Genomic DNA, 53,425 nt, shown 5'->3' on the forward strand with positions numbered 1-53,425 from the left:
ATGATGGCAGACATCTTTGATGGATAAATCACGCAACAACCCCATCATCAGGATGAGCCATACAGCCTGCTCAGCAGGCAGACGACGCCTGCGAATACTGGCCTTCTGGCAGGCAGTCAGGGCCTGGTGGATCCAGAGAGGGTCAAGTGAACGTGAAAAGGCATCGATCTCAGAGGAGAAAGCATCAACAACAAAATCCATGTCATCTTCAGACATAAAAAATCCGGGAACAGAAGGCTGTTCCCGGATTGTCTCTTACTGGCAGGATCGTTCAAGTACTCTTAAACGATCGGCATTATTCCATCGGAAGGCTTTTTTGCATCTATTCGCCGCAGAGACCTATGCCGTGGGTTTCCAGTTGATACGGCATTCATCACGACGGAAACTCAGCACCCGGCTGCGGTTGGAGATCAACTTCACGCTATAGCCCTGGAAATAGAGGCAGAACGATTTTTGCCACGGACCGTCAGGCATTTCTACCAGCAAACGTCCCTGACCGAGCGACGTCAGCGTGCCATGGCTGCGCTGAGGACCGACGCCCATCACGAACTGATCCCCTTCGATATCGAACGCGGCTTTTGATTCAGGGTGCAACCAGCGGCCCTGCACCATTTCCAGACAGTTATTGGTTTCGACCGGCACAAAGTGGCGTGGTGCGTGCCCTATTTCCCCTTGTATGGTGTGCCCGTCCCAGCGCAGACGCATGGGCATATGGGCGGACAGCGAAATGGCCTCGTGTTTATCCGTGCCCTGATACAAATTGTCACCGGACCCCAAATAGCTGGCGACGCCCTGACTGACTTTCAGCCAGTAAGGCTCGGCGACGCTGGCATAGAGTCCATCAGGAATGGCCGTGCTGCGCGCGGGGAGTGGGCTTCCGAGCAGGGTCGCCATTACTTCAAGTGCCGCGCTGGAGGCAGTGGTATCTTCGCGGTTGGAGACCAGCGCCACACCGGCATCCAGCTCAGGATGCAGCAGGAAGTAGGTTTTATAACCGGCGTGCGAACCGCCGTGGCCGTAGACCTGATAGCCGCCGATCGTCGTGGAGGTAATGCCCAGCCCATAAGCAGAAGGAATTCCCCCGTGCAGGTGACGCGGTGCGGAGAGTCTTTCCAGCACACCGGCACCTGGACCGCTGTTCGCTAACAGGCTTTGCAGCCATAGCGTGAGCGAGCGCAGGCTGCCGGTCAGGCTGCCTGAGGCCGACAGATGCAACCCGGCGCTGGCCGTTTTCCAGCCGGAAGTGTCTTTCCAGTAGCCGGGGATCAGGCCAGGAACCACATCAAACCAGGTTTCCGGGGCGTGCAGTGCGATGTCCAGCGGTCGGGCAATGTGCTGTTGCAGCAGGTCTTCAAACAAAATTCCTTTGCTGTTTAGAATCGCTTCAACCAGACGGTAGCCGGTATTGGAGTAGGATATTTCAGTGCCCGCCGGGAAGTTCAGCGAGCCTTCCTGGGAGAGAAATTCAAGAATAGCGGCCGGTTCACTGGCGGTATAGACCGACACGCCAAGCAGCGAGAGGGTTTCGCGCACGTCGGGCAAGCCACCGGTCATATCCAGCGCCTGACCGAGGGTGACTTCTGACATCGGGGCTTTCAGCTGGGGCAGATACTGGCCGAGAGTATCATTGAGGGATAATCCCGCATCACTGCAATATAGCGCCAGCGCCGCGAAAATATGCTTGGTCACCGAGGCGTAGCGCACTACGTTATCAATAGTGAAACGTTCACCGGTAGTGAGATTTGCCAGGCCGCCTTCGGCATGGCCGCGAAGGGCGAGGCTGTCAAACACGGCGATAGCGCCACCGGGTTCCCCGGGCTGGTTCCATTGGTCGGTAATGTGTTTGGCAGCAGTCAGTGCCGCCTGCCACTGCAACGACTTCTGTGATGCTGATAGGGTGGATGTCATTCCTTTTCCCCTTGGTAACGTTAATCTGTGATTGAAAGGCAGCTGCAGCTGCCCGTTGAAACCGTGCTCACGGTGGCTTAACCCGGTTCCTCAAGACTGAGACTTAACGATCGCAACTCTGCCGTGTGCGGGTGGGTGACGCGTCCTGCCCGTAAATCGTCTGCGCTCAGAAGCTCGACCATTTCACCACCGATCATCACTCCGATTCTGGTGCAAAGGTGCGTAACGACCGCTAAATTGTGGCTAACCAGAATATAAGTCAGCTTGCGGCGTTCTCGCAGGTCAGTCAGCAGGTTGAGGATCTCCGCTTGTACTGAAACATCCAGTGCTGAGGTCGGCTCATCCAGCAGCAGGATTTCCGGTTCGGAAATCAGCGCCCGGGCAATGGCTACACGCTGTCGTTGCCCACCAGAAAGCTGATGCGGAAAGCGAAAACGCACCGATTGCGGTAATCCAACCTCACTCAACGCATCGGTAATGCGTTTCTCGATGTTAAGAAAACCGTGCACGATCAGCGGTTCGCTCAGGATACGGTCAATGGTTTGTCGCGGATGCAACGAACCATACGGGTCCTGAAACACCATCTGTACGCGGCGGTAAAAGCGTTTTTGCCGCACCGGCTGTTGTGCCTCTCCGCCAATCGTCATGCCGCCGGACCACGCCTGATTCAGCCCCACCAAAGCGCGCAGAATAGTCGATTTCCCCGAACCGCTTTCGCCGACGATGCCAAAACACTCGCCGGGCGCGACCGCGAAACTGACCCCTTTTACCACCTCGGTATCGCCAAAGGAAATGCGTAAATTATCTAAGATTATCTTGGCGTTAGATTTCTCGATGCTGTCACTCATGATGTTTTCCACGCCTCGTCACGTACCAGCACCGGCAGCCGCGCACGCGGGTGTTTCAGCGACGGCAGGCACTCCAGCAGGCCACGGGTATAAGGATGCTGCGCATTGAGCAGGTCACCGGCCTGTAGGGTTTCGACAATGCGACCGGCGTACATGACCGCCACACGGTCACAGAATTTTGACACCAGCGGCAAGTCGTGACTGATCAAAATCAGCCCCATGCCCCGGCTGGAAACCAGATCGTCAAGCAGGCGCAGAATTTCCGCCTGCACCGTGGCGTCCAGCGCGCTGGTGGGTTCATCGGCGATCATCAGCTCCGGGTCCGGTGCCAGCATCATGGCGATCATCACCCGCTGGCCCATGCCGCCGGACACTTCATGGGCATAGCGCTGGGCCACTTTATGCGGCTCGCGGATGCGTACCTGATCCAGCAAATCGATGGCAGCTGCCATCGCCTGTTTTTTACTGCCGCCTTTGTGGGTATGCCAGGCTTCGGCTATCTGTTTACCTATCGGCATCACCGGATTGAGCGAATATTTCGGGTCCTGCAAAATGAAACCCACCCGTTTGCCACGGATCTGCCGCATCTGCTTTTCGCTGGTATTACGCAGATCGATACCGTCGAATGAGAGGGTGTCGGCGCGGCATTTGGCGCTGGCGGGCAGCAGATTCATCAGACAACGTGCGGTCAGGGATTTCCCCGAGCCACTTTCGCCTACGATGCCGAACTTCTCTTTACCGAGGGAAAGTGACACACCGCGCACGGCGTCGAAATTGCCGCTGCGGCTCTCAAAGGTAATGTGCAAATTTTTGATATCGACCAGCATCAGCGCTCCTTAGGATCGAGGACGTCACGCAGGCCGTCGCCGATAAAGTTAAACGCCAGAGACGTCATGAATATCGCCAGGGCCGGGATCAGCGGCACCCACCACTCTTCGAACAGGAAACGGCGGGCGGTGGCGATCATCGCCCCCCATTCCGGCGAAGGCGGCTGCGCGCCCATGCCCAGAAAGCCCAGACTGGCAGCGGTAATAATGATCGAACTCATGTCGAGCGTGATACGTACCACCAGACTCGGTACGCACAGCGGCATGATGTGCCGCCAGATGATACGGGCTGAGGTGGCACCCGTCAGACGGCAGGCCGCGATGTAATCCGTGCCGCGCACCTGCATGGTTTCGGCGCGGGCCAGACGCGCATAAGGCGGCCAGGCGGTGAGGGCGATGGCCAGGATGGCGCTCTCAATGCCCGGTTTCAGCGCGGCGACAAACGCCAGAGCCAGAATCAGACGTGGGAACGCGAGGAAAATATCGGTGATGCGCATCAGGATGCGGTCCAGCAGGCCACCGGTATACCCGGCCACGCAACCAATCAGCAAGCCGAGCGGTGCGACAATCGCCACCACGGTGATCACCATGCCGAGCGTGATCCGCCCGCCGTAAAGTATTCGGCTGAAGGTATCCCGGCCCAGCTCATCGGTTCCCAGCCAGTGCAGCGAGGAAGGTTTTGCCAGACGGTTAGCCAGATCCTGAGTGCCAGGCTCGTAAGGGGTCAGCAGCGGCGCACAGAGGGAAATGATTAACACCAGCAGCACGGTAAACAGGCCAATCACTGCCAGCGGATTGGCGCGCAGGCCCAGCCACAGGCGGTAACGGCGTCCCCAGACGGCCTGCGTTCGTGTCAGCGGCGTATCGGCCAGCAACCAGGCGCGAGTACCTGCGCGGGGGTGCGGTAAAGCAGGGATAGTGGTCATTTTACGCGTGGGTCCAGAAGTCGGTAGAGGAGGTCGGCGAACAGATTGAGCATGACGTAAATCGCGCCAATCAGCAGCGTGGAGCCAATCACCGGGTTCATATCGGCGTTCATCAGTGACACGGTGAGGTACTGCCCGAGGCCCGGCCAGGAGAAGACATTTTCCGTCACCACCGCACCTTCCAGCAGACCCGCATAGGTCAGCGCCAGCACGGTGATCAGTTGCACACCGACGGTCGGGAAGGCGTGCTTCCAGATCACCGTCTGCGCCGACAGGCCTTTGGCGCGGGCGGTGATCACAAATTCACCGCCGAGCGCGTTGAGCATAAAGGTGCGGGTCATACGGGTGATATACGCCATGCTGAAATAAGCGAGGATCAGCACCGGCTGCACCATGTGGGCCAGTGCGTCACGAAATGCCCCCATATCACCGGCCAGCAGGGTGTCCACCGTCAGCAGCCCGGTGACCTGCGGGATCATGTCCTGATAGATGATGTCCTGACGGCCCGGTCCCGGTGCGATACCGAGCACCGAGTAGAAAATCAGCAGACTGAGTAAGGCCAGCACAAACACCGGCAGCGAATGACCGGCCAGACACACCACGCGGATGGTCTGATCGATCCAGCTGCCCTGACGCGTTGCCGCCCAGACGCCAAGAGGAATGCCGATCAACGCCGCGATAATGATCGCGGCGGTAGCCAGTTCCAGCGTGGCGGGAAAGAAGCGCGCAATGTCCGTAATGACGGGGTTAGTGGTCACGGCTGAACGGCCTAAATCACCGTGAAACACCTGATTGAGATAGTGGAGGAACTGCATCCAGAGGGGCTGATCCAGCCCCATTTCATGGCGAACGCGTTCGACTACCGCCTGCGGTGCGTTGTCGCCCACCGCAGCCAGGACCGGATCGGTCGGCATGACCCTGCCAATAAAAAAGGTCACCACCGACAGCCCGAACAAGGTAAGACAAACGCTGATGCAGGTACTCAGAAAACCCTTGAGTCTCTTGCTCACGCTTTCACAACCTTCTCATAAGGGCTGGTGCTCATCACGGTTAATACCATACCGGAAATCTCATGACGGCAGGCTGCGGTCAGCGTCGGTTGCATCATGATGGCAAACGGGCTGTTCTCCATATGTTTGGTCTGCAACTCTTCGTACAGCTTGATGCGGGTGGCCGGGTCCGGTTCGTGCAGCGCTTTCTGGCTGAGATCGGCAATCGACTGATCCTGCCAGCTGCAACGCCATGCCAGGGTACGGCTTTTGGTTTTGTCGGTGTTATCCGGGTTGCTACAGAACGCTTCGGCGTTGGAGTTCGGGTCAAAATAGTCCGCGCCCCATTGGGTGAAGGCCAGTTGCTGCTGACGGGCGCGCATTTTGGTCAAAACCTGGCGGCTTTCGGCGGCCAGTAGGGTCACCCTGATACCGATTTCCGCCAGGTTGGCCTGCAATGCCTGCACGATGTCAGCCTGCGGCGAAGAGGAGTAGTGATCGAGGGTGATTTCAAAACCGTTCGGGAAACCGGCTTCGGCCATCAGCGCTTTGGCCTTTGCCACATCCCGCTTGTACATGATGGTGTTGACCGCCGCCGGGAAGCCTTCGGGCAGGAAACTCTGATGCACTTTGTGGGTCAGCGGCACAATATGCTGCTGGATATTGTCGTAATCGATGGCCCATTTGATGGCTTGCCACACCTGCGGTTTAGACAGGTTTGGGTGCGCGGTGTTGGCGGAAAGCATCATGGTAGCGGCGATACCTTTGCGCACCAGCGTGAAGTTTTTATCGTCAACCAGCGGACGCAACTGCTCGGTGTTCAGGTCACGGGCAATATCGATATCGCCTTTTTTCAGCATCAGCAGTTGCGCAGAAGGATCGACGATGTGGCGCAGGATAATGCGCTGAATCTTACCGGCGTGTGGGTTGTTTTTATTGGTTTCCAGAATGACCGACTCACTGACTTTCCAGTCACGCAGTTTGAACGCACCGGAACCGGCGCTGTTTTTCTTCAGCCAGGCGTTACCCAAATCATCACCGACCTGATTCGCCATACAGGCCGATTTCTGCACGATGCTGCCGACGTTGGCACTCAGGCAGTACAGCAGGAAGGATTCAGAGGCCGGTTCGGCGGTTTTGATCACCAGCGTTTCGGCGTCCGGCGCGCTGATAAAGCTCGCCACGTTGTCTTTGGTGTAGCCGAACTGGTTGATGATATAGGCCGGGCTTTTGTCCAGTTTCACCGAGCGCTGCAAAGAGAACGCGGCATCTTCGGCGGTGACAGGCTGGCCGTCAGCCCATTTGGCTTTCGGGTCCAGTTTAAAGGTGAAGGTTTTCATGTCAGGAGAGGCGATCCAGGACAGGGCCAGGTCACCTTCAATTTCATCGGGGGAAGCCAGTTTTGGTTTCACCAGTTGCTGGTACATATTGCCGGTGATTTCACTGCCGACCGATTCAAAGCCTTCGTGCGGGTCAAGGCTGGTAATAATGTCGAGTTTGATCGCCATCACCAGAATAGAGGTTGGGGTGGCCGCAAAGACGGGTTCAAAGCTCAAATAGGACAAAACAGGAACAGCAGCAAAACCGGTAACAAATTGACGCCTGGTAACCATAATAACTCCCATGATGTTGATAGTTAAATCAAAAATAGAAAATGACTCTGGTGAACCCTTGACTTGAAAGCATGCTGGTGGTTTTAATTGAAAATCAGCCACGCGTTTAACACGCTGTTCTTACATCTCAGAAAAACTAATCTGAAAATGCGAACACCTGGTCATCGGTAGTGCAGTAACGGGCGTTAAATGCACCGTGGACGAGCAAAATGTCAGCGGTTTTTGTCATGCTTAACCAAGGGTAGACCTTTTTTATGAATAACGTAGCGCACGGAACTGAAGCCTTAATGCCGGTATTTGACGGACATAACGATGTTTTATTGCAACTTTGGAATGCACATCGCGAAGATCCGGCACGGACTTTCCTTAATGGTCCTGCCAGCGGGCAGATGGATTTGCCGCGCTGTCGTGAAGCAGGCTTTGCCGGCGGGCTTTTTGCTGCCTGGGTGCCGTCTCCACGCTTTGACTCTGCAAGTAGCGTGCCGGATCTGACTATCGACCCACGTTTTTTACTGGAAGGTACTCAAAAACATGCGGATTTTTCGCCGACCCCTTCTTTCGAATTTGCGCGTGACGTCACAATTGGCATGATGGCTTTTTTGCTGCGTATTGAAGCGCAGTCGCAGGGCGCGGTGAAAATTTGCCGCAGCGCAAAAGAGATTCGCGGGGCGATGCAAAATCAGGCATTAGCTGTAGTTATGCATATTGAAGGGGCGGAGGGCATTGACCCGGAGCTCTACACCCTCGACGTGTTGTACCAGATGGGGCTGCGCACGCTTGGGCCGGTGTGGAGCCGCCCGAACATCTTCGGTCACGGCGTGCCGTTTAAATTCAACACCACGCCAGATACCGGACCAGGTCTGACCGACCTTGGCGTGAAGCTGGTTGAGACCTGTAACCGCAAACGCATCATGGTGGACTTGTCGCACCTCAACGAAAAAGGCTTCTGGCAGGTGGCGGAGATTTCAGACGCGCCGCTGGTGGCCAGCCACTCCAACGCATTTTCGCTCTGCGCGCAGTCGCGCAACCTGACTGACCGGCAGCTGGAAGCCATCAAAGAGACACAGGGTTTTGTGGGCCTGAACTTTGCCACGCCATTCCTGCGTGCAGACGGTACGCGTGATGCGGATACCGGCACCGATGACTATCTGCGTCATCTGGACTATCTGCTGGAAAAACTGGGTGAAGATCACGTGGGCTTTGGTTCAGATTTTGACGGCACCTCAATGGCACCTTTTATGCAGGATGTGAGCGGTTTACCGGTGCTGATTAACGCCATGCGTGAGGCCGGTTATGGGGAAGCGCTGATCAGCAAGATTGCGCATAAGAACTGGATCAACGTGCTGGAAAGAACCTGGGGGGAATGAGTTTTCCTCCCCTTTGCAGGGGAGGATGTCGCTATTACTCAGCAAACAGCGTCTGCTTCAACGCACGTTCAACGCCGCGCAGTTCAGCCAGGCCTCTGAGACGACCAATCGCCGAATAGCCGGGGTTGGTTTTTTTGTGCAGATCATCGAGCATCTGATGGCCGTGGTCCGGGCGCATCGGAATAGGGCGCAGATTGCCCGCCCGCTGACGTTTCTGCTCTTCAGTCAGAATGGCTTTGATCACCGCCACCATATCCACATCACCGTCCAGATGGTCGGCTTCATGGAAGCTGCCCGGCGTGGCTTCGCGCTGAGTGGCGCGCAGATGGATAAAGTGCACACGGTCAGCAAAGGTGGTCATCATCTTCACCAGGTCGTTATCTTCGCGCACGCCATACGAACCGGTGCAGAAACAGAATCCATTATGAATGCTGTCGACGGTCTCTTTCAGCCACTGCATGTCTTCGATGGTTGACACAATGCGCGGCAGGCCGAGAATCGGACGCGGCGGGTCATCTGGATGTACCGCCAACTTCAGCCCGTGCTGCTCGGCCACTGGCACGATGCTGCGCAGGAAGTGCGCCATGTTTTCGCGCAGTTTGGCTTTGTCGATACCGTCGTAGGTGGCCAGACGGGCGCGGAACTGCTCCAGCGTGTAGCCCTCTTCAGCACCCGGCAAACCGGCGATGATATTAGCGACCAGCGTCTCTTTTTCCGCGTCGCTCATCGCTTTGAAGTAGGCCGCGGCCTGCGCCTGCTCGTCGGCAGAGTAATACTCTTTTGCCCCTTCGCGTTGCAGCAGGTGCAATTCGAAAGCGGCAAAGGCGATGTGGTCAAAACGCAGGGCGCGCGAACCGTCCGGCAGCAGATAGCCAAGGTCGGTGCGGGTCCAGTCCAGTACTGGCATGAAGTTGTAGCAGACCGTATCAATGCCACAGGCCGCCAGATTACGGATGGACTGTTGATAATTAGCGATATGTTTTTCGACGTCACCGCTGCGGGTTTTGATCTCTTCATGCACCGGGATGCTCTCAACCACCGACCACACCAGATTTTTTGCAGCCAGTTCGGCCTGGCGTTTTTTAATCTCTTCTACCGGCCACACTTCACCATTGGCAATATTATGCAATGCGGTGACAACGCCGGTAGCACCCGCCTGTCTGACATCATCCAGTGAAACGGGGTCTTTCGGGCCATACCAGCGCCATGTTTGTTCCATGTGAAACTCCTTATGTTCAAATGTGTGTGCTTATTTTCAACAAATAGAAAAATTATTCAGCCGACTCGATCGGATCTTTGACGATGAAAAAATAAGAAAGTGCGCCTGCGAAGGTCACGCAAGAACAGACCACCAGCGCCCAGTTAAATGACCCCGTAGTGTCAAGTACCCAGCCAGTAATAACCGGTGCGAACGAGGCAAAAATGAAACTGCCGAAGTTCTGAATGCTGCTGACCGATGCCACCATGCGTGACGGGGTGATCACCTGCACCAAACCCCATGCGGAGGTACCGGCAAAGTGAATAAAGAACAGCGCCATGCTGATGAATGCTACGGCCATTGCCGTGCTGCTCGACTGAATCACCAACAGAGTACAAACCGCAGAACAGACCAGCCCGAAGCAGATCAGCGCCTTGCGGCTTTTCAGCAGTGAGTACCCTTTGTTAGCCAGTTTGTCGGCAACGACGCCATTGACCAGCATACCGAGCGAGCCAAACAGGAAAGGAATCGCCGCTACCCAACCGGTGTTCGCCAGACTCAGACCCCGTTCAGCCTGCAAATAACCCGGTAACCACGCCAGATAGAGCCAACCGGTGTAGTTCACGCCGCTGAAACCTAAAATCATGCCCCAGACGGTGCGGCGTTTGAACAGCGAACCCCATTCGGCGAAACTCAGACGCGTTTTCGCTGCGGATCCTCTGCCTTCATCAAGATAGGCCTGATCTTCTGTGCTCAGGTTCATCTGGTCGCGGTTGCGATACCAGGCGTACCAGCAGAGAGCAACCGCGATACCGGCCACGCCGATGATCACAAACATCATGCGCCAGCCGAAGGCCAACATCAGTGCGACCAGAATCGGCGGGGCAAAGGCCTGTCCTATGGTGGTAGATGAATTAAATATCCCCATCGGCAGGCCGCGTTTTTTGACGTTAAACCAGTCGTTGACCACTTTGACGCCGCTTGGCATAAACGGCGCTTCGCCGATGCCAAGACCAATTCGCAGCATAATAAAATGGCTGAAGCTGTTTACGCTACCTGCCAGCGCCTGCATGGCCGACCAGAACAACAGACCACCGCCGAGAACCACACGCGGGCCGAAGCGGTCGAGTAATATGCCGCTCGGCAACTGTGAAATCCCGTAAGAGAGCGAGAAGGCCGAGAGCAGGAAGCCAAACTCGGTGGCCGACAGGCCGAGATCCGCGCGGATGGCCTGATTGGCAATCGACAACGAGCCGCGGTCGAGGAAGTTAATGATCCCGGCCAGAAACAGCAGAGTGAGGGAAATGGTCTGAATACGTTTAATTTTTTGCGATCTGGCGATGTTCTGCGGCAGAGCCTGTTCAACAGAGGAAGAAGACATAGCAGGTCCTTTCATAGGGCGGATATCATCATAAGTTCTGCGCGTTCCTGGTGATAAATGCGCAATCTGTGACATCACTTGTTTTAGTTTTCTTGACGCCGTGCAGGTTGGAAGTTCAATCTACAAACGTTGCATGGTCAGGTGGTAGGGTGGTCAGGCCACCTGACCGCTACATCATTCAGCATGAAAAGGATCATTAATGTGATCTGCTTTGCAATTTTCGGATCGGCAGAAATTTTTGTATGCTACCTGCCGACCAGAGAACAGGCTTCAGCCGGAGAATAAGAATGGCATTACCCACCCTAAAAGTAGAAAGGCTGTACCGCCAGATTTCAAACGTTCTGATTAACTGCATTAAGAGTGCTCAGTTTGCGCCGGGCGAGATGATCCCCTCCGAGCGCGATTTATCCAAACAGCTGGGCGTCAGCCGCTCGTCAATTCGCGAAGCGCTGATTGCGCTGGAGATCACCGGCTGGATTGAGATCCGCACCGGCAACGGCGTGTATGTCAGCAACCCGCTGCCGCTGCAACCGGTGACCCAGAGCGAGGAAGAGTTCAGCCTGCAGTCGCTCATCAAGGCGCGGCAGATTTACGAGTGCACCACAGCAGAATTGGCGGCGTTAAACGGCACCGACGATCAGCGCGAAAAGTTGGCAGAAATTAACCACGAACTGACCCAACTGAACATTAATAATGATGCATTTTTGGAAGAGGACCGCCGTTTTCACCTGATGATCAGCGAAATGACCGGCAACGAAGTGCTGCGCGACATGATGGAGTACCTGTGGGACAAGCGTAACTCCCGCCGCTTCGTGCGTCTGGAAACCCACTACACCGACACCGACTTCGCCCGCGAAATGAACACCGATCACCAGGCCATTACCGACGCCATCCTCGCGAGGGATGCGCAGGGGGCGAAGGCGGCGATGCAGGGGCACCTTCAGCATGTGTATGATCGGTTATTTAGTGAGTAATCGGCTTTTAAAAAAGCTTTAGTAAAATTTTTTCAAATTCAAATTCAAATTCAAATTCAAATTCAAATTCAAATTCAAATTCAAATTCAAATTCAAATTCAAAGTCGTGGGCGTCGGCCCACACCGACCAGAGACCCGCAGACGCGCGGGCCTCTGGACTCCGCGCTTTTTCATGAGGCACCGACAGCTTCGCTGGTCACAATGGCCGTGTTTCAGGTGCCGCAGTTATAGCCGCAAACTCCGCCGCTGCGCGGTTCTCTCATTTCGGGTTCGGACCAGCTCGAAAAAACACTCTCGCCGTTTCTCACCGCTCACTCGACGTCGTTTTGAACGCGGCCTCGACATTTTTAAAGGCAAACACTGCGTTGGTTTTGAATTTAAAGAAACTCCGGCCGCCTTCAAAAATGGCGCTGAGCAAGTGGTTCGAGACCTGAGGCTCGAACCCGCAGCGAAGGTACCGCCTAAGCGGCGACATTTTGCGGCTATCACGGTGGTACCTGAAACACGGCCATCCCGATTCAGCGATAGCGCGCAGTTAAAAAACGCAGGATTCCAAAGGAGGTTCGTTTAAACCTCCTTTGGGCCCGTGTGGGCGGCGAGCCCACGGTCTTGACGTTGAATTTAAAGATTTAAAGATTTAAAACTTCAAAAGCGGGTTTGGGCGGCAGCCCAAAATTACCAGCGTAATTCTCGCCCCGAGTACTCCACAAAGTGATGCCCACCTTTGCCGCGCCAGGCTTCGAACTGATCAACAATACCCTGGGTGCTTTCGGCGATGGTCAGCGTGGCATTCTCGCCGCCCATATCGGTTTGCACCCAGCCTGGATGAACGGATAAAAGCGTCTGTCCGTGCTTGTCAGTTGTCTCTTTAAGCCCGCGTGTCAGCATGTTTAACGCCGCTTTACTGGCGGAGTAGAGCGGATACGTCGCCACGTCGTTTTCATTCAGACTGGCCAGTTCGGAGGTCATCAGCGCCATGATGCCGCTCTTTGGTTTGAGCAAGGGCAGTAACTCTGCCGCGCAGCGGACTGGCGAAAAGGTATTGCTCATAAACAGCTGAATGATTTCGTCGTCGCTGGCTTGCATTACGTCCTGATGATCCGGGCCGAATACGCCTGCATTGATGAAAATCAGATCAAACCGGACTTCTGCAAGTGCTTCTTTTACCGCGTGCCTTTCAGCCGGTTTGTTGATGTCGAGTTTCAGCCACTCCACTGAAGCGGGGGCGCTCTCAGGTGTCGCACCGCGTGTGGTGGCCGTCACCTGCCAACTGCGTTCTGCGAGTTGGTTAACCACACCTAAACCAATGCCGCGTGAAGCGCCGATAATCAGAGCCTTGAAGGAGTCAGTCATGTTTATCCTTTTTCTCGTTAAGGGAGTCATCAAAAAATGCAGAAAAGTTGGACTTGTGCAAAGTGTAGCTTCACATTGTCTGCCCTGTCAGTGTTGAGTAATCTGGTTCTTTCTCAGAAAGAGGCAAAGGTAAATAAAGCATGATCGCCATGAAATGGTTAAGTCTCGGGTTTGTCTGCGTTCTGTTGCTGTCATTTGGTTACAGCTACGCGAAAGCGACACAAAGCAGGGAAGAGCCCGCCGGGCAGAACTGGGCGACCGCTCGCAGGGATTCAGCAGGTATCGCGCCGGATCCGCATAAGCTGAAAAGTATCGCGATCATTCAGATATATACAGCGCCGACTTACGGCTGGCGCGGGCTGGTGGCGGTGCATCCGTGGATTATCTTCAAGCGTGAAGGCGAAACACAGTTCACCCGCTATGACGTTATCAGTTGGGGCAGTACCAATGTGGTTCGCCGCGATTACGCTATCCCCGACGGTTACTGGTTTGGTTCACAGCCCAAACTGCTGGTGGAACACCGTGGTGCCAAGGCTGAAGCGATGATCCCGAAGATTGAAGCGGCTATCAACAGTTACCCTTTCCCGCACACCTATCACGCCTGGCCTGGGCCGAACAGTAATACATTTATGGCGCATATAGGCCGGGAAGTGCCTGATTTGCAGTTGGATCTTCCCTCAAATGCCATCGGCAAAGATTACCGCGCCATCACCGATCCGATCGGTTTACCACCATCGGGCCGTGGTGTGCAGGTTTCACTTCTTGGCGTGCTGGGCATCACGCTGGGTGTGGAGGAAGGTATCGAGGTGAACGTTCTGGGGCTTAATCTGGGTGTGGATATCAAGAACCCGGCACTGCGGTTACCGTTCGTGGGGCGCGTAGGGTGAGTTTTTCGAATGGCGCTCCGAATTCGCTTTTAAATCTTTAAATTCAAATTCAAATTCAAGGTCGTGGGCGTCGGCCCACACCGACCAGAAGGCGGCCAGTCGCCGCCGCCCTCTGGACTCCCGGGCTCTTTCATGGGGCACCTGCAGCTGCGCTGGTCACAATGGCCATGTTTCAGGCACCGCTGTTATAGCCGCAAAATGCCGCCGCTTAGGCGGTGCCTTCGCTACGGGATTCGAGCCTCAGGTCTCGAACCGCTTGCTCAGCGCCATTTTTGAATGCGGCCTGGGCTTTTTTACAGTCAAAACCAGACCGCTTTTGTCTTTTTTTGTCTTTTTTTGTCTTTTCTCTTTTGACTTACATAGCCGCTAAGGCGCAGTCAAAAATGGCATCGGATGAGAGGTTCGAGACCTATGGCTCGAACCCGAAATACGGGGACGGCGCAGCCGTGACATTTTGCGCCGTGAACGGAAGTGGCTGAAACACGTGCCCTGCCAGCGGCGAAGCTGTCGGTGTCTCAGAGAAAAACGCAGGAGTTCCAAGAGGAGGCGCGTTTACGCCTCCTTTTGGGCGGGTTTGGGCAGCAGGCCCAAGGTTTGGAATTTGAAGTGGAATTTAAAAAGGGGTTTAGGGGACTCCCCTGATCACTCAACTTTTTCTTTAAACTCACAGAGGTCTTCAATAATACATGACCCACACCGTGGCTTCCTCGCGATACAGGTGTAACGTCCATGCAGGATAAACCAATGGTGGCAGTCAAGTTTGAACTCGGCGGGAACCACTTTCAGCAGTTTATCTTCCACGTCCTCTACGGTCTTTCCGGGAGCAAAGCGGGTGCGGTTACAGACGCGGTAGATGTGGGTGTCGACGGCAATAGTGGGCCAGCCGAAGGCGGTGTTGAGCACCACGTTGGCGGTTTTGCGGCCTACGCCGGGCAGGGCTTCGAGGGCGGCACGGTCTTCCGGCACTTCACTATTGTGTTTTTCCAGCAAAATGCGGCAGGTTTTGATCACGTTCTCGGCTTTGGCGTTGAACAGACCGATGGTCTTGATGTACTCCTTCACCCCGTCCACGCCCAGCTCAAGCATCGCTGCCGGCGTGTTGGCGACCGGGTAGAGCTTAGCCGTGGCCTTGTTGACGCTAACGTCGGTGGCTTGCGCTGAAAGCAGTACGGCGATCAGCAGCTCGAACGGGGTGGTGTACACCAGTTCAGTGGTCGGTTGCGGGTTGTTTTCCCGCAGGCGGCTGAGAATCGCAATGCGTTTTTCTTTATTCATGAGGCATTGCCCGCGCTGCCTTTCGGCAGGGTTTCCTGCTGAGCGGCCTGAATTTTGGCGGCTTGTTTGGCTTTCTGGCGCTGGTCAATCAGGTATTTCCCCGCCAGCAGCAGGCCCAGACCGATAAACGCACCCGGTGGCAGCATCGCCAGCAGGAACGGGTTATCCAGATGAATCACTTCTACGCGCAGCACTTTGGCCCAACTGCCGAGCAGTAAATCCGCGCCGTTAAACAGCACACCGCTGCCAAGGATTTCACGCATGGAGCCTAAAACAAACATGGCCGCCGTCGCGCCGAGGCCGGTCATCATGCCGTCGAGTGCGGCCAGATGTACCGGGCTGCTGGCGGCGCAGGCTTCGGCACGGCCCACCACAATACAGTTAGTGACAATAAGCGGAATGAAGATCCCCAGCGCCTGATACAGACCAAAGGCGTAGGCGTTGATCAGCATCTGTACGGTGCTCACTACCGAGGCAATGATCAGCACATAAATCGGAATACGGATCTCATTGGGCACCCAGCGACGGAATGCGGAGATCATGGCGTTGGTACAGGTCAGCACCAATGTGGTGGCAAGCCCGAGGCCCAGCGCATTGGTGGCGGTCGAGGTTACGGCCAGCAGCGGGCAGAGGCCCAGCAACTGCACCAGCGAAGAGTTATTGGTCCACAGACCCTGAACAATTATCTTTCTGGCTTCACTCATCACGGGCTCCACAAGGGGTGAGGTGGGAAAGCTGAGACGGTACTGTCTCAATAAACAGTGCGGTGCGTTTAACCGAACGAACTACAGCACGCGGGGTGATAGTGGCACCGGTAAACTGGTCATACATGCCACCGTCTTTTTTAACCGCCCAGCGTACATCGCCAGAGCCGTTAACCACCTGGCCTGCGAAACTTTTGATCCAGTCTGAAACACGAACTTCAATTTTGTCCCCCAGGCCAGGTGTTTCATGTTGCTCCAGCACGCGGGAACCGTAGACTTTGCCATGAAAATCAGCGGCAACCAGCAGCTGTATCGCGCCGGAATAGCCATCAGGTGCCGTGGTTTCAATCGCTGCCGCCACCGGTTTGCCGTCCTTGCGTGCCAGATAGAGGCGATGAGGCGTTGAGCTACCGAGGGACTCATCGGTGACGTTGTAACACTCATTTTGCATGTCATTATTATAGACATCCGCCGGGATCACTTCATCGAACAGATTCTTCTGCTGCAACAACGCCTGATGCTCAATAGTCGGTTTGGTGAGCATATTCACCACCGCCGTCATGCCGGTCATCAGCGCACCAAACACCGCCAGTGTGACACCGTGGCGGCGCATGGTCTGTAACATTTTGCCTTTTTCCATGCTGTCCTCAGCGGTGCCCGTAAACGCGCGGTTGGGTGTAGTGGTCAATCAGCGGCACGGTAATGTTCGCCAGTAAGACGGCGAAAGCGATGCCGTCAGGATAACCGCCATAAGTACGGATAAGCCACACCAGCAGGCCAATCAGTGCGCCGAACAGTAAACGGCCTTTCGGCGTGGTTGACGCTGTTACCGGATCGGTGGCGATAAAGAACGCGCCGAGCATGGTCGCACCGGAGAACAGGCCAATCATCGGTGGCGGGTAGGCTTCTGGTGAGAGGCCCCAGGCCAGCGTGGCGCAGAAGGTCAGCATCACTAACATACTGACCGGAATGTGCCAGCTGATGATTTTTTTCGCCATCAGGAACAGGCCACCGATGAGGAAACCGAGATTGATCCACTGCCAGCCCAGGCCTGCCAGGATCCCACTAAACAGCGGTTCGGCCAGCACCTGGTCGGCGCTGTGGCCGGAGCGCAACCCGGTTTTGAAGGCATCCAACGGCGTGGCCTGCGTGACACCATCGACATTCATCTGTAGCTGATAGGCGGTTAAATCCTGACTGTTATGGCCGGTAAAAATGGTCATCAGCGTATCAACAAAACTGACGTGGTGATGTTGCAGTGCATCCGGCGGCAGCCAGGTGGTCATCTGTACCGGGAAGGAGATAAGCAATACCACATAACCGACCATTGCCGGGTTGAACGGGTTTTGGCCCAGACCGCCGTATAATTGTTTGGCGATCACAATGGCAAAGACTGTACCGATCACCACCATCCACCACGGCGCAAGTGGCGGCAGGCTGATGCCCAATAACACTGCCGTCAGCAGTGCGGTGTTATCCCCCAGACGCTTTTGGACCGGCATTTTACGTAGCTGCAATACTGCGCCTTCGGTCAACAGCGCGATGACAATGGCCAGCGCCAGCTGCACCAGCGTGCCGTAACCAAAAAACCACACCTGGGCCAGCAGGCCGGGAATACAGGCCAGAATCACCATCAGCATAATGGTGCTGGTGCTTTGGCGGTTATGGGTAAAAGGAGAACTCGCGATTCGAAAGGCCATTTATTCCTCGTTCGACATGGTCTGAGCAGCGGCTTTACGCGCCTTAACCCGGGCGATCGCAGCAGCCACTGCGGCTTTGCGTGGATCGCTTTCTTGTTGTGTTGGTTCTGATGTCATTTCCTCAGACGTCTCTTCCTGCGCGGCAGCCTTTTTGGCTTTCGCGCGGGCAATGGCCGCTGCCACAGCGGCTTTACGTTTATCGTCGGCAGACGGTTGAGCCGGTGACGGTGTCACAGATAGGGTGCTGTCGGTGGCTTCCACCACCAGGCCGGTATTCCCGGCTTTTTTGGCTTTCACGCGGGCAATGGCTGCTGCCACGGCGGCCTTGCGGGCGCTGTCATCGTCAGTTTCAACCGGTGCCGATGGTGTGGTGACCGGCTCAGCAGCCACCGGGATTTCCTGAGTCGCGGCAGCTTTTTTGGCTTTGGCACGCGCAATAGCCGCGGCCAGCGCCGCCTGACGCGGATCGACTTCGGCGGTAGCAGCCTCAACGATTTCTACTTTCTCAAGCGGTGGTGTATCAAGCTTCACCGCTGATTTTTGGTGTTTCTCTTCGCGGGCCAGCTTCTCGCGTTCCATTCGCGCCTGTTTGGCTTCGAAACGGGCTTTAGCCTCGGTGGCTTTGGCGGTTTCTAAATCCACGGCGCGGATCTCGGCTTTCTCCTGGCGGTAATATTGCACCAGCGGGATATTGCTTGGGCAGACGTAGGCGCAGGCACCGCATTCGATACAGTCAAACAGATTATGATTGCGCGCCTTCTCATGTTCCTGACCCCGGCTGAACCAGTAGAGCTGTTGCGGCAGTAAACCGGCCGGACAGGCATCCGCACACAGGCTGCAACGGATACAAGCTTCTTCGGGTTCCTGCTGGCCCATTTCGCTTTCTGAAGGCGCCAGCAGGCAGTTGGAGATTTTCACTACCGGCACATTGAGTGAAGGCAGGGTGAAGCCCATCAGCGGGCCGCCCATGATCACCATCTTCTGCGTACCCTGCGGGCGCAGCGCGCCTTCGGTCATCAGGTCAGCAATTGGCGTGCCGAGACGCGCCCAGACGTTGCCCGGTTTGCCCATCGCTTCGCCAGTCAGCGTCACCACGCGTTCAATCAGCGGCTCGCCGTCGATAATTGCGCGTTTAATGGCAAACACCGTACCGACGTTTTGCATTAAGACGCCAATGTGCGACGAGTGATGGCCTTTCGGCACTTCGAGACCGGTCAGGATTTTGGTCAACTGCTTGGCCCCACCGGACGGGTATTTGGTCGGCACCACCCGCAGTTCAATGGTGACGCCGTCAGCTTGTTCGGCGTTGATAGCCTGTTTCAGCGCACGGATAGCGTCAGGTTTGTTGTCTTCAATGCCGATAATCACCCGCTCAGGCCGGAGCATATGGCAAAGAATGCGCGTGCCTTCGAGGATTTCCCCGGCGTGTTCCTGCATCAGCCGGTCATCGGCGGTGATGTAAGGCTCGCATTCGGCGGCGTTGAGGATCAGCGTGCGGGTGGAAGTCAGACCGCCCTGAAGTTTGCTGGCCGTCGGGAACCCGGCGCCGCCAAGACCTGCAATACCGGCCTGATGAATCCGCGCGTTGAGCTCTGCCGCGTCAAGTTGACGATAATCTGTGACAACGTCACGATCAACCCAGCGATCTTCACCGTCGGCATGAATCAGGACACACAGCTCTTTCAGACCGGACGGATGCGCGGTGATATGCGGCTCAATGGCGGTGATTATGCCGGAGGTCGGGGCATGAACCGGCACGGTGCGGCCACGACCCGTAGTCAGCGGCTGGCCTTTTAATACCCGATCACCGGATTTCAAACACAGCTCGCCTTCGGGGCCGAGATGCTGCTGAAGAGGAATAATAAAGCGCTCAGATAATGGCACACGGCGCAGCGGCACGTGGCTCGACTGGGTCTTCATTTCGGGCGGATGAATGCCGCCGTCGAAGTCCCACAGTTTGTCTTTCTTGAGTGCGGAAAACAGATTAAACATGGCGTTGCGCTTACTCCGCATGAATGACTTGCACCGGAATGGATTGCATATCCCACTTCCAGTTTGCGGTGGTGGTTTTAATCGGCAGCATTTCAATGCAGTCGGTTGGACAGGGGGCGACACACAGGTCGCAGCCGGTGCATAAATCGGTGATCACGGTATGTACCGCGCGGGTGGCACCCACGATGGCATCCACCGGGCAGGCCTGAATACATTTGGTGCAGCCGATGCAGTTACTTTCATCGATATAGGCCACGGTGCGAACGGGCACAGCTGCCGCGACGTCATCGCCGAGCGGTTGCGGTTCAACGTTGAGCAGCGCGGCGAGTTTGAGCATCACCGCTTCGCCACCGGGCACACATTTATTGATGCTATCGCCATTGGCGACCGCTTCGGCGTAGGGTTTACAGCCAGGGTAACCGCACTGCGCGCACTGGCTTTGCGGCAGGATATCGTCAATCTGATCGACAACAGGATTGCCTTCAACGGCAAAGCGGCGCGACGCATAGCCCAGCAGCAGCCCGAAGACCAGTGCCAGTGCCGTCAGCGCACCAATCGCAACCCACAGTTCAAACATTAGAATTTCACCAAACCGGTAAAGCCCATAAAGGCCAGAGACATCAGGCCCGCAGTGACCAGCGCAATTGACGACCCTTTAAACGGTGCAGGCACATCCGCCACCACCAGGCGTTCGCGGATAGCCGCAAACAGCACCATCACCAGCGAGAAACCGAGCGACGCGGCAAAGCCATACAGCGCGGACTGCATGAAATTGTGGGCCTGATTGATGTTGAGCAGCGCCACGCCAAGCACCGCGCAGTTGGTGGTGATTAGCGGCAGAAAGATACCCAGCAGGCGATAAAGTGACGGGCTGGTTTTGCGCACCACCATCTCGGTGAACTGCACGACAACGGCGATGACCAGAATAAAGGCCATGGTGCGCAGGTAAACCAGACCCAGCGGCATCAGGACGAAAGTGTTTACAATCCACGAGCAGATATTCGACAACGTAATGACGAATGTAGTGGCTAATCCCATGCCAATGGCGGATTCGAGTTTTTTGGATACGCCCATAAACGGACATAAACCGAGAAACTTAACCAAAACAAAATTGTTCACCAGCACGGTGCCGACGAACAGTAACAGGTAAGAAGTCATGACATTGCCTGAAGATAACGGGAAATAAATCAGCGCCTGACCGTGCAGATCAGAAGCTACAACCGCTTATTATCTTAAATAAGCGCCCCGGGGACAACGGGGTAACCACAGGGTTATTCGGTAAAGGTCTCTTTCACCCGGCGCGAACGTTTGAAATAAGGTACCAGCAGGGCCGCGGCCAGTAGCGCTAATAACAAATTACGCACGGCCATATCGTCATTAATCGGTGAAAAGGCGAAGGCTTTTACAGCCAGCAGCACGGTACACAATAACCAGATGATGAACATCTTCGGCACGTATCGGCTGCGTTTGCAGAACTGCCACAGCAGCGCAACAGTAAAAGCCCCCATCGCCAGCGTCGTCACGACCGAGAAATACCACTGCAGGGTAAATGCCTGCGAGTTGGTCAGCAGATAATCCCGCGATTCCGGCATAAACAGCGCCAGTGAAAACAGGACCAGCATTAGCGCGACACTCATCAGCGTAACAATCAGGTACGCCATCGGTGCCAGTAACCAGCCACCAATACGTTTGTAGCTTTTATCCGGGGAGATCGGTTGTTGAGACATAATCAGCCTTCGCTTTAATACAGAATAGTTGCAGGTCTTATCCCGAACATCAGGGAAAGCCCGTCTTATAAGGCGCAGAAGTTTACCCTGAGATGCCGGGAGGCTCTATCGTATTCATGTGATTGATGAGATGAGCGGGATTGGATTTTTTTTGGTTAACGGGCGCAGTTGGCTGCGCCCGCTGAACGGGTTAATGCAGGGGGATAAAGATTTGTGTGGCGACCACCACCACAATCAGGCCCACCAGTACCGGAACGGAGGTGCGTTTAACGACTTCAAACGGAGAGATTTTTGCCATACCTGCCACGGCGACAATCACGCCGGAGACCGGGGAAATAGTGCGGCCAAGGTTGGAGGCCTGCAACATAGGGATCACCAGATATTCCGGGTTAATGCCCATTTTACTCGCCAGTTTTGGAATGAGTTCCACGAAAGCGTAGAACGACGCATTGCCGGAGCCGGTCGTCATGGCGGCCAATACGGTGATGGTCACCAGTACCAGCATCATCACGATGCTGCCGGACCCGACGTTTTGCGCCAAACCAATCAGGCTGCTGATAAACCCTACGGTACTGAGGCCCTGAGCAAAGACGCCCGCCGCCACCAGCAGCATGACCACGTTGGCGAAGGCGTCCGCCATGCCACGGTAAGCCACATCCAGACCCGCGAATACTGCTTTACCGTTGCGGTTGCGGAACGTTTCGATCACTGCAGTCAGGACCATACAGATCACCAAAATGGTGATGATGTGCAGGTTAGGACCCCATTTCCCGTCAAAAATCAGTACGCCGACAATCGGTGTAAACGGAAGAATGGCGTAATACCACGGCGCATTGGTTTCAACCGGGGTGGTTTCGGTTTCTTCAATCACCACCGGGTTGCCTGCTTCGCGTTTGTCGAGATATCGCTGCCAGAAGAAGTGCGCGATGGCCATAGAGACGATGGCGGCGATGGAGATTGGCAGGGTAGCTTTAAAGGCAAAATCCACCAGTGACATATTGGAAGCCTGCGCGGCCAGCACGACGTCACCGGAGGTTGGGGACAAAATAATGGCCGCCGGAGAGGCACAAATGGCCGCCGCTGCACCCCGGCTGATGCCGACATTGACCATAATTGGGAACAGCGTCGCCATCAGCAGCACGCCCAGACCTGTTGCTGAAGAGACCGCCAGCGACATCAGGCAGGCCAAAATATAAGCGGCAACCATCAGTACATAAGGAGAGTTGATCATCTGTAGCGGACGCGAAGCCAGTCTCACGACCACATCATTAGCGCCAATATGCGTCATGTAGGCCGCAAAACCACACAGCATCATGATCATCATGCCGAGATCGCCGCCACGGCTCATCAGCAGGATTTTCACGTACTCGACGATATCGGTGGCATTCCAGCCGGTCGATTTCGCGCTCTCTGGTAATACGTTGTTACCCATCAATGCGCTGATGATCAGCAACAGTAAGCCGCCCACCATCAACACACCGGTCGGCGAATAGCCTTTGATGATGTAGCGGCCCACCGCGACGGTCACCACCAGTCCTATCAGTAAATCCCACATAGTTTGAGTTCCCAGAAATTGTATAAAAATACAAAGGCGGGCACTGTGCACAATGAGAGGGTCAAGCGTCTATGACGTTTATCAATGAATTGTTGGTGAGTTATTGAGTGGAGTACTAAATGTGAACTCGGAGTCGCTTTTGAAAAAATGTCAGCCACGACCCAGGAAGAGAAGGTAAACCGCGTTGAGTTTAACGCCCATAAACCCTAACACCCCATTGCAACATCCCCTCCAGCATCGGGCGCAGCAGAGTTTGCAACTGCGCTGCTTTATCCGCGATAAACCCGAAAGGTTCACACTCTTCCATGTAATTACACTGCGCCAACTCCAGCTGAACGGCGTGTTGATGCTGATCCGGCTGGCCATAGGCCCGGGTAATATAGCCGCCTTTAAAGCGTCCATTGAGAACATGGCTGAATTGCGACTGTTGCTTGCATATCGCTTCAAGGGTTTGGCTCAATGCTGGCGCGCAGCTTGCGCCACTGTAGGTGCCGAGATTCAAGTCTGGCAGTTTCCCCTCGAATAAACGGGGGATCACCGAGGCGATTGAGTGGGCATCAAACAACAGCGCATAACCGTACTGCTGCTTAATACGCGCCAGTTCGGCGGCAATTTTCTGATGATACGGTTGCCATATTTGCTCCAGATAGCGCTGGCGGCTTGCTTCATCCGGTTGATGTCCGGCTTTGAACGTCGGACGCCCGTCGAACAGGGTGTCGGGGAACAGGCCGGTGGTGGCGGTAGAATAGAGCGGTTGATCGTCTGACGGGCGGTTAAGGTCAATTACCAAGCGCGAATACTGGCCGACCACCATATTCGCGCCTATCTCGCGGGCAAAATCATACAGCCGGGGAATATGCCAGTCGGTGTCTGACAGCGGTAGTGCGTCGTCGCTCAGACCACTGGCGACCTCAGGCGTCAGCCGCGTACCGGCGTGTGGAATGCTGATTAATAACGGGCTGTTGCCCGCAGTGAAATGATAGGGTTCGGTAATGATGGGATTCGAATGCAGGCTCATGCGCAGGTAGCTCCTCTGATATGTCCTTGATAAATCACGGTGCAGGGCAGTTGTCCGCCCAACCAATAAACCAGTTCCGCCGGGCGCGCCAGTGGCCAGTGGACGAAATCTGCCGCTTTTCCCACTTCCAGTGTCCCATGAGAATTTTGCAAACCCAGAGCACGTGCGCCGTGGCAGGTGACGCCAGCCAGCGCTTCCTCGGGAGTCATGTGAAATAGCGTGCAGGCCATGTTCAGCATCAGTCGTAGAGAGAGCACCGGTGACGTGCCGGGGTTGGCATCGCTGGCAATTGCGATAGGGACGCCATACTGGCGAAATAACGCTACCGGCGGTGTCTGCGTTTCACGCAATAAATAATAGGCTCCGGGCAGTAACACGGCGGTGGTTCCTGCAGCCGCCATGGCTTTCACATCCTCTTCGGTGGCGTATTCGAGGTGATCGGCGGAAAGGGCGGAATAACGTGCCGCAAGCTGGCTGCCGTGCAGGGAAGAGAGCTGCTCGGCGTGCAGTTTTACCGGTAACCCGAGGCTGACGGCGCGTTTAAATACCTGTTCAACCTGGGCCGGAGAAAAGGCCAGATGCTCGCAGAAAGCATCCACGGCATCTGCCAGATTTTCTGCTGCCACCTGCGGCAGCAATACGTCACAAATGTGCTGGATATATTCATCCGCCCGGCCTTTGAACTCAGGGGGCAAGGCATGTGCAGCCAGACAGGTAGATTTCACCCTGACTGGCATACTTTGTGCCAGCTCACGGATCACCCGCAGCATTTTCAGTTCGCTCTCGTCACTCAGCCCGTAACCCGATTTGATCTCGACACAGGTCACGCCCTCGGCCAGAAGGGGCATCAGCCTGAAACGTGCCTGCTCAAACAACTGTTGATGGCTGGCCTTACGCGTAGCATTCACGGTCGATAAGATCCCGCCACCCTGAGCTGCAATCTCGGCATAACTGACGCCGTTCAGGCGTTGCTCGAACTCAGCACTGCGATCACCACCAAAAACCAGATGGGTATGGCAGTCGACAAAGCCAGGGGTAACGATACCACCATCGAAGTCATGGCGGACTGCAGTGACAAAATCAGGACTGTTTTCCTCGGTACCCAGCCAGATAATCTGGCCATCCTTAACGGCTAACACCCCGTTTTCAATGATGTTATAACGGCCATCCTGCATGGTGACTAGCGACGAACCGGTCCACAGGCTGTCGCAAATTACCGTGCCTGAGGCGGGTATATTGGGGGCGTTCAATGACGACATGCAAAACTCCTGACTGTTCTTGTCTTGTATAGACAACTACATTCAAGCTAACGCATTCACCAAAAAGCGGCAAGGGATGGGCGGGGCGTATTTTTCGTATTTCGAGGTGCATTCCAAAATTGAAGGGCGGCATTAGACGGCGGGGCTGTTTATAAATACAGTGTTTTCGTCAAGAATAAGCAGGCTGTGAGTCAGCCTGCAAAGGGGGCAACGACTCAGCCGTGGCTGGTAAAGCGGCCAAACAGCTGGTAGCGGGAGCCGGGGTAGACCAGACGTGCGGACGTGACCACGCGGTTACCGCTCCAGGTACGGCGATGAATAAGGAGGCAAGGCTCATGTTCTTTCAACTGCAACAACTGACGCTGTGTGTCGCTGGCGCTGATGGCTTCGACGCGATGCTCCCCGGCAGTCAGCGGAGCAATCCTCATCAGATAAGCATAGGGCGTTGCACTGTTCATAACCTGCTGCAAATAATCGGGTGCGGTTGCCGGGTTCACAAAACGATCTTCAATTTGTACCGGCACATCATTCTCAAAGTGAACGATTTGCGAATAAAACAGCGTGTCACCGGGTTTTATACCCAGCTGCAGCGCCTGCTCGGCATCGGCAACCTGGGCTTCACAGGCCAGTATCTGGCTACTGTGGCGATGCCCGCGCCGGGCAATTTCATCGGCAATATTATGCACTTCGAGCATCGGCGTATAGGCCTTGGCCTCAGCAACAAAGGTACCGACGCCCTGCATCCTGATCAGAAAACCCTCACTGGTCAACTCACGCAGCGCGCGGTTAATGGTCATGCGGCTGACACCCAGTTCGTTGACCAGTTCGCTTTCCGACGGCACACGTTGATGAGGCTGCCAGATACCGCTGCGAATTTGCCCGATAATCGCCTGTTTTACGCGCTGGTATATCGGCGCGGGGGCATCACTCATGGCGGCAGCCAGTTCCGACAACGTTTGTTGGGAAACGCCCTGTTGGGAGAACGGCGTTGATTCAGACATGTCACTACCTCAGTGGAAAAGCCTGCCAGGCTCAAGACGTTAAAGTGTAATAAATAATGCCGAACAAACGAAGGTTTACGTTATTTCGGTGCGTGATAAGAACCGTTTTTATTAAAAAAAACACCGTAGTCAGTTTACAGTTCCTTTTGGTGTATGTATATGTATAGACAAGTGACCTAAGCGTTTCACAATTGTTTCCTGAAAATAACTGTTGTGATCTTCCCTGCTAACCCGCATTCAGGACCGTCTTAATGCCAGCTTATTTTGCCACACGCGCTTTACTGCCAAAGGGCTGGGCGCGCAATGTCCGGTTGGACATCGATGCCGCAGGGCTGCTCAGCGCCGTTACGGCAGATGCATCGCCAGACGGTTGTCACCGGCTCAACGGGCCGGTCGTTCCTGGTATGCCAAACCTGCATTCACACGCTTTTCAGCGGGTGATGGCGGGGCTGGCGGAAGTGGCGGGTGACCCGCAAGACAGTTTCTGGACCTGGCGGGAGCTGATGTATCGCATGGTGGCGCGGCTGACGCCGCCACAGATTGGGGTGATTGCCCGTCAGTTGTATATCGAAATGCTGAAAGGCGGGTATACGCAGGTCGCTGAATTCCACTACCTGCATAACGATACCGACGGTAAGCCTTACGCGGATATCGGTGAAATGACCGCGCATCTGAGTGAGGCAGCACAAAGTGCCGGGATCGGCCTGACGCTGCTGCCGGTGCTTTACAGCTATGCGGGATTTGGCGCACAACCAGCGCAGAGCGGGCAAAAACGCTTTATTCAGAATACTGCGCATTACCTGAAACAACAGCAGGTGATTACCGGGCAGCTTAAAGGCAAACCATTACAAAATCAGGGGCTGTGCTTTCACTCCCTGCGCGCCGTTTCCCGCGAACAAATGACGGAGGTTCTGGCTGCCAGTGATGCCTCGCTGCCCGTGCATATTCATATTGCTGAGCAATTGAAAGAGGTGAATGACTGTCTCGGATGGAGCGGCCAGCGGCCTGTCGCCTGGCTGTTTGATAACATCGAGGTTGATGATCGCTGGTGCCTGATTCACGCCACCCATCCTGACCGCTTCGAACTGGCAAGCATCGCTGCCAGTGGCGCTGTGGTGGGGCTGTGCCCAACGACTGAGGCCAATCTGGGTGATGGCACATTTCCCGCTGTAGATTATCTGGCGCATAAAGGGCGTTGGGGGATCGGCTCCGACAGCCATGTGTCTCTCAATGTGGTGGAAGAGTTGCGCTGGCTGGAATATGGCCAGCGTCTGCGCGACCAGCGCCGTAACCGACTGACCGATGCCACGCAGACTTCCGTGGGCGATTTACTCTATACCCAGGCACTGGCTGGTGGTGCGCAGGCCTGCGGCGTAGCGGTAGGCCAACTGGCAGTTGGCTACCGTGGTGACTGGTTGGTGCTTGATGGTGATGACCCTTATCTGGCCGCCGCCCATGAGAATGAATTGCTTAACCGCTGGCTGTTTGCCGGCAGTGCCGCGCAAATTTGCGATGTATTTGTGGGCGGCGAAGCCAAAGTGGTTAACGGCCAACATCCTCAGCAGCGTCAAGCCAGCGCCGATTTCCTTACCTTGCTGAAAAGACTTGCGGAGTATCCTGCATGACAGTCTTACAGCGATTTACCTTCGATAACCTGCCCGTTACCCCTTGGCGCAACGGCGGTGGCGAAACACGTGAGATCGTCAGTTGGCCTGCCGGTGAGGCCGCTTTTGCATGGCGTGCCAGCATTGCGACTATCGCTAATGACGGGCCGTTTTCACGCTTCGAAGGCGTCGACCGCTCTATTACGCTGCTGAGCGGCGCGGGTGTGCAGTTGTCCCTGGAAGGAGGTAATGAACACCGTTTAAGCCGCCCCGGTGAACCCTTTGCTTTTGCCGGAGAAACGCCAGTCTGCGCCCGCCTGATTAATGGCACTACCACCGATTTTAATGTCATGACTTGCCGTGCCAAGGCGCTTGCGCGCGTTACTTCTCAACATTCGTCATTCTGTATCCATCAGGATCGAGCCGGGGTTCTGTATGTTTTACAGGGGCAGTGGCAGGTGGGGAATTCCTGCGCGTTGGTTACGTCTGAGGGGCTTTTCTGGATGGCTGGCACCGGCAATTTCCCCGAAGTGAACGTTCAGCCCTTGCTACCCGAGTCTTTGATGTTGTGGGTTGAGATTGAGACAGGCGCGGTTACTGCCTGAGCTCATGGAAACACCGTAAACAATTATTGCACTGAACCATTACACCGCCCGCCAGACGTCTTTTTTACCGGGCATTATTCATTTTTTCTTGTCTATACAGGATTAGATTATGTCTTCTTTACCCAATGACATTACCGTCTGCCACCTGCATCCGGGTCAGGTTGATCTGGCGATGCTGCGCACCATTTATTCTGCTGAGAAACGTACCGATAAACTTCAGCCCTGGACGGTTCGCGTTGAACTGGCGGATGACGCACGCGCTGGCGTGCTGGCTTCGCAGGAAACCGTTAACCGTATCGTCGAGTCAGGCAAAGTGGTGTACGGCATCAATACCGGTTTCGGTAAGCTGGCCCAGACCCGTATTCCGGCAGAACGTCTGGCTGAATTGCAACGTAACCTGGTGCTGTCGCACAGTGTCGGCGTGGGCAAAGAGCTGGCGGATAACGTTGTCCGCCTGATCATGACCACCAAAGTGTTAAGCCTGTCGCGCGGTCACTCTGGTATCCGCATGGAAGTGATCGATGCGCTGATCACCTTGCTGAATGCGGGCGTCTTACCCTGTATTCCAGAGAAGGGTTCGGTCGGTGCTTCCGGTGATTTAGCACCGCTGGCGCATCTCTCCCTGATGTTGATTGGTGAGGGTGAGGTCACGGTGCAGGGCGTAAGAATGTCTGCTGCCGAAGGGCTGGCGACTGTCGGCCTGAAACCGGTTGAGCTGGGGCCCAAAGAGGGTCTGGCGTTACTCAACGGTACACAGGTATCAACATCGCTGGCACTCGCCGGTTTGTTTGAGGCCGAACGCGTCTTTTCCGCCGGTCTGGTAGCCGGTGCGCTGTCGCTGGAAGCCATTAAAGGCTCGGTGAAACCTCTCGATCCGCGTATTCATCAGGCGCGTGGACAACTGGGACAGATCGCCGTTGCGGCGGCGGTCAGTGCATTACTGGAATGGAGTGACGTTGTCACCTCTCACGCTGACTGTGGCCGCGTGCAGGACCCCTATTCTATCCGCTGTGTGCCGCAGGTAATGGGCGCTTGTCTCGATAACCTGCAACATGCGGCCCGTGTCCTGCAAATTGAAGCCAATGCGGCGTCTGACAACCCGTTGGTCTTTGCTGAAAATGGCGACGTGATTTCCGGGGGGAATTTTCACGCCGAGCCAGTGGCCTTTGCGGCCGACATCATCGCGCTGGCCGTGGCGGAAATTGGCGCGATTTCGGAGCGCCGTCTGGCGCTATTGCTTGATACCGGGCTTTCCGGCCTGCCTGCCTTTTTGGTTAATGACGGAGGTGTTAATTCCGGCTTTATGATTGCGCAGGTAACCGCCGCCGCGCTGGCTTCAGAGAATAAATCGCTCGCGCATCCTGGCAGTGTGGACAGTCTGCCGACTTCCGCGAATCAGGAAGACCACGTCTCCATGGCGACTTACGCGGCGCGCCGTTTGGGGGAAATGTGCTTTAACACCTCGGTCGTCGTCGGGATCGAAGCCATGGCTGCCGCGCAGGGCATTGATTTTATCCGTCCGCTGAAAAGTTCCGCCGTACTGGAGAACGAGCTGCACCTGATCCGCGAAAAAGTAGCCTACCTCGAGCGGGATCGCCTTATGGCACCGGACGTAGAAGCCATGCGTCTTTGGGCCAGCCGAAGTGAGTGGCCATCGGTCATTCAAGCTTTGTTGCCGAGTTTTAACTGATGAATAAGGAACACAACATGAATGCACCGCAGAAAACAGCCGTTGCGCGCGTGGTTCGCGCCCCTCATGGTACCGAGTTGAGCTGCCAAAATTGGCTGATTGAGGCCGCGTACCGCATGCTGCAAAACAACCTTGACCCAGATGTTGCCGAGCGCCCGGAAGATCTGGTGGTGTATGGCGGGATTGGTAAAGCAGCCCGTAACTGGCCAGCTTTCGAAGCCATTCTCGACAGTTTGCGTAAATTACGTGAAGACGAAACGTTGCTGGTGCAGTCCGGCAAACCGGTAGGCGTATTCCGCACGCATACGGATGCGCCACGCGTGCTGATCGCCAACTCCAATCTGGTGCCGCACTGGGCTAACTGGGAGCACTTCCACGAACTGGATAAAGCCGGCCTAATGATGTACGGCCAGATGACAGCCGGTTCGTGGATTTACATCGGTGCGCAGGGCATTGTGCAGGGAACGTATGAAACTTTTGCCGAAGCGGGCCGTCAGCACTACGACAGCAATTTACGGGGCAAATGGATCCTGACCGCCGGGCTTGGCGGCATGGGAGGCGCACAACCCTTAGCTGGCGTGCTGGCAGGAGCCTGTGTTCTGGCGATTGAGTGCCAGGAGTCGCGTATTGATTTCCGTATCCGCACCCGTTATCTCGACCACAAAGCCCACAGCATCGACGAAGCGCTGACGATGATTGAAAAAGCCTGTGCAGAAAATAGGGCCATCTCGGTTGGGCTGCTGGGCAACGCGGCTGAACTGATGCCACAGCTGGTGGCGCGTGCCAAACAGGGCGGTTTACGTCCGGATATCGTGACGGATCAAACCTCTGCCCATGATCCGCTCAATGGCTATTTGCCGGAAGGCTGGACGGTAGAGCAGTGGCAGGAGACCAAAATCTCTGACCCTCAGGCCGTCGTGAAAGCCGCGCGCGCCTCAATGGCAAAACACGTCCAGGCGATGCTCGATTTCCACGCGATGGGCATCCCGACGGTGGATTATGGCAATAACATCCGTCAGGTTGCTAAAGAGGAAGGGGTACTGAACGCCTTCGATTTCCCTGGTTTTGTTCCTGCCTATATCCGCCCGCTATTTTGCGAAGGTAAAGGTCCGTTCCGCTGGGTAGCACTGTCCGGTGACCCGGAAGATATCTATAAAACCGATGCCAAGCTAAAAGAGCTGTTCCCGGATAATGCCAATCTGATCAACTGGCTGAACATGGCCAGCGAGCGCATCGCGTTTCAGGGATTACCTGCACGTATCTGCTGGCTGGGGTTGGGTGAACGCCATATTGCGGGGCTGGCTTTTAACGAAATGGTACGCAATGGCGAGCTGAAAGCGCCGGTGGTTATCGGCCGCGATCATCTTGATGCCGGGTCAGTGGCTTCACCGAACCGTGAAACTGAGGCGATGAAAGACGGCTCTGATGCGGTCTCCGACTGGCCGTTGCTCAATGCTTTGCTTAATACCGCCGGTGGCGCCACCTGGGTCAGTCTGCACCATGGCGGCGGTGTCGGGATGGGCTTTTCGCAGCATGCCGGAATGGTGATTGTTTGTGACGGCACCAAGGAGGCTGATGCCCGGCTGTCACGCGTACTGTGGAATGACCCGGCAACTGGCGTAATGCGCCACGCTGACGCGGGTTACGAGCAGGCGATTGAATGTGCCCAAAGGAATGAACTGAATCTGCCGATGATTAAATAGCTATCAGACGAGGCCGACCATTGATGCTGCCGGCCTGGTCTTTTCCTGATGGTTTACACCGGAATATGCACATGTTTTTTGATGTTCTTCAGGCAGGTGATCATGGTGAAGGTCATGATCACCAGCAGCGCCCATGAACTCCATTTGCCGAGATGCACGCCTGACCAACTGAGCACCTGATTCGGGTAGTACCAGAGGGTGAAGAAGGTGCTGATATTTTCTGCCAGCCAGATAAAGAAACCTATCAAGATAAAAGCCAGGATCAGCGGCATACGCCGTGGCGTATCGTAAGGTGTGAATACCACATAACTGCGCGCATACAGGCCAAACACCAACGCGGTGATATACCAGCGGAAATCGCCAATGTAGTGGTGGGTGAAAAAGTTGACATAAATCAGCAGAGAGGAGATCGCCGCCAGACTGTAAGGTGGATAATTACGCACTTTCAGATCTAATAACCGCCAGGATTGGATCATATAACTGCCGACTGCCGCATACATAAAACCGGAAAACAGCGGTACGCCAAACAACTTGGTGTAAGCAAAGTCCGGGTAGCTCCATGAGCGGATCCCCGCAGAGGTTTTAAACACTTCCAGCGCAAATCCCACCACGTGAAACAACATCACCGCTTTGAATTCATCCAACGTTTCCAGTTTCGTGGCCAGCATCCAGATTTGCACAAACAGTGCCACCAGCAGCAGAACGTCATAGCGTGGAATATGGAACAGACCTGCGCGCGGCACCAGAAAGACCGCCAGGAAAAATATGGCGACAAACAGGCAAGCCCGCGCTTCCTTGATGCCGAAAAACACAAACTCGGTCAGAAAACGTCGCAGTCCGCTGATGGGCTGTAACGGGCGGGGTATGGTCAGAGTGTGGTCAAGTCGTTGTAAAGGTGCCATTTTTGTCCCAGAAGTGAATGCGGCAAAAAGCGATGGCGAATTCTATTTCATCACCCGCAATTGCGCACGTTCATTGTAAAAACGGCGGTAGGAGAGATAGCCCGCAATGATTGTCGACAAGCTGGCGGTTGCCAGCAGCATGAAGGTCACCATGATCTGATATTTGATGGCCTTTACCGGGTCGATGCCGGCGAAAATCAGCCCGGACATCATACCCGGCAGGCTGACCAGCCCGACGGTTTTAGCGGCATCGACGGTGGGGATCATCGCTGCGCGGATGCTGTCACGAATAATCGACCCGGATGCCATTTTGGTTGAGGCGCCGAGGCTCAGCATCTCAAGGATTTTTTGCTGGTTATCGATAAAGCGCTGGTTGAGGTTGCTGTAACACAGGCCTACCGCGACCATGGCGTTACCGGCGATCATCCCCGAAATCGGGATCACCTGCATCGGTAAAAACTCAATGGAACGGCTGAGTAAAAGGACGACCAGCGTCAGCGTAGTCCCGACGGAAATGGCGATAAACGAAATCACAAACCCGTTATCAATATTGCGGCTGCGTTTTTTGGCGTTCAGCGCGGCGTTAACGCAGATAAACAGCACCATCAGCACCGTCAGCCAGCCGTTATTCAGCTCGAAAATGTATTTGAGCACATAGCCGACCATCACCAGTTGGACAATGGCGCGGGCCACGCTCCAGATGATGTCTTTTTCCAGACCAAGCTTCTCTTTTTTGCTGACCAGCAGGGCGACGACCACCAGAATGAGCGCCAGCGCTAGGGATTCGTTGGTGATGTTATGTTGGTTCATGGGCGGTTTTCTCGTCGGCGTGGCGGGTCAGGGTGATGACGTTTTGAGCATGGCGGATTTCGTTCTGGTCATGGCTGACCCACAGCACGGCAAGCTGCTGTTCGCGAACCAAACTGGCAATGATCTGATTGATATTCAGTTTGTTTTCTTCGTCCAGCGCGCTGGTTACCTCATCGAGCAGCAGCACATCGGGCAGAAATTGTAGATTACGCAACAACGACACCCGCTGTTTTTCCCCTCCGGAGAGCTCCTGTGTGCGTTTATCTAATATATCCGCCGACAGATGCACCCGCATCAGCCACTCTTTCACTTTCTCAACATCCATCTTCTTGCCGCGAATTTCATACGGCAGGGCCAGATTATCCTGCACTGTTTCGCCAAACAGCGTCGGCGTCTGGAAACAATACGAAACCTGCTGGCGGTAGGTTTCAGGCTTCAGCCGCGCAATATCTTCCCCTTTGAAGCGGATCGTCCCGCCAGTTGGGGTTTGCAGCGAGGCGATAATTTTGAGCAAGGTGCTCTTCCCGCTGCCGGAAGGCCCGGTCAGCAGTGTGAACTCGCCAGGATTGAGAGTAAATGACACCGGTTCCAGTAAAGTCTGGTTATTGAGTGAAAAACTGACGTCCTGCAATTGCAGTAACGGACCAGATTGCGGCATAGAAGGGAAATCCCTGGTGAAATTATGAAAGGACATACTAACACCAGGGGATATGCCATTGAAAATGCAGCAGGATGCAGGGGTGTTCTGCATTAAGCATCACAATGCCATCAGGCAAAGGCTCTGATTGCACACTTATTGCACGACTATTGCACGACGCCCGTTATTTATGCACCAACGGGATCCCCGCTTTTTTTTAAAACCCGCCCTCTTTATTTTATTATTAATAATAAACAACGTGTTACGAAACACAGTGAAAACTGGCAGGCGTTTTGCAAAGTGGTCCATAGGTTGAGTTGTTGGACCAATTTTCTTTTAAGGCGCGCCATGCAAAATGATTTCAATTTGCTTCACCCGATAGCGCCACAGCAGAGCGACACCTTGGTTCTCGATGCGCTGACCCGTTATGTGGCGCAGTCCGGCACCCGCGTGGGCGAGAAATTACCCCCGGAGCGCGTGCTGGCCGAAGGGCTGGCGGTGAGCCGCAACACCGTGCGCGAGGCGCTGAAACGCTGGGAAGCACTGGGCATTATTATGCGAAAAAAAGGCAGTGGAACATTTCTGCAATCAGAAGTGACAGCTAACGACAGCTTTCTGTCGCTGCGCTTTAAGAATGATTCCGCCACCATGCTGCACGCGCTGGAAGTGCGCCGCATCATCGAATGTGAAGCTTCGGCGATGGCGGCAGTGCGGGCGACGGAAAGCGATTTGTTGTTTATTGAGCAAAAGCTCGATGTGATGGAAAAAGTCCATCTCAGCGTCGGTTCTGCCGGGGCAGAAGACTGGCAATTTCACGCCGCGATTTACACCGCCGCACACAATCCGCTGCTGCTGCAAATGGTTGGCGGCATCTACGACTTACTGCACGCCTTTTTCGAATCACCGCCGGAGCAGGCGTTATTCAGCGACTCTTTCCCGCTACACCGCACCTTATTTGAAGCCATTGCGCGCCGTGAGCCGGAAACCGCCCGCAGGCTGAGTAACGACATTCTGAACATAACTGAACGTGACATGAAGGAAGTGATCAATGCAGCAAGATGATAAAAGCCAGTCCGATGAGTTGTCTGAGAGCACCCGTTTAGTCCACGACGCACGCCACGATCGCGGAGCGATTTCACCGCCAATTTACCAATCCTCTTTATTCAGTTTCACCGATTATGACAGCATGATCGCCCGTTTTCGCGGTGACAGCGACCACGCGCTCTATTCCCGCGTCGACAACCCGACGGTGGTGGAGTTGCAGCATAAAGTTGCCGAACTGGAAGGCGGTGAGGCCTGTCTGGCGTTCGGCAGTGGTATGGCGGCGATCAGCAATGCCATTCTCAGCGTGGCGGGTCCTGGTGACAAAGTGGTGTGCGTCAATCATGTTTACCCGGACACCTACCGTTTTTTGCGCGGGTTTTGCACGCGTTTTCAGATCGAATCTCAGTTTGTTGATGGCAGTTCGCTGGCCGAGCTGGAAGCCGCGATGCAGGGTGCGAAGCTGCTGTATCTCGAAAGTCCGAACAGTTGGGTGATGGGCGAACAAAATCTGCGGGCCATTGCCGAACTGGCGAAGAGATACGGCGTCGTGACGATGATCGACAACAGCTGGGCGTCGCCCATTTTTCAGAAACCGCTGGCGGTGGGCATCGATCTGGTGATCCATTCTGCATCCAAATACATCAGCGGGCACAGCGACGTGGTAGCCGGCCTGGTGATTTCCAGTGCCGAACGCATCGGCGCTATTAGCCGCCATATCAGCCCGTTTTTAGGCGGCAAACTGTCGGCCAACGAAGCCTGGCTGCTGTTGCGCGGCCTGCGTACTTTGCCGTTGCGTATGCGCCAGCATCATGAAAGCGCGCTGGAACTGGCGCGCCGTCTGCAAGGTTACTCGCGTATTACCCAGGTCAATCATCCCGGTTTAGATCCGTTGCCCACCTCGACACTGACCGGTTTCAGCGGTCTGTTCTCCTTCGAACTCAGCGAGGGTATCGATATCCCTGCGTTCTGCAACGCGCTGAAACTGTTCCGTATGGGCGTCAGCTGGGGCGGTTTTGAAAGCCTGGTGATGCCAGCGATTTCTGTTCTCAATCAGGCGGGTGAATTTAACTCGGCGATAGATTTTGGCGTGTCACCACGGGTGATCCGTATCTCTATCGGTCTGGAAGATACCGAAGATTTGTGGCGCGACCTGAAGAATGCCATCGAAAGCGCCTGTTCCTGACCCCTTAACAGCCTCTGTTCCTGTGATCCGTCCCTTAGCGCCGTGGAGAATAAAGATTATGCGACACCCGAAACGTCATTTGCTCAGCATGCTGGCCCTCAGCGTCAGCCTGTTTTCCTGTGCCAGTTTTGCCGCCACCAAACTGACGCTGGTGGAAGTGATCACCAGTCCGGCGCGTACCGAAATGCTGCAAAAAATGTTAACCGCTTACCAAGCGCAACACCCGGACGTCGACATTGAAGTGGTGTCGCTGCCATGGGGGCAGGCGTTTGAGAAACTCGGCACCATGATTCAGAGCGGTCAATTTCCGGACGTGGTGGAAATGCCCGACACATGGCAGGGGCTGTACGCCAGTAATGGCATGTTGACGGATCTCGAACCGCGGCTGAAAAGCTGGAAAGGCACCCCCGATCTGACTGATAAAACGCTGACCATGGCGCGTTCGTCCGGCGGCACCGCCACCATGATCCCTTACGGTTTCTACCTGCGGGCGATGTTCTGGAACAAGAAACTCTTTCAGCAAGCCGGGCTGACTGAGCCGCCAAAAACCATGGATGAATTTATGGCCGACGCGAAGAAAATCAGCGCGCTCGGCAACGGCATTAGCGGCTATTGCATGCGCGGCGGCGTCGGTGGCACCAATGCGTGGATGATGTTTATGGCAGCCATGAACGGTTCACCGGAGTTCTTCGATAAACAGGGCAACAGCACGCTGACTCAGCCTGGCGCCATCAAAGGCGCGCAGTTCCTGGTGGATATGTATCAGAAAGGTTACGCGCCGAAAGACAGCGTGAACTGGGGATTCAACGAAATTGTCTCCAGTTTCTACTCGGGTAAATGCGCCATGTTGGATCAAGACCCGGACGCGCTGATTGCTATCAAAAACAGCATGAACCCAGACGATTTCTCCGTTGCGCCAATGCCACTGGGGCCGAACGGAAAAGCCTATCCGACCATCGGTTACACCGGCTGGTCGATGTTCAAAGAGAGCAAACACCAGGATCAAAGCTGGGATCTGATCGCCTTTCTCAGTAACAAAGAAAACAACCTGACGTGGTCGAAATTTGTCGGCACGCTGCCGATTTACAAGGGCGCGGAGCAGGATGCTTACTACCACGCGCCACAGTTTGCCGGCTGGTTTGCCGAGCTGAACAGCCCGGATTACATCCCGCTGACCATGCCGACGCACCTCAAGGGCTGGGGCTATTTCAACTCAGTTATCGTCAAAGACAGTTCGCAGGAAACGCTGCTCGGCCAGAACGACACCGAAAGTATGGTGAAAGACTGGGCCAAATATTTGACCAAAGAGCAGCAAGCGTGGCTGGCAACGCAGAAGTAACGTTCATTCACTCCGGCAGCGGTTGCCGGAGTGTCCCGTTCCCCATTGATGGAGACGCGTCATGATGTTGGAAGTTTCACCGCCAGACACCGCTGCCGCGCCACGCTTTCCCCGCTTGCGGGCGTTGCTGGAACCCTGGGTGTATCTCAGCCCGACGCTGGTACTGATCGGTCTGTTTATTTTTGTCCCGATGGCGATCGGCATTTCTTATGCGTTTCAAAACATTCAGCTGCTTAACCCGTCCGACAGCGGCTGGGTGGGGCTGGACAATTTTCGCACCATGTTTGATGACCGCCACTTTTATGCCGCGCTGCGTCACACCGTCAACTGGACGCTGACGTCGCTGGTGTTGCAGTTTGCGCTCGGGCTGGGGTTGGCATTATTGCTCAATCGTGAGTTTGCCGGGCGCAGCTGGGTGCAGGCGCTGGTGTTTCTGCCGTGGGCGGTACCGGCGTTTCTCTCTGGATTGACCTGGGCGTGGCTGCTCAACCCGGTGATCGGTGTGCTGCCTTACTGGCTAACCGATCTGCACGTCATTTCAGAACCGTACAACATTCTTGCTGACCCGCAACTGGCGCTGTACGGGCCGGTGGTGGCGAACGTTTGGTTCGGCATTCCGTTTTTCGCTATTACATTACTGGCCGCGTTGCAGTCGATTCCCAAGGATCTGTATGAAGCGGCGGCGATGGACGGTGCCTCCGGCTGGCAGCAGTTTTGCAAAGTCACCTTGCCGTTTCTGGCGCCGATGATCGCCATCACGGTGATGCTGCGCACCATCTGGATCGCCAATTTTGCCGATCTGATTGTGGTGATGACCGACGGTGGCCCGGCGAATTCGACGTCGATTCTGTCGAATTTCATTTTCACTACCGCGTACCGCAAACTTGACTTTGGCTATGCCTCAGCGATGGCGGTCTTTCTGCTGGTATTGATGACATTTTACGCGCTGGTATTGCTGCGCATCCGCCATCAGTTATTGAAATAGGAGAGCCACATGAACGCATTAACACTCGGCGTATGGCTGCGCAAAGGCGGGCACCGGCTGGGGATCCTGTTCTATCTGTTGTTCGCGCTGTTCCCCATTTACTGGCTGATCAAAATCTCAATCACGCCGGACAAACTGCTGTACAGCGAAGGGGTTCGCATGTGGCCGAGCCAACTGACGCTGATTCATTTTCAGCGCGTATTTACCGAAAGCCAGTTTCCGCTCTATTTCTTCAACAGCCTGATGGTGTCGTTTGGCACAGCATTGTTGACCACGGTGATTGCCGCCGGCGCGGGCTTTGCGTTCTCCCGTTTCACGTTCAAGGGAAAAACGGTGATGGCGGCGCTGCTGCTGTTCACGCAGATGTTCCCGCTGGTGATGATCCTCGCACCAATCTATAAAGTGATGGCCCCGCTCGGGCTAACCAACAGCCTGCTCGGGCTGATTCTGATTTACACCGCTTTCAACGTGCCGTTCGCGACGTTCCTGATGCAATCGTTTTTTGACAGCGTTCCGAAAGATTTGGAAGAGTCCGCGATGCTTGAAGGGTGCACGCGTTTTATGGCGCTGCGTAAAGTGATTATCCCGCTGACGTTGCCGGGGATGGCCGCCACGCTGGGTTTCGTGTTTACCGCCGCGTGGAGCGAACTGTTGTTTTCGCTGATGTTAATCAACAAAAATGAGGTGATGACCTTCCCGGTTGGGCTACTCAGTTTTGTGTCGAAGTTTGCGGTTTCCTGGGGCGACATGATGGCGGCGGCGGTGTTGGCGCTGATCCCTGCCTGTCTGTTCTTTGCGTTTATTCAGCGTTACCTGGTTCAGGGGCTGACGGCCGGTGCGGTAAAAGGATAATTTTATGGCTCAGATTACGATTTCCGATCTCCAAAAACGTTACGACAACGTAGAAGTGCTGCGCCACATCAACCTGACCATCAAGGATGGCGAGTTTGTGGTACTGGTCGGCCCCTCTGGCTGCGGGAAATCCACTTTGCTGCGCACCATCGCCGGGCTGGAACTGGCGACGGCGGGGGACATTCACATCGGCACACGGCTGATGAATCAGGTCGCACCGAAAGACCGCGATATCTCGATGGTGTTCCAGAGTTATGCGCTGTATCCGCACATGACGGTGGCGCGCAACATGGGTTTTAGCCTTGAAGTGCAAAAGCGTCCGAAAGCTGAAATCGACGCTGCCGTTAATAAAGCCGCCGATATTCTCGGCCTGACGGCGCTGCTGCACCGTCGCCCGAAAGAGCTTTCCGGCGGGCAACGGCAGCGGGTCGCGATGGGCCGGGCGATCGTGCGTGAACCGCAGGTATTTTTATTCGATGAACCGCTCTCCAACCTCGACGCCCAACTGCGCGGGCAGATGCGCATTGAAATCAAAAGCCTGCATCAGCGGATGCGCAATACCATTGTGTACGTGACCCACGATCAGGTCGAGGCCATGACGCTGGCTGACCGCATTGTGGTCCTTAACCACGGTCTGATCCAACAGGTTGGCACGCCACTGGAGTTGTACGACACGCCCGCCAACAAGTTCGTGGCCAGTTTTATCGGCTCACCGGCGATGAATTTTATCAATGGCACGCTGGAACTCGGCGACCGTGGCCCACAGGTTCGTGTTAGCCCGGCGTTATCCCTGCCGGTGGACCCAACCATCACGGGTCTGGAGAGCGGAAAATCCGTGATCTACGGTGTGCGCCCGGAAGCGATTGTGCTCACCACGGAAGACGCACCGGGCGCCGTACCGCTCGATGTGACCTTAATTGAACCAACCGGTCTGAGCGAACTTATCCACGGTACCGTTGCCGGTGAACCGGTCAGCGTCTATAGCATGGTGAGATCAGGGAGTGCCCCTGGCGGCAGGCTATGGGTAGCGATTGATACCGGGCGTATGCAGTTGTTTGAGGCTGGGAGCCAGCGGAGGCTTTTGAAAATAAATGAGTGATTCTCTGGGCGGGCGGCCCAGACGCGCTTTTCTGCTTTGGAAAGCTGAGGGAAACTTTTCTTTAACTTAACTTCAAATTCAAATTCAAATTCAAGGTCGTGGGCGGCGGCCCACGCCGTAGACCTTGGGCTGCCGCCCAAACCGGCCCAAAAGGAGGCGTAAACGCGCCTCCTCTTGGAACTCCTGCGTTTTTCTCTGAGACACCGACAGCTTCGCCGCTGGCAGGGCACGTGTTTCAGCCACTTCCGTTCACGGCGCCAAATGTCACGGCTGCGCCGTCCCCGTATTTCGGGCTTCGAGCCTCAGGTCTCGAACCGCTCATCCGGTGCCATTTTTGACTGCGCCTTAGCGGCTATGTAAGTCAAAAGACAAAAAGCAGAATGTAAAAAGTAAAAAGTAAAAAGTAAAAAAGAAGCATGGTCTGACTTTGAATTTAAAAAGTGTGGGCCGCATTCAAAAATGGCGCTGAGCAAGGGGTTCGAGACCCTGGGCTCGAACCCGCAGCGAAGGCACCGCCTAAGCGGCGACATTTTGCGGCTGTCACTGAGATACCTGAAACACGGCCATCCCGATTCAGCGATAGCGCGCAGTTAAAAAAACGCAGGATTCCAAAGGAGGTTCGTTTAAACCTCCTTTGGGCCCGTGTGGGCGGCGAGCCCACGGTCTTGACCTTAACCTTAAATTTGAAATTAAAAAAAACCGGTCAGGTAAATTACCCTGACCGGTTTTTTATCGCGTTAGCGAAGGCATTTCACGCCAGTGAAAACTAAGCCACTGGCTTGGCGATCACATTGCGATTTTCCATCCGCACTTCGGCAATCTGTACGTCGATGATATCGCTCTGACGGTAGGCGACTTCGCCTTTGATCAGCACGGTACCGGTGTCGACGCTGCAGACCAGTTCGTCGCGCACAGCGTGCAGGAACGGGGCCGGGATGAAGGCGACAGCGCCGATGTCTTGCAGGCGCACGCGCAGGCCGCCGCGGGTGACATCGATAATTTCAGCGCTGAATTTGGTATCAGTGCCGACTTTATCTTCCAGATAACGGGCGTACAGCCAGTCTCCGACGTCACGCTCAGCCATGCGGTTGGCACGGCGGCGTTCTGCCAGTTGAAGGGTCATTTCGTCGTCAGGTTTTACGGCAGGCTGTTGGGTGATCATCGCTTTGAGCAAGCGGTGGTTGACCATATCGCCGTATTTACGGATTGGCGACGTCCAGGTGGCGTAAGCTTCCAGACCCAAACCGAAATGCGGGCCCGGCGTGGTGCTGATTTCAGCAAACGTCTGGAAACGACGGATGCGGCTGTCGAGGAACTGTGTTGGCATCGCGTCAAGTTTACGGCGCAGTGCGCAGAAACCTGGCAGGGTCAGCAGCTCTTCGGCATTGGCTTCCACATCATTGGCCTGCAATACGGTGACGGCGTTTTCAACCAGCAGCGGGTCGAAACCGGTGTGCACGTTGTAAACGCCAAAACCGAGGCTGTCACGCAGGGCGACAGCGGCGCAGACGTTGGCGGCGATCATAGATTCTTCGACGATGCGGTTGGCAATGCGGCGATGCTCCGCGATGATCTCCAGCACGTTACCTTTCTCACCCAGGACGAAGCGGAAGTCAGGACGGTCTTTAAATACCAACGCGTGCTCGGTACGCCAGGTGCTGCGCAGGTCACACAGACGTTTCAGTAAACGGATTTGATCGGCGATGACATCACTTGGTGGTTGCCATGCGCTTTTCTCTTCCTGTTCGATCCAGTCGGAGACGTCGTCATAAGCCAGTTTCGCTTTGGATTCGATGGTGGCGGCGAAGAAACGGATATCGTTACCCAGCGCACCGTCAGCCAACAGTGTGACGCTGCATGCCAGTACCGGACGCTGAACGTCTGGCCACAGTGAGCAGAGGTCATCTGAGAGTTCACGCGGCAGCATCGGGATGTTAAAGCCCGGCAGGTAGTTGGTGAACGCACGTTTCCTGGCGATATTGTCGAGTTCGCTGCCTTGTAAAACATAAGCCGTGGGGTCGGCAATCGCGATATTCAGTTGCAGGGTGCCGTCGCCGTTGTCTTTCACATACAGCGCGTCATCCATATCCTGGGTGCTGCCGCTGTCGATGGTGACAAATGGCAGGGCGGTCAGGTCTTCACGGGTCAAACCCTGATCGAGGATGTCTGCAATCTCAGACTTAGGCGCTTCACGCTCAAGGTTGTGGCGTGCCAGCGTAACCCACCACGGGGCCAGATCGTCGTCACCGGTGGTGATCCACTCGGTAATTTCAGCCTGGAAGCTGTGATCGCCTTCTTTCAGCGGGTGGCGACGCATTTCAGCCACACACCAGTCGCCATCGCTCACTTCGTGATTGATGTTGCGGGCGACCCGGCACTGAATGAAATCACGTAATAAAGGATGATCCGGGATAATAGAAAGACGGTCATCTTTTTTGGTGACGCGACCGACAAAACGGGTCAGGAATGGCTCAACCAGCGTTTCCGGCTGCACCACTTCGCGTTCCTTTTCGGTCTGCAAAGAGGCAATCACGCGGTCACCGTGCATGACTTTTTTCATGTACGGAGGGGGGATGAAGTAACTTTTTTGACCGTCTACTTCAAGAAAGCCAAAGCCTTTCTCAGTTCCTTTAACAACGCCTTCAAGGCGCGGAGTCTGAGAGTGAAGTTGCTGTTTTAGCTGCGCGAGCAGCGGGTTATCTTGAAACATATCGTCCAGGGGTGGGGGTTAGAATGGCTCGATTAGCGGCAGACAGTTTTACGCGAAATGGCCCCTGCGGGCAAGCTTTACTGGGGCTTTTCCCTATTAACCAGAGAGGGGAAAATATCCCGCCCTCCTTCAGCCAGACTAATCGCAAGACGAAGGATGACGGGGATTAAGACCGTACTTTTATGCAATACGTTGCAGGTCGACTTTCTGTTCACAGCGGCGGATTGCCACCGGAATGGCTTTGGAGGTCGGGGTGTGGGTCTGGTCGCCAAAACTGGACATCGGCACCAGCGGGTTGGTTTCCGGGTAGTAGGCCGCCAGATTACCGCGTGGAATATCGTAACTGACCAGTTTGAAGCCAGTAACTTTACGCTCCACGCCGTCGGTCCACAGGGTTTCAATTTCCACTAATTCGCCGTCCTGCATGCCCAGATCGGCTAAATCCTGCGGATGGATAAACAGCACTTCGCGCTGGCCATAAACGCCGCGGTAACGGTCATCAAGGCCGTAAATAGTGGTGTTGTACTGGTCGTGTGAACGCAGGGTTTGCAGGGTGAAGGGGGCGTCCTGATTGCCCTGCGGGATCAACTGTTCAGGAAGCCGGGCGGCGCTGAAATTGGCTTTGGCCGTCGGCGTGTTGAAGTTCAGCTCTGCCGCCGCATTACCCAGATAGAAACCGCCCTTGATATCACAACGCGCATTGAAATCTTTAAAGCCCGGAATAGTGGCTTCGATGTGATCGCGGATCAGGTTGTAGTCATCGGCAAGTGCCATCCAGTCGAGGAATTTATCACCCAGCACGGCATTGGCAATACCACAGACGATCGCCGTTTCAGAACGCTGCTCAGGGGATAAAGGAATCCCCACGCCTTCAGATGCGTGCACCATGCTAAAGGAGTCTTCGACCGTGATGAACTGCGAACCGGTGGCCTGCATGTCAAGTTCAGTACGTCCCAGCGTCGGCAGGATCAAGGCTTCACGGCCCGGCGTTAAGTGGCTGCGGTTAAGCTTGGTACTGATTTGCACCGAGAGATCCAAATTACTCAGTGCGCGGTGGGTGCGCAGGGTATCCGGTGCCGCCGCCGCCAGGTTGCCACCCAGACAGATAAGCACTTTGGCATCGCCGACCAGCATGGCTTCCAGCGCTTCAACGGTATTGTGCCCCGGTTCACGAGGGGGCGTGAAGTTGAAGTGGCTTTCCATCGCGTCAAGCAGCGCTTTCGGTGCTTTTTCGTCGATACCCATAGTGCGGTTGCCCTGTACGTTACTGTGACCACGTACCGGACACAGACCAGCACCCGGTTTGCCAAGCTGACCAAACAGCAGTTGCAGGTTAGTGATTTCGCGTACGGTTGGCACTGAGTGTTTGTGTTGGGTGATCCCCATCGCCCAGGTACAGATCACCCGTTCAGCCTGCACATAAATCGACGCAGCTTCGCGGATCTCCGCTTCAGACAGGCCAGACTGTTCAGTGATTTTTTCCCACGAGGTGGCATCCACGGCGGCCAGATACTCTTGTACACCGGCGGTATTTTGCGCGATGAACTCAGCGTCAAAAATCGTGCTCTGGCCGGAAGCGATACGATCACGATCGGCTTCCAGTAGCGCCTTAACCATACCGCGCACGGCGGCCATATCCCCGCCGAGGTTCGGCTGGTAATAGGCGGAGCTGATGCGCCCCGATTTGGTGGTCACTACTTCCAGCGGTTTTTGCGGGTCGGCAAAGCGTTCCAGCCCACGTTCGCGCAGGGTGTTGAAACTGACGACTTTCGCACCGCGATCGGCGGCATGGCGCAGGCTGTGCAGCATGCGCGGATGGTTAGTGCCGGGATTCTGACCGAAGACAAAAATGGCGTCAGCTTTCTCGAAATCATCCAGATGGATAGTGCCTTTCCCCACGCCGATACTTTGTTTGAGACCAACACCGCTGGCTTCATGACACATGTTTGAGCAGTCAGGGAAGTTGTTGGTCCCGAACATGCGGCCAAACACCTGATAGAGGTAAGAGGCTTCATTACTGGCACGGCCTGAGGTATAGAAGTCCGCTTCGTCAGGGCTTTTCAACCCTTTCAGATGGCTGGCAATCAGTGAATAGGCCGCGTCCCAGCCAATGGGTTCGTAATGATCAGTGGTGCGGTTGTAGCGCAGTGGATGGGTCAGGCGGCCCTGGTATTCGAGGAAGTAGTCACTTTGTTCACGCAATTTACTGACGCTGTGCTGAGCAAAAAAATCCAGCTCTACCGCTTTGCGCGTGGCTTCCCAACTAACGGCTTTCGCGCCGTTTTCACAAAAACTAAAGGTACTGTGGTTATCATCGCCCCAGGCACAGCCCGGACAATCAAAACCGCGACCTTTATTAACGCGCATCAGGTTGCGCAGGTTGGAGAGGACTTTTTTACTGTCGAAGACGTAACGGGTGGTTGCTTCCAGTGAACCCCATCCTCCCGCCGCAGCGGTGTAGGGTTTGATCTCAGTTTTGAATTTCATATTTTTATGACTTCGCAGGTGTTCGTTTCTAAGGCGTATTTTTATTGATATGCAATCGAATTGACGTAGTTGTTAACTCGATTGTTAATTTTATGTCACAAGTTTAGGTCGGAGTCGGGAGGGCGTCTAATCGAATGGCGCAATCGTGAGATAGAGCGCGCTTATCGCGTAAAATGCGAACAAGTTGTAACAAAACCGTTTCACTATGAAATGCCTGGCAAAATAAAGAGGGTTTTGTTCCGCGCCTTATTGGTGCACCATGCGGCAATTATTTTCTGTCGTTTTTTGCCGTCGGCCTGTTTTGCTCCTTTTATGGGCAGCAGACCGGTTGTTTCGGCGCTTTAAAGGATCAATTTGTGAAACGTAGTGTATTGACTGTTTTAACCGGTGTTTTGATGCTGTCAGCCGGTGCCGCGCAGGCCATCGCCCCGCTGGATTTCCCCGTTGTTCCTCCGAGCATTGATGCGGCGTCGTTCGTGTTGATGGATTACGCCAGTGGCGATGTGCTGGCGGCAGGCAATCCTGATGACCGCCGTAATCCGGCCAGCCTGACCAAATTGATGACCGGTTATGTCATCGACCGTGCGCTGGATAAACACAAAATCACCATGAATGACATGGTTACCGTACCGCAGGAAGCCTGGGTGGCAGGCAACAAAAGCCTGGAAGGCTCCTCGTTGATGTTCCTAAAACCAGGTGACCGCGTGTCGGTGCGGGATTTGATCCGTGGGATTATCATCACCTCCGGTAATGACGCCTGCGTGGCGATGGCGAATTATGTGGCGGGCAGCCAGGATGCGTTCGTCGGCATGATGAACCAGTACGTCACGACCATGGGCCTGACCAACACCCATTTTGAAACCGTTCACGGTCTGGATGCGCCGGGGCAATACACCACATCGTATGATTTGGCGAAACTCTCCCGGGCGATCATTGGCGGAGAGCCTGAGGAATATCATATGTATAGCGAAAAATCGCTGACCTATGACAACATCACTCAGCAGAACCGTAACGGCTTACTGTGGGACAAAAACCTGCAGGTTGACGGCCTGAAAACCGGCCATACCGAGAGCGCCGGTTACAACATTATTGCCTCTGCGACTGAAGGCAACCGCCGTTTGATTGCGGTAGTTATGGGCGGGAAAAGCTCGAAAGGGCGTGAAGAACAGGCGCGTAAACTGCTGACCTGGGGCTTCCGTGAATATACCAGTAAGCAGATATTCAAAGCCGGGCAGACTGTGTCGAATGAGAGAGTCTGGTTTGGCGACCGCCCGCAGGTGAAGGTGGGTTCACTGGATGACGTGTTTATCAGCGTACCGCAGTCGGAAGCAGACAAGCTGAAAGCACAATACGTGCTGAGCAATCCGCAAATTGACGCACCGCTGAAAAAGGGCCAGGAAATTGGCACGATCAACATCGTTGATAACGGCAAAACGATCAAAACGCTTCCGCTGGTGGCGCTCGAAGATGTGGCGAAGGGGGGGATGTTCAGCCGCCTGGTGGATTACGTGAAACTGAAAATCTAACTGCGTTCCTGGTTGTAACGGCTTGCCGCATGGTCAGGACCTGAACATGCGGCAACCGCCTCACGGCAAAAATTACCCCTTCACTTTAGCGCGAACGGCGTCTTTCTCAGCATCACTCAAAAATGCCATGGTCAGGCCGTTTTCCTGTGCCTGCCGGATTTCAGCCGTGGTCAGCCCGGCCGCCGGAGCCGCAAGGCGATATTCGTGTTCAATTTCGATGCCCTGAACCGCCGGATCATCGGTATTAATCGAGGCCAGCACGCCGTGGCGCAGGAAGGTCGCCAGCGGGTGATGTTGCAGGGAAGAAACGGTACTGGTCTGGATGTTTGAGGTCAGACAGGATTCGATGCCGATCTGGTGTTTGGCCAGGAAATCCATCAGTTCGGTATCTTCTGCCGCTTTCACGCCGTGGCCGATACGTTCAGCACCCAGTTCACGGATCGCCTGCCAGATACTTTCCGGGCCAGCCGCTTCACCAGCATGCACGGTAATGCGCCAACCTGCGTCACGCGCTTTGTTGAAATGGCTAAGGAACAGACTGCCGGGGAAACCCAATTCATCACCGGCCAGATCCAGCGCGGTAATACCTTCACGATGCGCCAGTAAACCGTCCAGCTCTTGCAGGCAGGCTCCTTCACCAAAAGTACGGCTCAGAATGCCGATCAGGCGCACGTCGATGTCATTTTCCTGGCAGCCACGGCGGATCCCGTCGATCACGGCTTCTACCACGCCGGCCACCGGCAGTTTGTGAGTCATGGCCATGTAATAAGGCGAGAAACGCAGCTCGGTGTAGTGCAGACCGGCTCTGGCCGCATCTTCAACGTTTTCCTGTGCGACACGGCGGCAGGCATCGAGGTCGCCCAGCACTTTCACGCCCCAGTCGAGTTTTTGCAGGAAGCTCACCAGATCCGGTGCGGTTTCCATCACCTGCACATGCGGGCGCAGGGCTTCGATCTCATTGGCGGGCAGAGTGAGATTAAACTGGCGGCCTAAATCGAGAATGGTCTGAGCACGGATGTTGCCATCAAGGTGGCGATGAATGTCAGTCAGAGGAAGGCGGGAATCAATCATGGTGTGCACTCATTATTGTTAGAAAAGTGCGATGCATTATAGCGGTTGTGAGAGATTTGGGGAAATTGTGTTGCGCAACAAACGCGGATAAATGAAGTGATTGCGCGCAGCTTTTGCGCAATGGCAGGGCGCAAAGAGTGCGCCCTGCGAAATATCTACTGTAAAGCCCGGATCCCGGCGATTAACTTCTCTACGCCCAGCTCCACTTTCGAACGCGGACAGCCGACGTTCAGGCGCAGGAAACCTTCACCTTCCACGCCGTAGGTGTAGCCCGACATGATGGCGACTTTCTGCTGTTCGATCAGCTCTTTTTGTAGCAGTTTGTCGTCAATATGCAGAGGACGAAGATCGATCCACGCCAGATAGGTCGACTGCGGCGGCTGCCAGTTCAGCTGCGGGAAGGCCGCATTCAGCTGTTGTGCCACATACCGCAGGTTGCCCTGTAAATACTCACGCAATGCATCCAGCCAGGGTTCGCCCGCGTGGTAGGCCGCCACATGCGCATGAACCGCCAATACCGCCGGAGAAGATAAACCATCGCAGGCTTTGAGCTGATGCAGATAGGCTTCGCGCTGCGCTTTATGGCTGATCAGTCCGTAAGCGCCGGTCAGTGCGGGAATATTGAAGCTTTTTGAGCCGGAGGTCAGCAGTGCCCATTCCCCCCGTGCCACGTCACTCCACGGCGTATGTTTATTGTCGCCCCAGACCATGTCCATGTGGATTTCATCGCTGACTACGCGCACCTGGTGGCGCTCGCACAGTTCTGCGATAAGCGTCAGTTCGTCACGTGTCCAGACTTTGCCTGACGGGTTATGTGGGCTGCACAGCAGTAACAGCGCGCAATGCGGCTGCGCCAGCTGCTGTTCGAGTAAAGGGATGTTCAGCGTCCAGTCGTTGCCGTTTTTATCCAGCGGGCAGGCAATGATCTGGCGCTGATTGCCTTCCACCACGTTGAAGAAGGCGTCATAGGCTGGCGTAAAGGTCAGTATGCCATCGCCCGGCCGGGTCCACTGACGGATCAGCTGCGCCACCATATAGATAACCGACGGGCCGTAAACCACCATATTGCGATCAATCTGGCTGTGAAAACGCTGTTGATACCAGTGTTCGACGGCGCCCAGGAAATCATCATGTTGCCAGCGGCTATAACCGAGCACGCCGTGTTGCAGGCGCTTTTGCAGCGCGTCGAGAATGCATGGCGCAGCGGCGAAATCCATATCGGAGATGGTGAAAGGCAGTAAATTGGCGTTGCCAAAACGGTCGGCGACGTAATCCCACTGCGTACACCAGGTGCCGTGACGGTCAACCACGGTGGAGAAATCAAAAGAGTTTGAGGACATTCATTTCGCTCCCTGAAGAAAACAGAACAGGGCGGCATCAGGCCACCCTGTTCATCAGTTGATTACGCCGTGGCCGGTTCTGACGCTGCGTTGTTTGTAGCCTCGCGGATCAGATAGTCCAACTCATCTTTTACCGACTGCACCTGCGGGCCAATCACCACTTGCAGGTTATGTTCGTTGAGATGAACGACACCAATCGCCCGGTTGGCTTTTAGGGTGGCATCATCCACCCGCGACATATCCGCCACCGAAAGACGCAGGCGGGTAATGCAGTTATCCAGCGACACGATATTCCCCGCACCGCCCAGCGCACTCAGGATCACCGGCACGTTGTAGCCGGACTTGCTGGTGGACGGCACCGGCGCAGCATTTGGCATGGTGTCAGATTCGCGCCCAGGTGTTTTGATATTAAAGCGCATGATCGCGAAGCGGAAGAGGGTGTAGTACGCCGCGAACCAGATAGCCGCCACAACCGGCACCAGATACCACTTGGTGGCTGTGCCGTGCAGAATCCCGAATACCACGAAATCGATGATGTTGCCGTCGGTATTACCGATAGTGACGCCCAATACCGACATAATGGTAAAGCCTAATCCGGTCAGAATGGCGTGGATCACATACAGTACCGGCGCGACAAACAGGAACAGGAATTCAATGGGTTCAGTGGTGCCGCCGACCACACACGCCACCACGCCGGAGATCAGCAGCCCCTTAATTTTGTGACGATTTTCAGGTTTCGCACAGTGGTACATCGCCAGTGCCGCACCCGGTAAACCGCCGAGGAAGGCTGGCATTTTGCCCTGCGACAAGAACTGCGTGGCGCTTTCGGCAAAACCGTGAGTGGTTGGGCAGGAGAGCTGCGCCTGGAAGATGGTCAGCGCGCCGCTCACTTCACGGCCACAGACATCCAGCGTACCGCCGGCTTCGGTGAAGCGAATCAGTGCGACCAGAATGTGATGCAGACCAAAGGGCAGCAGCAGACGTTCGCCTGAACCAAAGATCATCGGCCCGAAGACCCCGGCATCTTGAATTAACCGGCCAAGGCCGTTAATTCCGGCGGCAAAGAATGGCCAGATCAGCGGAATAATCAGCCCAACCAGACCGAGCACCACGGTGGTGACGATAGGGACAAAACGGGTGCCACCGAAGAACGCCAGCGCATCCGGCAGGCGGATGGTGTTGTAACGTTCATGCAGAATATAAACGATAATACCGACGATAACCGCGCCCAGAATACCGGTGTCGATAGACTGGATCCCGAGGATCATCTGGATATTGTTGGCTTTCAGAATCGCCGGGTCCACCGTCGGCAGTGTGCCGTTGGCGGTGAGGTAAAAATTGATGGCCAGATTAAGTACCGCGAAACCAACAAAGCCGGAGAACGCCGCGACCCCTTTGTTTTCGCGCGCCATGCCAAGTGGGATAGCGATGGCAAACATCACTGGCAGGAAGCTGAAGGCGAACGAACCGACCTTGCTCATCCAGGTGAAGATCAGTTGCAGAACAGGATTTCCAAGCGCGGGCAACAGCGTGGTGACATCATGACTGCTTAACGAACTGCCGATACCCATCATGATGCCGCAAAACGACAGCAGAGCGACCGGAAGCATAAAGGTTTTACCTAAGCTTTGGAAAAACTCCCAAAGCGTGACGCGTTGTTTTTTGCTGGCTGGCATCATCATTTCCCTAGAAGATTAAAAACGAACCACGTTGTTATGATGGGCGCTAAGATAAAACGTTTTACCTAATTAAATCGTGCTTGACCTCACATTAACAAAGGATGCCCGCAAGATAAGATTACATGCGGATAAAACGTTTTATCTAAGTATCGATTTTGTTAGGTTTTCTTTCTGCGGCATCGCGGATTTTACTGAATGGCTGGCGAGAAAAAGGATCAGCCGCTCTGGGAGTTTTCATGACAGACGTAAAACTTTTTATGACCGACGTAAAACCATGAGCCAGAAAAAAATCACCATCATCGATGTGGCCCAATATGCGGGCACCTCGGTGACGACGGTTTCACTGGTACTGACTGGCAAAGGGCGGATCTCCCCGGCGACCGCTGAACGGGTCAACCAGGCGGTTGATCACCTCGGGTTTGTGCGTAACCGCCAGGCCAGTACGCTGCGCGGCGGGGAGTCCGGCGTGGTTGGGCTTATCGTCCGTGATATCTGCGAGCCTTTTTATGCTGAGATGACTGCCGGCTTAAGTGAAATGTTTGAAGCGCAGGGTAAGGTGCTGTTCTTACTGCAAAGCGGATCCACCAGCCAGGGAATGTCCCGCTGTTTTGATACTCTACTGACCCACGGCGTAGACGGCATTGTGATCGCCGGTGGCGAACACGCGCCAGCCGGTTTGAAGGCGAAAGCTGACGAACAGGGCGTTCCGCTGATTTGCGCCTCCCGCGCCAGCGGCATTGATGGTGTTGATCTGGTGCGTCCTGACAACATGCTGGCGGCAAAAATGGCCACCGAGTATCTGATCAAACGTGGACATAAGCAGATTGCCTATCTGGGGGGGTTAAGTGACTCTCTGACCCGCGCCGATCGGCTGGGGGGCTTTTGTGCCACGCTGGTACAGTACGGTTTGCCGTTTCGCAGCGAGTGGATCATCGAATGTGACTATCAGCAGAAATGTGCGGCGGATGCGGCGGAAACTCTGCTCAGGCACTACCCAAAAATCAGTGCCATTATTTGCCATAAATCCTCGGTGGCGCTCGGGGCCTATTTTGGCATCATGCGCACCGGTAATTTGATTGGCGGCGGGGCGGTTGATAACTTCTTCCAACAACAGATTGCGCTGATCGTGATGGAAGACGCCCCGGAAGCTGAACTCACCGAACCTCCGCTGACCTCAATTACCAGCTCAGCGCGTGAAATCGGTCATGCGGCGGCCCGGCGCTTGATGATGCGCATTGGCGGGCAGAATCTGGAGGCTCAGAGCATTATTATTCCGCCTGGTCTGATTGAGCGTCAATCGGCTTAAATGCAAATGACCTCGTTGCAAAATAGCAGACACAAAAAAGCCCGTCCTGAGACTAATGCCGATCGTTTAAGAGTACTTGAACGATCCTGCCAGTAAGAGACAATCCGGGAACAGCCTTCTGTTCCCGGATTTTTTATGTCTGAAGATGACATGGATTTTGTTGTTGATGCTTTCTCCTCTGAGATCGATGCCTTTTCACGTTCACTTGACCCTCTCTGGATCCACCAGGCCCTGACTGCCTGCCAGAAGGCCAGTATTCGCAGGCGTCGTCTGCCTGCTGAGCAGGCTGTATGGCTCATCCTGATGATGGGGTTGTTGCGTGATTTATCCATCAAAGATGTCTGCCATCAT

Annotated in this window: 47 protein-coding genes; 16 read left to right on the forward strand and 31 right to left on the reverse strand. The window is 55.1% G+C overall.

What is annotated here, in order from left to right; genetic code table 11:
- The 7 genes from EAH77_RS23890 to EAH77_RS23920 all read right to left on the reverse strand — a co-directional run.
- Positions 1–216 (reverse strand): transposase domain-containing protein (locus tag EAH77_RS23890; protein WP_194150531.1); only part of this gene is annotated, 216 nt, incomplete at its 3' end.
- A gap of 123 nt (positions 217–339) precedes the next feature.
- Positions 340–1,908, reverse strand: a complete 1,569-nt coding sequence (locus EAH77_RS23895; RefSeq protein WP_140475788.1) for a serine hydrolase domain-containing protein — start codon at positions 1,906–1,908, stop codon at positions 340–342.
- 77 nt (positions 1,909–1,985) lie between these two features.
- Positions 1,986–2,756, reverse strand: a complete 771-nt coding sequence (locus EAH77_RS23900; RefSeq protein WP_140475790.1) for an ABC transporter ATP-binding protein — start codon at positions 2,754–2,756, stop codon at positions 1,986–1,988.
- Complete coding sequence (locus tag EAH77_RS23905; protein WP_140475792.1) at positions 2,753–3,583, reverse strand: ABC transporter ATP-binding protein; 831 nt, start codon at positions 3,581–3,583, stop codon at positions 2,753–2,755. Before EAH77_RS23905 ends, EAH77_RS23900 begins: the two co-directional genes overlap by 4 nt.
- A complete protein-coding gene (locus tag EAH77_RS23910; protein WP_140475794.1) occupies positions 3,583–4,509 on the reverse strand; it encodes an ABC transporter permease in 927 nt (308 codons plus the stop codon). Before EAH77_RS23910 ends, EAH77_RS23905 begins: the two co-directional genes overlap by 1 nt.
- Entirely contained in the window at positions 4,506–5,519 is a 1,014-nt protein-coding gene (locus EAH77_RS23915; RefSeq protein ID WP_140475796.1) for an ABC transporter permease, read from the reverse strand. The genes EAH77_RS23910 and EAH77_RS23915 overlap by 4 nt, the downstream gene beginning before the upstream one ends.
- Positions 5,516–7,111 (reverse strand): ABC transporter substrate-binding protein, encoded by a 1,596-nt coding sequence (locus EAH77_RS23920; RefSeq protein ID WP_140475798.1) that lies wholly within the window; start codon positions 7,109–7,111, stop codon positions 5,516–5,518. The genes EAH77_RS23915 and EAH77_RS23920 overlap by 4 nt, the downstream gene beginning before the upstream one ends.
- A 254-nt stretch (positions 7,112–7,365) precedes the next feature.
- Here EAH77_RS23920 and EAH77_RS23925 point away from each other — a divergent pair, with 254 nt between their 5' ends.
- The gene (locus EAH77_RS23925) at positions 7,366–8,478 is read left to right on the forward strand and encodes a dipeptidase (protein WP_140475800.1); all 1,113 of its coding nucleotides are present in this window, start codon (positions 7,366–7,368) and stop codon (positions 8,476–8,478) included.
- Positions 8,479–8,512: 34 nt separating this feature from the next.
- On the opposite strand, the gene uxuA is transcribed toward EAH77_RS23925, so the two are convergent.
- Together uxuA and EAH77_RS23935 are read right to left on the reverse strand one after the other, a co-directional pair.
- Entirely contained in the window at positions 8,513–9,697 is a 1,185-nt protein-coding gene (gene uxuA, locus EAH77_RS23930) for a mannonate dehydratase (protein ID WP_140475802.1), read from the reverse strand.
- Positions 9,698–9,749: 52 nt separating this feature from the next.
- Positions 9,750–11,057 (reverse strand): MFS transporter, encoded by a 1,308-nt coding sequence (locus EAH77_RS23935; RefSeq protein ID WP_140475804.1) that lies wholly within the window; start codon positions 11,055–11,057, stop codon positions 9,750–9,752.
- Between the two features lie 287 nt (positions 11,058–11,344).
- Here EAH77_RS23935 and EAH77_RS23940 point away from each other — a divergent pair, with 287 nt between their 5' ends.
- Positions 11,345–12,031: a FadR/GntR family transcriptional regulator gene (locus tag EAH77_RS23940; protein ID WP_140475806.1), complete on the forward strand. Its 687-nt coding sequence runs from the start codon at positions 11,345–11,347 to the stop codon at positions 12,029–12,031.
- Between the two features lie 7 nt (positions 12,032–12,038).
- Here the strand turns inward: EAH77_RS23940 and EAH77_RS25205 are convergent, their stop codons facing one another.
- Together EAH77_RS25205 and EAH77_RS23945 are read right to left on the reverse strand one after the other, a co-directional pair.
- Complete coding sequence (locus EAH77_RS25205; protein WP_161985852.1) at positions 12,039–12,212, reverse strand: hypothetical protein; 174 nt, start codon at positions 12,210–12,212, stop codon at positions 12,039–12,041.
- 494 nt (positions 12,213–12,706) lie between these two features.
- Complete coding sequence (locus EAH77_RS23945) at positions 12,707–13,384, reverse strand: SDR family oxidoreductase (protein ID WP_140475808.1); 678 nt, start codon at positions 13,382–13,384, stop codon at positions 12,707–12,709.
- A 140-nt stretch (positions 13,385–13,524) separates the two neighbouring features.
- On the opposite strand from EAH77_RS23945, the gene EAH77_RS23950 reads away from it, so the two are divergent.
- Positions 13,525–14,271: a DUF3750 domain-containing protein gene (locus EAH77_RS23950; RefSeq protein WP_140475810.1), complete on the forward strand. Its 747-nt coding sequence runs from the start codon at positions 13,525–13,527 to the stop codon at positions 14,269–14,271.
- 642 nt (positions 14,272–14,913) lie between these two features.
- Here EAH77_RS23950 and nth read toward each other — a convergent pair.
- From nth to hutC, 12 genes are all read right to left on the reverse strand, one after another.
- Positions 14,914–15,546 (reverse strand): endonuclease III, encoded by a 633-nt coding sequence (gene nth, locus EAH77_RS23955; RefSeq protein WP_140475812.1) that lies wholly within the window; start codon positions 15,544–15,546, stop codon positions 14,914–14,916.
- A complete protein-coding gene (locus tag EAH77_RS23960; protein ID WP_140475814.1) occupies positions 15,543–16,250 on the reverse strand; it encodes an electron transport complex subunit E in 708 nt (235 codons plus the stop codon). The genes nth and EAH77_RS23960 overlap by 4 nt, the downstream gene beginning before the upstream one ends.
- Positions 16,243–16,875: an electron transport complex subunit RsxG gene (rsxG, locus tag EAH77_RS23965; RefSeq protein ID WP_140475872.1), complete on the reverse strand. Its 633-nt coding sequence runs from the start codon at positions 16,873–16,875 to the stop codon at positions 16,243–16,245. The genes EAH77_RS23960 and rsxG overlap by 8 nt, the downstream gene beginning before the upstream one ends.
- Positions 16,876–16,897: 22 nt before the next feature.
- Positions 16,898–17,950 carry an electron transport complex subunit RsxD gene (gene rsxD / locus EAH77_RS23970; RefSeq protein WP_140475816.1) on the reverse strand — a complete coding sequence of 351 codons (1,053 nt, stop codon included), beginning with the start codon at positions 17,948–17,950 and terminating at the stop codon, positions 16,898–16,900.
- On the reverse strand, positions 17,951–19,942 hold the full coding sequence (gene rsxC, locus EAH77_RS23975) for an electron transport complex subunit RsxC (RefSeq protein ID WP_140475818.1): 1,992 nt from the start codon (positions 19,940–19,942) through the stop codon (positions 17,951–17,953).
- Between the two features lie 10 nt (positions 19,943–19,952).
- Positions 19,953–20,519: an electron transport complex subunit RsxB gene (gene rsxB / locus EAH77_RS23980; RefSeq protein WP_140475820.1), complete on the reverse strand. Its 567-nt coding sequence runs from the start codon at positions 20,517–20,519 to the stop codon at positions 19,953–19,955.
- Positions 20,519–21,100, reverse strand: a complete 582-nt coding sequence (gene rsxA / locus EAH77_RS23985; protein WP_034790318.1) for an electron transport complex subunit RsxA — start codon at positions 21,098–21,100, stop codon at positions 20,519–20,521. Before rsxA ends, rsxB begins: the two co-directional genes overlap by 1 nt.
- Before the next feature lie 113 nt (positions 21,101–21,213).
- Positions 21,214–21,669, reverse strand: a complete 456-nt coding sequence (locus EAH77_RS23990) for a DUF2569 domain-containing protein (RefSeq protein WP_140475822.1) — start codon at positions 21,667–21,669, stop codon at positions 21,214–21,216.
- Between the two features lie 190 nt (positions 21,670–21,859).
- The gene (gene dcuC / locus EAH77_RS23995) at positions 21,860–23,224 is read right to left on the reverse strand and encodes an anaerobic C4-dicarboxylate transporter DcuC (RefSeq protein ID WP_140475824.1); all 1,365 of its coding nucleotides are present in this window, start codon (positions 23,222–23,224) and stop codon (positions 21,860–21,862) included.
- A gap of 190 nt (positions 23,225–23,414) precedes the next feature.
- Entirely contained in the window at positions 23,415–24,242 is an 828-nt protein-coding gene (gene hutG, locus EAH77_RS24000) for an N-formylglutamate deformylase (RefSeq protein ID WP_140475826.1), read from the reverse strand.
- Complete coding sequence (hutI, locus tag EAH77_RS24005; RefSeq protein WP_140475828.1) at positions 24,239–25,501, reverse strand: imidazolonepropionase; 1,263 nt, start codon at positions 25,499–25,501, stop codon at positions 24,239–24,241. Before hutI ends, hutG begins: the two co-directional genes overlap by 4 nt.
- 215 nt (positions 25,502–25,716) lie before the next feature.
- Positions 25,717–26,502, reverse strand: coding sequence for a histidine utilization repressor (gene hutC / locus EAH77_RS24010; protein WP_140475830.1), 786 nt, complete (start codon positions 26,500–26,502; stop codon positions 25,717–25,719).
- Positions 26,503–26,753: 251 nt separating this feature from the next.
- Between hutC and EAH77_RS24015 the strand changes: the two genes are divergently transcribed.
- The 4 genes from EAH77_RS24015 to hutU all read left to right on the forward strand — a co-directional run bounded on the left by EAH77_RS24015 (position 26,754) and on the right by hutU (position 32,104).
- Positions 26,754–28,127, forward strand: a complete 1,374-nt coding sequence (locus EAH77_RS24015) for a formimidoylglutamate deiminase (protein WP_140475832.1) — start codon at positions 26,754–26,756, stop codon at positions 28,125–28,127.
- On the forward strand, positions 28,124–28,711 hold the full coding sequence (locus EAH77_RS24020) for a HutD/Ves family protein (protein ID WP_140475834.1): 588 nt from the start codon (positions 28,124–28,126) through the stop codon (positions 28,709–28,711). Before EAH77_RS24015 ends, EAH77_RS24020 begins: the two co-directional genes overlap by 4 nt.
- Before the next feature lie 109 nt (positions 28,712–28,820).
- Positions 28,821–30,401 carry a histidine ammonia-lyase gene (hutH, locus tag EAH77_RS24025; RefSeq protein ID WP_140475836.1) on the forward strand — a complete coding sequence of 527 codons (1,581 nt, stop codon included), beginning with the start codon at positions 28,821–28,823 and terminating at the stop codon, positions 30,399–30,401.
- 17 nt (positions 30,402–30,418) lie between these two features.
- On the forward strand, positions 30,419–32,104 hold the full coding sequence (gene hutU / locus EAH77_RS24030; protein ID WP_140475838.1) for a urocanate hydratase: 1,686 nt from the start codon (positions 30,419–30,421) through the stop codon (positions 32,102–32,104).
- A gap of 53 nt (positions 32,105–32,157) precedes the next feature.
- Here hutU and EAH77_RS24035 read toward each other — a convergent pair whose 3' ends face one another.
- From EAH77_RS24035 to fetA, 3 genes are read right to left on the reverse strand one after another with little or no spacing between them, the layout of a single operon-like run.
- On the reverse strand, positions 32,158–33,006 hold the full coding sequence (locus EAH77_RS24035) for a DUF817 domain-containing protein (RefSeq protein ID WP_140475840.1): 849 nt from the start codon (positions 33,004–33,006) through the stop codon (positions 32,158–32,160).
- A gap of 42 nt (positions 33,007–33,048) precedes the next feature.
- Complete coding sequence (fetB, locus tag EAH77_RS24040; RefSeq protein WP_140475842.1) at positions 33,049–33,816, reverse strand: iron efflux ABC transporter permease subunit FetB; 768 nt, start codon at positions 33,814–33,816, stop codon at positions 33,049–33,051.
- Positions 33,803–34,474 (reverse strand): iron efflux ABC transporter ATP-binding subunit FetA, encoded by a 672-nt coding sequence (fetA, locus tag EAH77_RS24045; protein ID WP_140475844.1) that lies wholly within the window; start codon positions 34,472–34,474, stop codon positions 33,803–33,805. Before fetA ends, fetB begins: the two co-directional genes overlap by 14 nt.
- 327 nt (positions 34,475–34,801) lie before the next feature.
- On the opposite strand from fetA, the gene EAH77_RS24050 reads away from it, so the two are divergent.
- The 6 genes from EAH77_RS24050 to EAH77_RS24075 all read left to right on the forward strand — a co-directional run bounded on the left by EAH77_RS24050 (position 34,802) and on the right by EAH77_RS24075 (position 40,955).
- Entirely contained in the window at positions 34,802–35,515 is a 714-nt protein-coding gene (locus EAH77_RS24050; RefSeq protein WP_140475846.1) for a FadR/GntR family transcriptional regulator, read from the forward strand.
- The gene (locus tag EAH77_RS24055) at positions 35,502–36,680 is read left to right on the forward strand and encodes an aminotransferase class I/II-fold pyridoxal phosphate-dependent enzyme (protein WP_140475848.1); all 1,179 of its coding nucleotides are present in this window, start codon (positions 35,502–35,504) and stop codon (positions 36,678–36,680) included. The genes EAH77_RS24050 and EAH77_RS24055 overlap by 14 nt, the downstream gene beginning before the upstream one ends.
- A gap of 58 nt (positions 36,681–36,738) precedes the next feature.
- Positions 36,739–38,019, forward strand: a complete 1,281-nt coding sequence (locus EAH77_RS24060) for an ABC transporter substrate-binding protein (RefSeq protein ID WP_140475850.1) — start codon at positions 36,739–36,741, stop codon at positions 38,017–38,019.
- A gap of 61 nt (positions 38,020–38,080) precedes the next feature.
- On the forward strand, positions 38,081–39,004 hold the full coding sequence (locus EAH77_RS24065; RefSeq protein WP_140475852.1) for a carbohydrate ABC transporter permease: 924 nt from the start codon (positions 38,081–38,083) through the stop codon (positions 39,002–39,004).
- 9 nt (positions 39,005–39,013) lie between these two features.
- Positions 39,014–39,856 carry a carbohydrate ABC transporter permease gene (locus tag EAH77_RS24070; protein ID WP_140475854.1) on the forward strand — a complete coding sequence of 281 codons (843 nt, stop codon included), beginning with the start codon at positions 39,014–39,016 and terminating at the stop codon, positions 39,854–39,856.
- A 4-nt stretch (positions 39,857–39,860) separates the two neighbouring features.
- Positions 39,861–40,955 (forward strand): ABC transporter ATP-binding protein, encoded by a 1,095-nt coding sequence (locus tag EAH77_RS24075; RefSeq protein WP_140475856.1) that lies wholly within the window; start codon positions 39,861–39,863, stop codon positions 40,953–40,955.
- A 766-nt stretch (positions 40,956–41,721) separates the two neighbouring features.
- On the opposite strand, the gene EAH77_RS24080 is transcribed toward EAH77_RS24075, so the two are convergent.
- Both EAH77_RS24080 and EAH77_RS24085 read right to left on the reverse strand, forming a co-directional pair.
- Entirely contained in the window at positions 41,722–43,665 is a 1,944-nt protein-coding gene (locus EAH77_RS24080) for an exoribonuclease II (protein WP_140475858.1), read from the reverse strand.
- Positions 43,666–43,845: 180 nt separating this feature from the next.
- Positions 43,846–46,152, reverse strand: a complete 2,307-nt coding sequence (locus EAH77_RS24085; RefSeq protein ID WP_140475860.1) for an FdhF/YdeP family oxidoreductase — start codon at positions 46,150–46,152, stop codon at positions 43,846–43,848.
- 356 nt (positions 46,153–46,508) lie between these two features.
- Here EAH77_RS24085 and dacD point away from each other — a divergent pair, with 356 nt between their 5' ends.
- On the forward strand, positions 46,509–47,678 hold the full coding sequence (dacD, locus tag EAH77_RS24090; protein WP_140475862.1) for a serine-type D-Ala-D-Ala carboxypeptidase DacD: 1,170 nt from the start codon (positions 46,509–46,511) through the stop codon (positions 47,676–47,678).
- Positions 47,679–47,750: 72 nt separating this feature from the next.
- On the opposite strand, the gene add is transcribed toward dacD, so the two are convergent.
- From add to malX, 3 genes are all read right to left on the reverse strand, one after another.
- Positions 47,751–48,749 (reverse strand): adenosine deaminase, encoded by a 999-nt coding sequence (gene add / locus EAH77_RS24095; RefSeq protein ID WP_140475864.1) that lies wholly within the window; start codon positions 48,747–48,749, stop codon positions 47,751–47,753.
- 155 nt (positions 48,750–48,904) lie between these two features.
- Positions 48,905–50,089, reverse strand: a complete 1,185-nt coding sequence (locus EAH77_RS24100) for a MalY/PatB family protein (protein ID WP_140475866.1) — start codon at positions 50,087–50,089, stop codon at positions 48,905–48,907.
- Positions 50,090–50,151: 62 nt separating this feature from the next.
- Positions 50,152–51,765 (reverse strand): maltose/glucose-specific PTS transporter subunit IIBC, encoded by a 1,614-nt coding sequence (gene malX, locus EAH77_RS24105; protein WP_140475868.1) that lies wholly within the window; start codon positions 51,763–51,765, stop codon positions 50,152–50,154.
- Positions 51,766–52,042: 277 nt separating this feature from the next.
- Here malX and malI point away from each other — a divergent pair, with 277 nt between their 5' ends.
- Entirely contained in the window at positions 52,043–53,074 is a 1,032-nt protein-coding gene (malI, locus tag EAH77_RS24110; RefSeq protein WP_140475870.1) for a Mal regulon transcriptional regulator MalI, read from the forward strand.
- Between the two features lie 135 nt (positions 53,075–53,209).
- Positions 53,210–53,425: transposase domain-containing protein (locus tag EAH77_RS24115; protein ID WP_194150531.1), on the forward strand; the 216-nt coding region annotated here is incomplete at its 3' end.

The sequence above is a fragment of the Ewingella americana genome (genome assembly GCF_006438725.1).
In the GTDB taxonomy this organism is placed as follows: Bacteria; Pseudomonadota; Gammaproteobacteria; order Enterobacterales; family Enterobacteriaceae; genus Ewingella; species Ewingella americana_A.

Excerpts from the sequence above, each read along its gene's own strand:
- EAH77_RS23895 (WP_140475788.1), bottom strand. The coding sequence starts at position 1,908 with ATGACATCCACCCTATCAGCATCACAGAAGTCGTTGCAGTGGCAGGCG.
- EAH77_RS23900 (WP_140475790.1), bottom strand. The coding sequence starts at position 2,756 with ATGAGTGACAGCATCGAGAAATCTAACGCCAAGATAATCTTAGATAAT.
- EAH77_RS23905 (WP_140475792.1), bottom strand. The coding sequence starts at position 3,583 with ATGCTGGTCGATATCAAAAATTTGCACATTACCTTTGAGAGCCGCAGC.
- EAH77_RS23910 (WP_140475794.1), bottom strand. The coding sequence starts at position 4,509 with ATGACCACTATCCCTGCTTTACCGCACCCCCGCGCAGGTACTCGCGCC.
- EAH77_RS23920 (WP_140475798.1), bottom strand. The coding sequence starts at position 7,111 with ATGGTTACCAGGCGTCAATTTGTTACCGGTTTTGCTGCTGTTCCTGTT.
- EAH77_RS23925 (WP_140475800.1), top strand. The coding sequence starts at position 7,366 with ATGAATAACGTAGCGCACGGAACTGAAGCCTTAATGCCGGTATTTGAC.
- uxuA (WP_140475802.1), bottom strand. The coding sequence starts at position 9,697 with ATGGAACAAACATGGCGCTGGTATGGCCCGAAAGACCCCGTTTCACTG.
- EAH77_RS23935 (WP_140475804.1), bottom strand. The coding sequence starts at position 11,057 with ATGTCTTCTTCCTCTGTTGAACAGGCTCTGCCGCAGAACATCGCCAGA.
- EAH77_RS23940 (WP_140475806.1), top strand. The coding sequence starts at position 11,345 with ATGGCATTACCCACCCTAAAAGTAGAAAGGCTGTACCGCCAGATTTCA.
- EAH77_RS23945 (WP_140475808.1), bottom strand. The coding sequence starts at position 13,384 with ATGACTGACTCCTTCAAGGCTCTGATTATCGGCGCTTCACGCGGCATT.
- EAH77_RS23950 (WP_140475810.1), top strand. The coding sequence starts at position 13,525 with ATGATCGCCATGAAATGGTTAAGTCTCGGGTTTGTCTGCGTTCTGTTG.
- nth (WP_140475812.1), bottom strand. The coding sequence starts at position 15,546 with ATGAATAAAGAAAAACGCATTGCGATTCTCAGCCGCCTGCGGGAAAAC.
- EAH77_RS23960 (WP_140475814.1), bottom strand. The coding sequence starts at position 16,250 with ATGAGTGAAGCCAGAAAGATAATTGTTCAGGGTCTGTGGACCAATAAC.
- rsxG (WP_140475872.1), bottom strand. The coding sequence starts at position 16,875 with ATGTTACAGACCATGCGCCGCCACGGTGTCACACTGGCGGTGTTTGGT.
- rsxD (WP_140475816.1), bottom strand. The coding sequence starts at position 17,950 with ATGGCCTTTCGAATCGCGAGTTCTCCTTTTACCCATAACCGCCAAAGC.
- rsxC (WP_140475818.1), bottom strand. The coding sequence starts at position 19,942 with ATGTTTAATCTGTTTTCCGCACTCAAGAAAGACAAACTGTGGGACTTC.
- rsxB (WP_140475820.1), bottom strand. The coding sequence starts at position 20,519 with ATGTTTGAACTGTGGGTTGCGATTGGTGCGCTGACGGCACTGGCACTG.
- rsxA (WP_034790318.1), bottom strand. The coding sequence starts at position 21,100 with ATGACTTCTTACCTGTTACTGTTCGTCGGCACCGTGCTGGTGAACAAT.
- EAH77_RS23990 (WP_140475822.1), bottom strand. The coding sequence starts at position 21,669 with ATGTCTCAACAACCGATCTCCCCGGATAAAAGCTACAAACGTATTGGT.
- dcuC (WP_140475824.1), bottom strand. The coding sequence starts at position 23,224 with ATGTGGGATTTACTGATAGGACTGGTGGTGACCGTCGCGGTGGGCCGC.
- hutG (WP_140475826.1), bottom strand. The coding sequence starts at position 24,242 with ATGAGCCTGCATTCGAATCCCATCATTACCGAACCCTATCATTTCACT.
- hutI (WP_140475828.1), bottom strand. The coding sequence starts at position 25,501 with ATGTCGTCATTGAACGCCCCCAATATACCCGCCTCAGGCACGGTAATT.
- hutC (WP_140475830.1), bottom strand. The coding sequence starts at position 26,502 with ATGTCTGAATCAACGCCGTTCTCCCAACAGGGCGTTTCCCAACAAACG.
- EAH77_RS24015 (WP_140475832.1), top strand. The coding sequence starts at position 26,754 with ATGCCAGCTTATTTTGCCACACGCGCTTTACTGCCAAAGGGCTGGGCG.
- EAH77_RS24020 (WP_140475834.1), top strand. The coding sequence starts at position 28,124 with ATGACAGTCTTACAGCGATTTACCTTCGATAACCTGCCCGTTACCCCT.
- hutH (WP_140475836.1), top strand. The coding sequence starts at position 28,821 with ATGTCTTCTTTACCCAATGACATTACCGTCTGCCACCTGCATCCGGGT.
- hutU (WP_140475838.1), top strand. The coding sequence starts at position 30,419 with ATGAATGCACCGCAGAAAACAGCCGTTGCGCGCGTGGTTCGCGCCCCT.
- EAH77_RS24035 (WP_140475840.1), bottom strand. The coding sequence starts at position 33,006 with ATGGCACCTTTACAACGACTTGACCACACTCTGACCATACCCCGCCCG.
- fetB (WP_140475842.1), bottom strand. The coding sequence starts at position 33,816 with ATGAACCAACATAACATCACCAACGAATCCCTAGCGCTGGCGCTCATT.
- fetA (WP_140475844.1), bottom strand. The coding sequence starts at position 34,474 with ATGCCGCAATCTGGTCCGTTACTGCAATTGCAGGACGTCAGTTTTTCA.
- EAH77_RS24050 (WP_140475846.1), top strand. The coding sequence starts at position 34,802 with ATGCAAAATGATTTCAATTTGCTTCACCCGATAGCGCCACAGCAGAGC.
- EAH77_RS24055 (WP_140475848.1), top strand. The coding sequence starts at position 35,502 with ATGCAGCAAGATGATAAAAGCCAGTCCGATGAGTTGTCTGAGAGCACC.
- EAH77_RS24060 (WP_140475850.1), top strand. The coding sequence starts at position 36,739 with ATGCGACACCCGAAACGTCATTTGCTCAGCATGCTGGCCCTCAGCGTC.
- EAH77_RS24065 (WP_140475852.1), top strand. The coding sequence starts at position 38,081 with ATGATGTTGGAAGTTTCACCGCCAGACACCGCTGCCGCGCCACGCTTT.
- EAH77_RS24070 (WP_140475854.1), top strand. The coding sequence starts at position 39,014 with ATGAACGCATTAACACTCGGCGTATGGCTGCGCAAAGGCGGGCACCGG.
- EAH77_RS24075 (WP_140475856.1), top strand. The coding sequence starts at position 39,861 with ATGGCTCAGATTACGATTTCCGATCTCCAAAAACGTTACGACAACGTA.
- EAH77_RS24080 (WP_140475858.1), bottom strand. The coding sequence starts at position 43,665 with ATGTTTCAAGATAACCCGCTGCTCGCGCAGCTAAAACAGCAACTTCAC.
- EAH77_RS24085 (WP_140475860.1), bottom strand. The coding sequence starts at position 46,152 with ATGAAATTCAAAACTGAGATCAAACCCTACACCGCTGCGGCGGGAGGA.
- add (WP_140475864.1), bottom strand. The coding sequence starts at position 48,749 with ATGATTGATTCCCGCCTTCCTCTGACTGACATTCATCGCCACCTTGAT.
- EAH77_RS24100 (WP_140475866.1), bottom strand. The coding sequence starts at position 50,089 with ATGTCCTCAAACTCTTTTGATTTCTCCACCGTGGTTGACCGTCACGGC.
- malX (WP_140475868.1), bottom strand. The coding sequence starts at position 51,765 with ATGCCAGCCAGCAAAAAACAACGCGTCACGCTTTGGGAGTTTTTCCAA.
- malI (WP_140475870.1), top strand. The coding sequence starts at position 52,043 with ATGAGCCAGAAAAAAATCACCATCATCGATGTGGCCCAATATGCGGGC.